Source organism: Halorubrum halophilum, assembly GCF_000739595.1.
GTDB classification, from domain to species: domain Archaea; phylum Halobacteriota; class Halobacteria; order Halobacteriales; family Haloferacaceae; genus Halorubrum; species Halorubrum halophilum.
Genome location: NZ_BBJP01000036.1, coordinates 1 through 55,060, shown reverse-complemented (window position 1 = coordinate 55,060; position 55,060 = coordinate 1). Strand labels below are relative to the sequence as shown.

Sequence of the window (55,060 nt, the reverse complement as noted above, 5' to 3'; positions counted from 1 at the left end):
TCGCGCTCAACGAGCGCTTCCACCCGCTCGGCGTCGGCGGTCGCCGCCGCCTCCGCCTCCTCTGTCTCCTCCCAGCCGGTCTCTGTCTGCCCCTCGATCGCCCGCCGCGTCGTCGCCGCGTCGGCGTGAAAGAGGACGTTGATCGCGAGCGTCCGCCCCTCGGCCGAGGTGCTCCGGCTCGTGTACGGCCAGAGCCGGTAGTCGCCGGCGACCGCGATGAGCGACGCCTCGTCCACTCCCGAGGGCGCCGGCTCCTCGACGGTCGGCGGCGGGGCCTCGTCGCCCGCCCCGGCGAAGAAGCCGGAGGCCGCGAGCCCCACGCCGACCGCGACGAGGAGCGCCACGGCGACCGTCGTCCGTTTCATGGGTCGCCTGAAGCCCCCGGGAGAGAAACGCCTTTGGGTGGGTTCCCGCGACTCCGCGCTTCTCGCCGCTCACCGGTCTGCCTCGACGCTCACCGATCTGCCTCGCCGCTCACCCTCACCAAGTCTCGACGAACCCCTCCCGCACGTCCTCCGCGCACCCCTCGCAGTCGGGGTGGCCGCCCTCGAAACACGACGGTCGGCCCTCGCCGTCGACGGGGACGGCCCGGCGCTCCGCGTGTCGGCGACAGACGATCCGGGCGCGCCCCTCGTCGTCGGTCGGGAGGTCGTACCGCTTCGCCCCGGCGGCGTCGCCCGCGGGGTCGTCCTTCGCCTCGGAGTACGCCCGCTTGGCCTCCTCGAACTGCTTGCCCGCCTTGCGGAGCTGCTGGCGGATGACGCGTTCGAGTCGGTCGTCCATGGAGGGCGTACCGGCGCGTCGGATATAGGTCCGTTGGCGATACGTGGATGCTCGGTCCGCGGATAGCGGAACCGGCGTGGGATATTTATAAATCGTTGCCGTCGCGGTGAAGGTCTCCAAAGCCCAAGCCGCGCCTGAGAGGCGCTCGAAGGCGCGCGCCGCCACATCGGCATTTATAAACGATCGTCGCCACCGTTCGCGGGCATTTTAATACTGAATCGGCACCGACAAACTGCAACATCCACTCCCGCCATCAACCGCCCTCGATCCCGTAGCGACCGCGACCGGGCAGCTATCTAAAACAGGTCGTCGACGTCGCGCCGCTTCCGCTCCGCCAGTTCCACGTGGTCCGCGAGCCGAGCGGCCACCTGCGGGCGGGCGTCTGGCGTGCGGAGGAACGCGAACAGCAGCTCCGCGAACGTCGTTCGGCCGGTGCCGCGCTCCTCGCGCGCGAGCGACGCCGCGGTCTCGAACGTCTCCTCGTCGCCGGGAGCGACCGCGCCGGCCAGCGCCGACGCCGCGAGCAGCGCGGCCGGCAGGTCGAGGTCGCCGAACCGCGGTGCCGTCCCGTCGATCCGGAGCGTCGGCGGAGTCGCGCGTTCGATCGCCTCGGGGTCGGTCGCAAGCCGGCGACACCAGTCGCGGACGGGGGCGAGGTCGATCCCCCGTCGCGCCGACCCGACGCCGTCGAGGTACTCGACCGCGTTGCCGGCGCAGCCGACCGCACCGGACCAGTTGCGATCGGCGGCGTGATGGGTCGCCGCCGCAGTCGCGATCAGTCCGTGGAGCAGGCGCTCGTCGGGGCCCTCGACGAGCGGGAGCCACGCCGCCTCCCACGGGTCGTGCGCCGCGAGGACGTGCCCCTCGTTGAAGAGGGCGGCGCCGGCGCGGAGCGCGGCGGGAACGGAAGGCGCAGCGTCGGCGTCGGCGGTCCCCTCGGCGCCCTCGCCGGCTCCGGATCCGGGCTCGCGATCGGTCATACCGATCCTTCGGGGACTCCGACGGATAAGCGATGAGGACGACCGAGGTGACAGCCGGAACCGAAACGAAGGGCGGAGAGGGAAGGCCGAACAGCAGCGGGAGCAGAGAGGGGAGAGGGCACGCGTCAGCAGGAGGCGAGGTGGGAGACCGAAACGTCAGCGGGGAGTCGATGGTTCGGCGCGATCAGCCGTCGGCCGCGCCGGTCGGGTCGTCATCGGGCGTCGGTCGCGCGCGGTCGACGACGCGATCGAGCGCGTCCGGATACCGGCGCTGGAGGGCGACGCCGGCGACCGCGCCGACGAGGGAGGCCGCGACGAACGCGGCCGCGGTCGGGAACGCGGCGACGGCGAGAGTCAGGACCGGCAGCGCGGCGAGCGCCGCCGTCGCGCGCCACGAGGGCGCGCGGTCGGCGGGTGCCGGACCGGCGTGGAGGTCGGGGCGTCTCGTGCGTCTGGAGGGGGAGTCTCGTGACATCGTCGTGTTGTTGGGGTGGGTGGCGCGAGTCCTCGCGCCGCGGTCGGAGTCGGTGCGTCGGTCGGGGACCGCGTGGACCGGATCGCTCGGCGTCCGCTACCGGGGACGCGCCTCGTGGACCCCGACGATCTCGGTGAGGTCGTCGGCCTCGGCGTCCGGCGCGAGCCGGAGCGAGGCGTGGACCTCGACCGTGAGGTCGTTGAGGCGCGGCCGGAGTGCGACGACGTCGACGCGTTCGACGTCGACGCCGTCGCGGCCGGCGAGCTTGTCGCGGACCCCGGCGTGGAGGTCGCCCGCGGCGTCGCGGGGGACTGACAGCCGGAGCACGACATCGATCGCGCGGTGGCAGGGTTGGACTGCCATACGGACCCGGGAGGGAGTCGATTCCTCACCCGAGGCTCTGCCGCTTGAGCTACCGGGTCCAACTGTCGGAAGAGGTGGGGAGAGAAGGCGGCGCTCGCTCCGACGGGCGAAGCCGACCGCCCCCGCGTCGGGGTTACGCGGCGACGGCGTCGGAGCGAGCGACGACCGTTCCGCGACCCCGCTTCCCGACGCTCCAGAGGGGGGCGAGCGTCGGGATGGTGTCGCGAACGGTCATGGTTGGGGGACCCGGCGGGGGAGTCCGCTCGATCGTATTCTCATTGACAGGAGGAACCGAGTTAATAGTTGCTCGTGTGTGCGGATCAATGGCGTGATTCGTTCTTGCGAAAATATAATTATAAATTATCTCCCAGAGGGTGGTGCGGAGGCCGGAGCCGGCGTCAGCTACCAGTACACTAAGGAGGGCGGCAGCCGTACGACCCGTAGACGTGTCCAGCCTGTTGCCGGTCATCGCGGCGATCCTCGTGTCGGGACTCGTCGTCCAACTGGTCGCGCACCGTCTGAAGGTGCCGAGCGTCATCTTCTATCTCCTGATCGGCGTCGTGTTGGGCCCGGAGGTGTTGGGGCTCGTCACGTTAGATACGTTCGGAGACGGGCTCGAGATCATCGTCGGGCTCAGCGTCGCGATCATCGTCTTCGAGGGGGCGTTCGCCCTGCAGATCGAGCGGATCCGGAGCGCGTCGACGGTGTCGCTCCGGCTGGTAACGGTCAGCGCCCTCGTGATGTTCCTCGGGACGGCGGCCGCGGTCCGGTTCTTCGAGGGGGCCGACTGGGAGATCGCGCTGCTGATCGGCGCGCTGCTCGTCGCGACGGGTCCGACCGTGATCACGCCGATACTCAACGTCGTCCGCGTCAGGGACCACGTCGCGACCGCGTTAGAGACCGAGGGGATCGTGAACGACGTGACGGCCGCGATCGTCGCCGTGGTGATATTCGAGACGCTGCTGCTCGACGACCTCGGGGTCCCCGCGACCCTGCTCTCGTTCCTCCAGCGGCTCGGCGTCGGCGTGGGCGCCGGGGTGCTTGCGACGGTGATCATCTACTACCTCCTGGACAGCGAGTTCGTCCCGGAGCGCGACGTGCAGGCGTCTCAGTTCCTCGTGCTGGCGGCGGCGGTCGGCGCGTTCGCGGCCGCAGAGGCCGTCGCCGCGGAGGCGGGGATCGCGGCGGCGGCAACGAGCGGGATCCTCCTCGGCAACCTCGACATCGACCACAGAGAGGAGATCGAGCGGTTCGCGGAGAACACGACGCTCGTCGTCCTCTCGTTCGTGTTCATCTCGCTGGCGGCGCTGATCGACGTTCAGGCGATCGCGGCGCTCGGCGTCGGCGCCGTCGGGCTCGTGCTGGTGATCATGCTCGTGCTCCGGCCGCTCAGCGCGATCATCGCCACCGCCGGCGTCGAGCGGTTCACGTGGCCGGAGCGGTTGTTCCTCGCGAGCGTGGGCCCGCGCGGGATCATCCCGGCGAGCGTGGCCACGCTGTTCGCGATCGAACTGGAGCTGGCCGGAAACGTGGCGGCGGGCGAGCTGCTGGTCGGAACGGTGTTCGCCGTCATCTTCGCGACGGTCGCGATCGAGGCCGGGCTGGCGCGGCAGATCGGCGACGTCCTCGGAGTGTCACCAATGCGCACGATAATTATCGGCGGCGGTCGGGTCGGCCGGGCGCTCGCCACACGACTGGAGCGGCGGGGTGAGTACGTCGTCATCGTCGAGAGCGACGACGAGGTAGTCGAGCGGGCGCGCTCGGAGGGGTTCACCGTGTACGAGGGCGACGGCAGCGACACGGAGACGCTGCGGGGCGCGGGCATCGGGGACGCGAAGCGGGTGATCACGGTGACCGGCGACGACGACATCAACCTCCTCGCGTGCCAGCTCGCGATCACGAAGTTCGGCGTCGAGTCGGCGTTTTCCCGAGTGAACCAACCCGACAACGTCGACGCCTTCGAGAGCATCGGCGTGGAGGCGATCGACTCGCCGACGGCCACCGCCGTCGCCATCGACGACGAGATCGAGCGCCCGGCGATCACCCACTGGATGAACGAACTGGGCGACAGCCACGACGTGCAGGAGGTCGAGGTGACCGCGGAGAACCTCGCCGGGAAGACGATCCGCGACCTCAACGCGGAGATCCCCGACGGCACCTTCGTGGCCGTCGTCAGCCGGGACGGCGAAAACCACGTGCCGTCGGCGGACAGCGTGCTGGAGTACGGCGACCACATCACCTTCATCGGCGATACGGACGCGGTCAAGCGCGCGATGGAACGGTTCCACCCGCACGACTGAGCGCGGCGTTTGCGATCGTCGGCGCGGACACGGCTCGCGATGCTCGCCGTTTAGGTGTCCGAAAACGTCCTGACGGAGTCCCGCGCGAGCGAGGCGAGGGCGACCGAAGGGAGCCCTCGAAAGTGAGCGGCGAAGCCGCGAACAAGCGAGCGCGGGGCACGTCAGGACGTGAACGCAGCGGCTGTCGAACGAAGTGAGACAGCCGCAAAGTGAACGTCCTGACGGAGATTTGAACTCGGAAAGACGGTCCGGGTCGCTCAGTTCGTTCGCTTCCCGGGCTGCGACTTTCCTGCTCAAATCTCCGCGGAGTTTTCGGACACACGCACGGCTCGCGATGCTCGCCGTTTGGTGTGTCCGAAAACGTCCTGACGGAGATTTGAACTCCGGTCCCTGGCTCCGCAAGCCAAGAGGATAGTCCACTACCCTACCAGGACTCAAATGAACGTACCGCGCTGGTACTTAAGACGGTTACGGTCCACGAGACGCGTGGCGAACGGTTACACACGCCGCGGTCGCGTCATACCGTCGACCGATCGGCCACGTGACGCGTAGCGAGGCGAGACGGGGCGAGTTCGGATTACACACCTTTTGTACCGACGGGACGGATGGACGGGTATGACGACGCCCCGATCCGCGACGGCGACGCCGCGGCGCCCGCGGAACGAGCGCGCAGAATCGACCGCGAGACCCCCGCAAGGACAACGCTTATCCGCGGACTCGACAACCGAGGTGGTACGCGTATGGGAGTGATAGAGGACGTCTACGAGGATCTCGACACCGACGTCGAGTTCGAGGAGTTCGAGGCGGCCGTCGAGGACAAGGTCGAGCAGATGGGCGGGCTCGCCGACGAGGAGACGGCCGCGATGCTCATCGCCCACGAGCTGCGCGACGAGGAGGCCGACACGATCGCCGACATCGAGCCCGGCATGAACGACGTGAAGTTCCTCGGGAAGGTCACCTCCATCGGCGATATCCGCACGTTCGAGCGCGACGACGAGGACGCCGAGGAGGGCCGCGTCTGCAACGTCGACGTGGCGGACGCGTCCGGCTCCGTTCGGGTCGCGCTGTGGGACGAGATGGCCGCCGCGGCCGAAGAGCAGCTGGAGGTCGGACAGGTGCTCCGCGTCATGGGCCGCCCGAAGGAGGGGTACAGCGGGCTCGAAGTGAGCGCGGACAAGGTCGAGCCGGACGAGGACGCCGAGGTCGACGTGCAGGTGCTCGACACCTACCGCGTCGAGGACCTCTCGCTCGGCGCGTCGGACGTGGACCTCGTCGGGCAGGTGCTCGACACGGACTCGATCCGCACGTTCGACCGCGACGACGGCTCAGAGGGGCGGGTGGCCAACCTCACGGTCGGAGACGAGACAGGTCGCGTGCGCGTCACGCTGTGGGACGGCAAGGCCGACCTCGCCGAGGAGTTCGACGCCGGCGAAGTCGTCGAGGTCGGCGACGGCTACGTCCGCGAGCGCGACGGCGACCTGGAGCTCCACGTCGGCGACCGCGGTACCATCGAGCGCGTCGACGAAGACGTGGAGTACGTCCCGGAGACGACGGATATCGCGGAGCTAGAGATCGACGAGACCGTCGACATCGGCGGCGGCGTCATCGAGACCGATCCGAAGCGCACGTTCGACCGCGACGACGGCTCGGAAGGGCAAGTGCGGAACGTCCGGATCAAGGACGACACCGGCGAGATCCGCGTCGCGCTGTGGGGCGACAAGGCCGACCGCGAGATCGAGCTGGCCGACCGCGTCGTCTTCACCGACGTGGAGATCCAGGACGGCTGGCAGGACGACCTCGAGGCCTCCGCGAACTGGCGCTCGACGGTCACCGTCCTCGACGAGGGGAGCGACGCCGCCGGCGGGGCCGGCGCCCGCGGATCCGGTGGATCCGACGCCTCCGAAAGCGACGACCGCGGCGCAGCGGACACCGGGCTCGGTGCATTCGCCGAGGACGGACAGAAGGCGGCCGCCGAGGCCGTCGCGGGCGAGGCCGCTGGAGACGACGGGAGAGGCGGAGACGGCGGCGCCGCGGCCGCGACGACCTCGGCGACCGAGGACGTCGAGTTCACCGGAACGGTCGTTCAGACCGGTGACCCCGTCGTGTTGGACGACGGCCAGCAGACGAAGAGCGTCGAGACCGACGCGAGCCTCCGGCTCGGCGAGGAGGTCACCGTGCGCGGGACGGAGCACGACGGAACGATCGACGCCACCGACGTGTTCTAGCCGCTACGAGCGCATCTTGGACACAGGGGCGAGACATCGCGTAACGCAGTGAGACGCGGCGCGTCACAGCGAAGCTTCGAGTAGCGGCGACGCAGTCGCTCGGCCGCGGAGAGCGGGTAACGGAAACGTTTTACGGTGCACGGACGCGACTGTGTGTATGAGTGTCGAGTTGCCGTTCGCGCCGGTCGACGGGATCATCCGGCGGAACGCCGGTGACCTCCGGGTGAGCGCGGACGCCGCCGAGGAGTTGGCTCGCCGGATCCAAGCGCACGGCGCGGAGCTGGCGATCGACGCGGCCGAACGGGCAACCGAGGACGGACGGAAGACGCTGATGGCGTCCGATTTCGGCGTCGAACAAGTGATCGCCCGCGAGAATCTCACCCTTCCCGTCGCTCCTATCGACCGCATCGCGCGGCTCCGGATCGACGACCGATACCGAGTGGGCGTCGACGCGCGGATCGCGCTGGCCGACATCCTGGAGGACTACGCCGACAACGTCGCGAGCGCGGCCGCGACGCTCGCGCGGCACGCCGACAGACGGACCGTACAGGCCGAGGACATCGAGACGTACTTCGCGTTGTTCGAGTAGATGCGCTTCGGCTACAGCGAGCGGTGTCTGGAACACGACACCGGCGAACGGCATCCGGAAAATCCGGACCGGCTGCGCGCGATCCGGCGCGGGCTGGCGAAGCGGCACGGCGTCGAGTACGCGGAGGCGGACCCCGCGACGCGCGAGGAGGTCGTCGCGGTGCACGACGCAGAGTACGTCGACGAGCTGGAGGCGTTCGTCGACGACGGCGGCGGGAACTGGGATCCCGACACCGTCGCGAGCGAGGGAACGTGGGACGCCGCGCTCACTTCGGCCGGCCTCTCTCAGTGGGCGGCCCGGTCAGCGCTCGACGGCGACGACGGGCGGGACACCCCCTTCGCGCTCGGACGCCCGCCGGGCCACCACGCGGTGCCCGACGACGCCATGGGATTCTGCTTCTTCAACAACGCCGCCGTCGCGGCCCAAACCGTTCTCGACGAGGGCGCCGCCGATCGAGTCGCGATCTTCGACTGGGACGTACATCACGGGAACGGGACGCAAGACGTGTTCTACGAGCGCGGCGACGTGTTCTACGCGTCGATCCACGAGGAAGGGCTCTACCCGGACACCGGCGCGCTCGACGAGACCGGCCGCGACGAGGGCGAGGAGACGACGGTGAACCTCCCGCTCGCGGCCGGCGCGGGCGACGCCGATTACCGGTACGCCATCGACGAGGCGGTCGCCCCGGCGCTCGAACGGTTCGACCCCGACCTCGTGATCGTCTCGGCCGGGTTCGACGCCCACCGGCACGACCCCATCTCGCGGATGCGCGTCTCCTCGGAGGGATACGCGATGATGACCGATCAGATCCGGTCGGTCACCGACGATATCGGGGCCGCGACCGCCTTCGTCCTCGAAGGCGGCTACGGCCTCGACACGCTGGCCGAAGGCGTCTCGATGGTCCACGAGACGTTCGACGGACGCACGCCCGTCACGGACGACGACGATCCTGACGAGAAGACAGAGGCGCTGGTTGCGGAGCTACGGGAGCTGCTCGACTTATAGCGGCGGAAGCCCGCGATCGGTCGTCTTGTGGAGTCGACTGTCGAGGGGTTCTTCGACGCCGGACTCGCTCGTCGCTACCGCTCCTCGCTTGTAGTCGGCGTCGACAGGAACGCCCGGAGCGGGATTTGAACCGGAATCAGACGTGCTCGCTCCCGTCGGTCGCTGCGCGCGACTGATAGGGTTCAAATCCTTAGCGAGAGTTCGTCGACTCCGGTACGGCTCGCTACGCTCGCCGGTTGGAGTCGACAGAACGCCCGGAGCGGGATTTGAACCCGCGTCACGACCGTGACAGGGTCGTATGATGGGCCACTACACCATCCGGGCAAACAGCGACAGACCCCGAAGCGTGGGGACGCCCGGAGCGGGATTTGAACCCGCGTCACGACCGTGACAGGGTCGTATGATGGGCCACTACACCATCCGGGCTTGTCGCAGTCATTCGTACCCCTGTCTGGCAAATAAGGCTTGTCATCCCCGGCGACGGTGGTGACCGGTAACAGGGAGAGCTGGCGTCGTCGGGGAGAAACCCTGATCCCGACGAAGGCGACTCGACACCGGAATTTTGGACGCGCGCGATCGGCCGCGCGGTCGTCCCCGCCGCCGATCGCGGCGGTACCCTTTTGTGTGATACCCACATGAGTGAGAGTATCGCACGCCCCGTCGTCGTGAGCCGTGCGTGGCGAAGCCGCTTAACAAGCCTTATGAGGCTGGCACATATAGCGATCTGTAGTATCTCGTGATAGCTTCTCTCAATAACCACCACCCATGGTAGACGTAAGCCAACACGAACTCGTCCCGGACCACGTCCTCCTCGAACCCGAAGAGGTCGACGAGGTTCTGGCGGAGTACGACGTGAAACGGACGAACCTACCGAAGATCAAACGCACTGATCCCGCGCTCCCCGACGAGGCCGAGGTCGGCGACGTGGTGAAGATCGTTCGAAACTCCCGCACGACCGAGACGGCGGTCGTGTACCGATTAGTCGTCTCATGAACAGGCAAGACCGACGCGTGGTGTCACGTGAGTATTTCTCGGACGAACGGCTCGCCGAACATCACTTCCGATCGTTCAATAACTTCCTGGACCGCGGCATGCAGGAGGTCGTCGACGAGAAGGAGACGATCGAGACCGATATCGGCGACAAGGAGGGCCAGGAGCCCGTCTACGTCGAGCTCGGCGACGTGCGAATGGTCACCCCGCGCGTCCGAGAGGCCGACGGCTCCGAGGAACTGCTGTACCCGCAGGAGGCCCGGCTCCGGAACATCACCTACTCGGCGCCCGTGTTCATGGAGATGTCCATCGTTCGCGGCGGCGAGGACGAGCCCGAACAGGTCGTCGACACGACGGAGACCAAGGTCGGCCGGATGCCGATCATGGTCGGATCGAACAAGTGTAACATGGCGGGCTTCTCCGACGAGGAGCTCATCGACATCGGCGAGGACCCCGTCGACCCCGGCGGCTACTTCATCGTCAACGGCTCCGAGCGCGTGCTGATGACCTCGGAGGACCTGGCGCCGAACAAGATCCTCGCGGAGTACGACTCGAAGTACGGGGACGAGATCCAGGTCGCGAAGACGTTCTCCCAGCGCCGCGGCTACCGCGCGCTGGTCCTCTGTGAGCGCAACCGCGAGGGGCTGCTCGAAGTGTCGTTCCCCTCCGTCTCGGGCTCGATCGACTTCGTGACGCTGGTCCGCGCCCTCGGACTCGAATCCGACGAGGAGATCGTCCACCGCGTCTCGGACGACCCCGAGATCGTGAAGTTCATGCTGGAGAACTTGGAGGAGGCCGACGTTCAGACGACCGAGGGGGCCATCGAGACCCTCGGCGAGCGCGTCGCCTCCGGCCAGGGGAAGAACTACCAGCTCAAGCGGGCGAACTACGTCATCGACCGCTACCTCCTCCCGCACCTCCACGAGGAGGGCGTCGAGGAGGAGGACGTGCGGATCAACAAGGCGTACTACCTCTGTCGGATGGCCGAGGCGTGCTTCGAGCTCGCCCTGGACCGCCGCGAGGCCGACGACAAGGACCACTACGCGAACAAGCGCCTGAAGGTCTCCGGCGACCTGATGCGCGACCTGTTCCGGACCGCGCTGAACAAGCTGGCGCGCGACGTGAAGTACCAGCTTGAGCGCGCGAACATGCGGAACCGCGATCTCACCGTCAACACGGTCGTCCGCTCCGACGTGCTGACCGAGCGGCTCGAACACCCGATCGCGACGGGGAACTGGGTGGGCGGCCGCTCCGGCGTCTCCCAGCTCGTCGACCGGACGGACTACATGGGCGTGCTCTCGCACCTCCGGCGCCTGCGCTCGCCGCTGTCGCGCTCGCAGCCGCACTTCAAGGCGCGAGACCTCCACGCGACCCAGTGGGGTCGCATCTGCCCCTCCGAGACGCCGGAGGGGCCGAACTGCGGACTCGTGAAGAACTTCGCGCAGTCGATGGAGCTCTCACAGACCGTCGAGGACGAACAGGGGCTGAAACGAGAACTGGCGTCGATGGGTGTCGAGGGGATCCCCGGCATCGAGGGCGTCGAACGACAGACGGCGGACGACTAATATGGCTCAGGCAGAACGCGAAGCGAAGGTGTACGTCAACGGGAGCCTCGTCGGGACCCATCCGGACCCCGAGGCCCTCGCCGAACAGATCCGCGAGGCCCGCCGACGCGGCGACGTCTCGGATATGGTGAACGTCTCGGTCAAGGACCGGACCCAAGAAGTGATCGTCAACGCGGACGCGGGGCGCGCCCGCCGCCCGCTGATCGTCGTCGAGAACGGCGAGCCCCTGCTGGGCGACGAGGAGGTCGAGGCCCTCGAACGCGGCGAGGTCGAGTTCGATGACCTCATCGAGCGCGGCTACGTCGAGTTCATCGACGCCGAAGAGGAGGAAGACATCCTCGTCGCCGTCGACGAGGAGGACGTGACCGAGGACCACACGCACCTCGAGATCGACCCGCAGCTCGTGTTCGGTATCGGCGCGGGGATGATCCCGTATCCCGAGCACAACGCGAGCCCCCGGATCACGATGGGCGCGGGGATGATGAAGCAGTCGCTCGGACTCCCCTCCGCCAACTACCGCATCCGACCGGACACGCGTCAGCACCTGCTGCACTACCCGCAGCTGGCGATGGTGAAGACGCAGACGTCCGACCAGATCAGCTTCGACAAGCGGCCGGCGGCGCAGAACTTCGTCGTCGCCGTGATGTCCTACGAGGGCTTCAACATCGAGGACGCGCTGGTGATGAACCAGGGCTCCGTCGACCGCGCGCTCACCCGCTCGCACTTCTTCCGGACCTACGAGGGCGAGGAGCGTCGGTACCCTGGCGGTCAAGAGGACCGCTTCGAGATCCCCGAACAGGACGTGCGCGGCGCCCGCGGTGAGGACGCGTACACGCACCTCGACGAGGACGGCCTCGTCAACCCCGAGACGAAGGTCGACGAGTCCTCGGTGCTGCTCGGCAAGACCAGTCCGCCGCGCTTCCTCGAGGAGCCCGACGACATGGGCGGACTCTCCCCGCAGAAGCGCCGGGAGACGAGCGTGACGATGCGCTCGGGCGAGTCGGGCGTGGTCGACACGGTGACCCTGATGGAGGGCGAGGACGGCTCCAAGCTCTCGAAGGTGAAGGTGCGCGACCAGCGCGTCCCCGAGCTGGGCGACAAGTTCGCGTCCCGACACGGCCAGAAGGGCGTCGTGGGCCACCTCGCGCCACAGGAGGACATGCCGTTCACCGAGGAGGGGGTCGTCCCCGACCTTGTGATGAATCCGCACGCGCTGCCGTCGCGGATGACGGTCGGCCACGTGCTGGAGATGCTCGGCGGGAAGGTCGGCTCGCTGCGCGGCTCGCGGGTCGACGGCACGCCGTTCCAGGGCGAAGACGAGGAGGAGCTCCGCGGCGGACTGGAGGAACACGGGTTCAAGTCCTCCGGCAAGGAGGTCATGTACTCCGGCGTCACCGGCGAGAAGATCGAGGCGGAGATCTTCGTCGGGACGATCTTCTACCACAAGCTGTACCACATGGTGTCGAACAAGCTCCACGCCCGCTCGCGCGGGCCGGTCCAGGTGCTCACGCGCCAGCCGACCGAGGGGCGCGCCCGCGAGGGCGGCCTGCGCGTCGGGGAGATGGAGCGCGACACGATCATCGGCCACGGCGCGTCGATGGTGCTCAACGAACGGCTCTTGGAGTCCTCGGACGCCGAGACGGTGCACGTCTCCGCGGAGACCGGGCTCGTCGCCGTCGAGGACCGCGAGCAGCGCCGCGTGTACGACCCGGTCACGGGCGACGAGGACGACATCCACGAGCTGGAGGTCAGCTACGCGTTCAAGCTGCTGCTCGACGAGATGATCGCGCTCGGCATCCGACCGAAGCTCGAACTGGAGGACGCAATTTAAATGTCAATGCAAACACCGAAAGTGCTCGGCGGCATCGACTTCGGCCTCATGGACCCGGAGACGTACCGGGACATGTCGGCGACGAAGGTGATCACGGCCGACACGTACGACGACGACGGCTACCCGATCGACATGGGGCTGATGGACCCGCGGCTGGGCGTCATCGACCCCGGCCTGGAGTGTCGGACCTGCGGGTCTCACTCCGGCTCCTGTAACGGCCACTTCGGTCACATCGAACTCGCGGCCCCCGTCATCCACGTGGGCTTCACGAAGCTCATCCGACGGCTGCTCCGCTCGACGTGCCGCGAGTGCGGGAAACTCGCCTTAGACGAGGCGCAGCGCGACGAGTTCCGCGACCGCTACGAGCGGGCCCAAGAGCTCGGCGACGACGAACACGACGTCCTGAAGGCGGCCGTTCGGCAGGCCCGGAAGGCGTCGACGTGCCCGTTCTGTGGCGAGCCGCAGGCGGACATCAAACACGAGAAGCCGACCACCTACTACGAGGTCCAAGACGTGCTCTCGGGCGACTACTCCGAGCGCATCGCGGCCGCGATGCAGCCCGACGAGGAGGAGGACGACCCGGGCACTTCGCCGCAGGAACTCGCCGAGAAGACCGACATCGCCCTGGATCGGGTCAACGAGATCATGGCCGGCGAGTTCCGCCCGCGCAAGGAGGACCGCCGCGCCATCGAGAAGGCGCTCTCGGTCGACCTCACCGAGGAAGACATGAACAAGTTGATGCCCTCGGACATCCGCGACTGGTTCGAGGACATTCCGGACGAGGACCTGGAGGTGCTCGGGATCGACTCCGAGCACTCCCGACCGGAGTGGATGATCCTGACGGTCCTGCCGGTTCCGCCGGTGACCACACGCCCCTCGATCACGCTCGACAACGGCCAGCGCTCCGAGGACGACCTCACGCACAAGCTGGTCGACATCATCCGGATCAACCAGCGGTTCATGGAGAACCGCGAGGCGGGCGCCCCGCAGCTGATCATCGAGGACCTCTGGGAGCTGTTACAGTACCACGTCACCACGTTCGTCGACAACGAGATCAGCGGGACGCCACCGGCGCGACACCGCTCCGGCCGTCCCCTCAAGACCCTCAGCCAGCGGCTGAAGGGCAAGGAGGGCCGCTTCCGCGGCTCGCTCTCCGGGAAGCGCGTCAACTTCTCCGCCCGGACCGTCATCTCGCCGGACCCGACGCTGTCGCTGAACGAGGTCGGCGTCCCGGACCGGGTCGCCATGGAGATGACCCAGACGCTCAACGTCACCGAGCGCAACGTCGAGGAAGCGCGCCAGTACGTCCGGAACGGCCCGGAGGCGCACCCCGGCGCCAACTACGTCCGCCGACCTGACGGTCGCCGGCTGAAGGTGACCGAAAAGAACTGCGAGGAGCTCGCCGAGAAGGTCGAGGCCGACTGGGAGGTCAACCGCCACCTCGTCGACGGCGACATTGTGATCTTCAACCGGCAGCCCTCGCTGCACCGGATGTCCATCATGGCCCACGAGGTCGTGGTGATGCCGTACAAGACGTTCCGGCTCAACACCGTCGTCTGTCCGCCGTACAACGCCGACTTCGACGGCGACGAGATGAATATGCACGCGCTGCAGAACGAGGAGGCCCGCGCCGAGGCGCGCGTCCTCATGCGCGTCCAGGAACAGATCCTGAGTCCCCGCTTCGGCGGGAACATCATCGGGGCCATCCAGGACCACATCTCGGGGACGTACCTGCTCACGCACTCGAACCCCGAGTTCACCGAGACGCAGGCGCTGGACCTGCTGCGCGCGACCCGCGTCGACGAGCTGCCGGAGGCGGACGGCGTCGACGACGAGGGACGCGAGTACTGGACCGGTCGGACGCTGTTCTCGGAGCTGCTCCCCGACGACCTCTCGCTGGACTTCACCTCCTCGACGGGCGACAGCGTGCTCATCGAGAACGGCCAGCTGGTCGAGGGGACGATCGACGAGGACGCCGTCGGCGCGTTCGGCGGCGAGGTTGTCGACACCCTCACCAAGGAGTACGGCGAGACGCGCTCGCGCGTGTTCATCAACGAGATCGCGTCGCTGGCGATGCGCGCGATCATGCACTTCGGATTCTCGATCGGGATCGACGACGAGTCGATCCCGCCGGAGGCCGAAGAGCAGGTCGACGACGCGATCCAGAGCGCCTACGACCGCGTCCAAGAGCTGATCTCGACGTACGAGGCCGGCGAGCTGGAGTCGCTGCCGGGCCGCGGCGTCGACGAGACGCTAGAGATGAAGATCATGCAGACGCTCGGGAAGGCCCGCGACTCGGCCGGTGAGATCGCCGACCAGCACTTCGGCGACGACAACCCGGCGGTCGTGATGGCCCGCTCCGGCGCGCGTGGATCGATGCTGAACCTCACGCAGATGGCCGGCTCCGTCGGCCAGCAGGCGGTCCGCGGCGAGCGGATCAACCGCGGTTACGAGGACCGGACACTCTCTCACTACAAGGAGAACGACCTGTCCGCGGAGGCGCACGGCTTCGTGGAGAACTCCTACCGCGGCGGGCTCACGCCCGAGGAGTTCTTCTTCCACGCGATGGGCGGCCGCGAGGGGCTGGTCGACACGGCGGTCCGGACCTCCAAGTCCGGCTACCTCCAGCGCCGGCTCATCAACGCGCTCTCCGAGCTGGAGGCGCAGTACGACGGCTCGGTCCGAGACACCTCGGGCCGAATCGTCCAGTTCGAGTTCGGCGAGGACGGAACCTCGCCGGTGAAGGTCTCGTCCGGCGAGGGCGACGGCATCGACGTCGACGACATCGTCGACCGCGTCGTCGACTCGGAGTTCGACTCCGACGACGAGAAGGAGCGGTTCCTCGGCGAGCGCACGCCGCCGACGAACCTCTCGGAGCACTCCGGACCGGGCCTGAACAAGGCCTCGGGGGTGGAGTCGGATGACTGAGTACGACGGCGTCACCGACGACATCGAGGCGGTCGTGGAGGCCACGGAGCTTCCCGGTCGCCTCAAAGACGAGGTGTACGAGGCGATCGATCGGAAGGCCGAGGAGACCGGCGAGGTCACCGTCGAACAGGCCACCGACATCGCGACCGGCGTCGAGAACCGGTACATCGAGACGCGGGTCGACCCGTTGGATCCGGTCGGCACCGTCTCCGCGCAGTCGATCGGCGAGCCCGGGACGCAGATGACGATGAACACGTTCCACTACGCCGGCGTCGCAGAGATCGACGTCACGCAGGGGCTGCCCCGGCTCATCGAGCTGGTAGACGCCCGGAAGACCCCGGACACGCCGATGATGACCGTCCACCTCGAGGGCGAGTACGCCACGGACCGCGAGAAGGCCCACGAGGTCGTCTGGTCCATCGAGGCGACGCGCATCCTCGCGCTCGGCGACGTGTCGACGAACGTCGCGGACATGCTGGTCCGGATCGACCTGAACGACGACACCCTCCTCGAGCGGTGGCCGACCCACTCGGACCCGTCCGAGGTCGCCGCGATCATCGCTGAGACGATCGAGGACTCGCTCGGCGTCGACACCCGCCAGTCGGGGACCGTCGTGGAGTTCGGACCGAACGAGCCGAGCTACCGCGAGCTGCTCCAGCTTGTCGAGCGGCTCCGCGAGATCGTGTTCAAGGGGATCGAGGAGATCGAACGCGTCGTCATCCGGAAAGAGGAGATCAGCGGCGAGGAGGAGTTCGTCCTCTACACCGAGGGGTCGGCATTCGGCGACACCCTCGACATCGAGGGCGTCGACGCCTCGCGCACGACGTGTAACAACATCCACGAGATCTACCGCAACCTCGGAGTCGAGGCGGCCCGCGAGACGATCATCGACGAGACGAAGAACACGCTCGAAGAGCAGGGGCTCGACGACGTGAACGTCCGGCACCTCATGCTCGTGGCCGACATCATGACGAACAACGGCGAGATCGAGTCGATCGGTCGCCACGGCATCTCGGGCTCGAAGGACTCCGTGCTCGCGCGCGCGGCGTTCGAGGTGACGGTCAACCACCTGCTCGACGCCGCGGTCCACGGCGAGTACGACGAGCTCGACGGCGTCATCGAGAACGTCATCGCCGGCAAGCCGATCTCGCTCGGCACCGGCGACGTCGACCTCCGGATGGGGTCGCGCGTCGTGGGCGACGACTGATGTACGTCGAGCTCTCCGACGAGGCGCGGCGCTACATCGGTCGCTTCGACGAGCTGACCGGGGTCGCGCCGAAGGACTGCCTCGTGGAGGGCGACCGGCTCGTGTTCGTGGTGCCGGCCGGCGAGATGGCCGCCGCGATCGGACAGGCCGGCGAGACCGTCGAGGAGGCGGAGCGCCGGCTCGACAAGTCCGTCGACTTGGTCGAGGACGCGGACACGGCGGAGGCGTTCGTCGCGAGCGCGCTCTCGCCCGCGGCGGTCAACGCTGTGACGATCTCGGAGCAGAACGACCGCGTGGCGTACGTCGAGGTCCCGGAGCCGGACCGCGGCGTCGCCATCGGCGCGGAGGGCGCCAACATCGAGACGGCGCGGACGCTGGCGAAGCGCCATTACGACATCGACGACATCCAACTGACCTGAGAACGGAACCCCACGCCTTTTGTCGATGCGCTCGTTTGTCGCGGCATGAACCGGAGACGCTTCCTCGCTGGGGTCGGAACCGGAGTCGCCGTCGGTCTCGCCGGCTGTTCGGACGGCAGCGGTTCGGACCGCCCGTTTCCCGACGCCGACTGGCGGGACGAGGACGGTCTGGACGTGGCGACCCTCTCGGAGCGTCACGTCGGAGCGATCGTCGACGCCGGGGGTGCCACGCTGTTCTCAACGGCGGAGACGACTCACGACGGCGACTCGGAGCCGAGCCGGTGGCTTCCCTCCCAAGAGTACGAGGCCGCGTACGACCTCGAAACCGGGCGCCAGTACGTGCGACAGGAGCTGACGGAGACCGAGGAGACCGACGTGTCGGAGCTGTACGTCGCTGACGGCGAGGCGCTGATCCGCCAGCAGATCGGCGACGAAACGCAGTACGGCCGCCAGCCGGTCGATCGATCGGCCGAGGACCTCGAACGGACGATGCGCTCCGAGGTCGTGACGGGGATTCGCGTCGAGGGCGAGACCGCGAGCGGCGAGACGGAGTACGAGGGGTTGAACCTGTGGAACCCGACGAGCGACGGCGGGGGAGAGGTGCGCGGCGAGCCGACGGCGCGGTTCGCCGCTGACGCCTTCGAGGGCGACCGGGACGTTCCAGAGACGGTCGAGACGGCGTCGGCGACCGTCCACGTGTACGAGTCCGGTGTGGTGCCGCGGCTCGAACAGTCGTGGGCGGGCGAACACGCCGGGCAGGAGGCGACCGTCGACGTCGACATCGACTACCGGGACCTCGGCGCGACGGTCTCGGAACCGGAGTGGGCAGAGGAGGCGCGCGAGGACACGAGCGCCTGACCGACCCTGACCCCCGGACGCGTCCCCGGTGCATTTCCAGACGAAACGACGGGCGCTCTCGCGGGCTTACCGTCTCAGCGGTGGCGAGCGGGCGTCGTTTTCGGTCCGCTTGCTCCGCAAAACACTCTCAGAACGGACGAGAGGTACCGTTCGAGCGATCTGAGGGCGTTTCTCCACGTCGAAAGACGACGCTTAAGTAGCTCCGTTCGGAAGTAGACGTACGATGGCGAACGGCAAATACGCGGCCCGTAAGCTCAAACAGGACCGGCAGAAGCGCCGCTGGTCCGACTCCGAGTACGCTCGGCGAGAGCGCGGGCTCAAGAAGAAGTCCGACCCCCTCGAGGGCGCCCCGCAGGCTCGCGGGATCGTCCTGGAGAAGGTCGGGATCGAGGCAAAGCAGCCGAACTCGGCGATCCGAAAGTGCGTCCGCGTTCAGCTCATCAAGAACGGGAAGCAGGTCACCGCGTTCTGTCCCGGTGACGGCGCTATCTCGTTCATCGACGAGCACGACGAGGTCACGATCGCCGGGATTGGTGGGGCGAAGGGTCGCGCGATGGGCGACCTCTCCGGTGTCAACTACAAGGTCGAGAAGGTCAACGGCGTCTCCATGATCGAACTGGTTCGCGGAAACGCGGAGAAGCCCGTCAGATGAGCGGTGAGGAGACCGAGGCGGAGTCCGACGCGGACGTCGCCGCCGACGAGCCGGAGCCTGACGCTCCCGCGTCCAGCGAGGCCGCCAACGAGAACGCCAAGCTATTCGGCGTCTGGGACGTCACCGAGATCGCCTACGAGGACCCCTCGACGAAGCGCTACATGACCGTGACGCCCATCGCGCACACCATGGGTCGCCACGCGTCCAAGCAGTTCAAGAAGTCCGAGATCTCGCTGGTCGAGCGGATGATCAACCGCCTGATGCAGACCGACGAGAACACGGGCAAGAAGCAGCAGGCGACGCGGATCGTCCGCGACGCCTTCGACATCATCCACGAGCGGACCGAGGAGAACCCGGTCCAGATCCTCGTGACGGCCGTCGAGAACGCCGCGCCCCGCGAGGAGACCGTCCGCCTGAAGTACGGCGGGATCTCCGTCCCGAAGGCGGTCGACGTCGCGCCCCAGCGCCGCGTCGATCAGGCGCTGCTGTTCATCTCCGACGGTGTCGCCAGCGCGACGTACAAGTCGACGACCTCCGCCGCCGAGGCGCTCGCCAACGAGCTCATCACGGCAGCGGACTACGACCCCGAGCGCTCCTACTCCATCTCGCAGAAGGAGGAGCGCGAGCGCGTCGCCGCCGCGGCCCGCTAACGCCGGTTCCGACTTCGGACCGACGGGACGCGTTTCGCGGTTTTCCGTTTCGACCCGACCCACGGAGCGGTGGCGCTGTCCGGCGTTGAGGTGCGTGGATCGAGCGGGGGCGGCGAGCGATTACGGGAGTGGGTATAGCGAGTTGGTTGAGTGGTTGTTTATAAGTGATCGAGTGGTGTTGCTGTCGGCTGTTTATAAGTGGTTAGCGACACTGCGGTGAAGACTTCCAAAGCCCCAGCCGCCGAGGCGGGCCCACGCTCGCTGCGCTCCTCAATCGCTCGTTCCACTCGCTCCTTGCGGTGCTTGCGTCGCCTGCGCCCGCCTCACCGGCTGCCCCTTTGAGTCCCACCCGACCGCACAGCCTCACGCCTCCCCAGCCTCGTCGGCGCGGCGCTTATAAGCGCCGCGCCGACTCCCTCGCACCGTCGGTGAGCGGCCCATAGGGCCGCTCACCGGGGCGCGCCACCGCCTCGTTGGTTTATAAGCGATCGTCGCAGTCGCTATGCCTTTTTAAGTACGCTCCTGCCACCGACGATCTGCAACACTCACTCCCGCTATCGTTCACATCGACATCGACGGCACTCCACCGATCCACACAGCCACCGCTAAAAGGACGGACACGTCGAAAAATGCGGGAAAACGGACCGCTGCGTCTCGCGTCGATCGCGTGACAGCGCGCTCAGTCGTCGGCCGGCGCCGCGCCGGAGCCGTCGTCGGCGTGCTGCTGTTTGACCCACGAGAGCTTGCCGCCGGCCGAGAGGATGTCACGCTCGCGCTCGGAGGCGTCGAGGTCGGAGGTGAACTCCCACTCGCCGTCGTTGACGCTCACGGTGAACTCCTCCTGACCGGAGGAGACGCCCGCGGGCACGTCGTCGACGATTTCGAGGTCGTCGCCCTGGTCGATCTGCTCGTACGTCTCCGCGTCGATCGCCAGCGGGACGATACCGAAGTTGAACAGGTTTGCCTTGTGGATGCGGGCGAAGCTCTGCGCGAAGACCGCCTCGATACCGAGGTACATCGGACAGAGGGCGGCGTGCTCACGCGAGGAGCCCTGGCCGTAGTTCTCGCCGGCCACGAGGACGCCGCCGTCGGCGTCGAGGGCGCGCTGCGAGAACGTTTCGTCGACGCGCGAGAGCGTGAACTCGGAGAGCTTCTCGATGTTCGAGCGGAACTTCAGGATGTCCGCCGTCGCCGGAATGATGTGGTCGGTGGTGATGTTGTCCTCCATCTTGAGGAGGGCCTCGCCGCCGTCCACGTCGATCCCGTCTTTGAGCGGCACGTCGCCGATGTTCGGGCCCTTGACGAGGCCGTCGTCGATCGCCTCGTCGGGCGAGATGATGTCGGAGTCGGACTCGCCCATGCCGGGACCGTACTTCGTCCCCATCTCGAGGCCGGGGGCCTCGAGGTCGCCGAGGTCGTCGGCGAGGTCACGGGGGTCGACGATCTCGCCGGTGATGGCCGCCGCGGTGGCGACCTCGGGCGAGCAGAGGAAGACGGAGTCGTCCTCGATGCCGGAGCGACCCTCGAAGTTGCGGTTGAAGGTGCGCAGCGAGACGGAGTCGGAGGCGGGCACGTGACCGATACCGATACACGCGCCGCAGGTCGCCTCGGAGAAGTTGACACCGGCCGCCATCATCTCCGCGGTCCAGCCCTCGCGGGCCAGCATCTCGGAAGCCTGCTTCGAGCCGGGCGCGACGATCATCTCGGTGCCCTTGGAGACCTCGCGGCCCTCCAGCATCTTCGCGCTGGGGAGGATGTCCTCGTAGGCGCCGTTGGTACAGGAGCCGACGATGACCTGCTCGACGTCGGTGCCCTCGAACTCGCTGACGGGGGCGACGTTGTCGGGCATCGACGGCGCGGCCACGAGCGGCTCGAGCTCGCCGAGGTCGACTTCGATGGTCTCCGCGTACTCCGCGTCGTCGTCGGGCTGGAGGTCGACGTACTCCTCCTCGCGGTCCTGGCGCGCGAGCCAGTCCTTCGTCTTCTCGTCGGTCGCGAAGATCGAGGAGGTGGCGCCGAGCTCGGTGCCGAGGTTCGTGATCGTGGTCCGCTCGGGGATCGAGAGCTTCTCGGCGCCGGGGCCGGTGTACTCGAAGATCTTGCCCACGCCGCCCTTGACGGTCAGCTCGCCGAGCAGGTGGAGCGCCACGTCCTTAGCGGTCGCCCACTCGGGAAGCTCGCCGTCGAGGTGGACGTTGACGACTTCCGGCATCTCGACGTAGTAGGGGCCGCCGCCCATCGCGACGGCGATGTCGAGGCCGCCGGCGCCGATCGCGAGCTCGCCGAGTCCGCCGGGGGTCGGCGTGTGCGAGTCGGAGCCGAGCAGCGTCTTGCCGGGCGCCGCGAAGTTCTCCTTGTGGACCTGGTGGCAGATCCCGTTGCCGGGCCGGGAGAAGTACGCGCCGTACGTGCCGGCCGCGGAGCGGAGGAAGCGGTGGTCGTCGGTGTTCTTGAAGTCGAACTGGTACGTCTGGTGGTCGCAGTACTGCGCGGCCAGTTCTGTCTGGACCTCGTCCAGATCGAGCGCCTCGAACTGGAGCCACACCATCGTCCCCGTCGTGTCCTGCGTCAGCACCTGATCGATCTCGATACCGATCTCCTCGCCGGGCGTCAGCTCGCCCTCGACGAGATGGTCATCGAGAATTTTCTCCGTAATCGTCTGTCCCATATCACGCGAAGATGGCCCGCCCGTGGATATAAAACCCGCGAGTTTTCTGCAAGATCGACCGTGTTAGATCGGAAGATCCGGCGAGTATTGATGGATAGTTAGCGTGATACCATTCCCCGTGTGAGGAATAGGCGTAACGAGTGTATAAGGCCGATAAAGGCCAATACTCGCCGAAATCGGGCGTCTTAGTGAATACCACGATCGAGAGATCGACGCCGCGATCGCGGGCGACACCGTTTAGTCTCGCCCGCGAATCCGGTGGGGTATGTTCGATTCGGGAGCGTCGGTCGCGGCGGCACTCGAAGCCGGCGACGCCGACCTCGACGACGATCAGCGACAGCCGAACGGAGTCGACCTCACGGTCGATGCCGTCTTCGAGCAGACGGAGCCGGGCGAGATCCGCCGCGACGGCAAGCGGGTGGGCGAGCGCGAGGAGCTGGAGCCGGAGGACGGGGTATACCGGTTGGAGGCGGGCACGTACGTGGTCCGGTACGGCGAGCCGGTGCGGATCCCCGACGAGCGGATCGGGTTCGTGCTCCCGCGGTCGACGCTGCTGCGGAACTCCTGTACCCTCGACACCGCGGTCTGGGACGCGGGCTACGAGGGCGTCGGCGAGGGGCGTCTCGACGTGGGCCACGCGATCGCGATCGAGCCCGGCGCGCGGATCGCCCAGCTCGTGCTCGCGACCGCCGACCACGAGGGGACCTACGAGGGGTCGTATCAGGGCGAACGGCTCTAGGGGAGAGCGGCGGCAGCGATCGCGTCGATCGCTGCCGGGACCTGCGATTCCGACCCGGTCACTTCCCCGCCCAGTCGCCGCCCACGCGGTCGATCCCCATCATGTCCTCGCCCGCGTGTTCGGTGAACACGACCTTCGCGTTCGGCTCCGGAACGCCGAACTCCGCGACCGCGTGCTCCATCACGGCGAGCGCGAACGCGCGCTTGTACTCGAACGGGCGTCCCTCGCGGATCTCGGCGTCGAGGAACAGCAGGGGCCCGTCGACGGCGCGACCCAAGGCCATCGCCGAGGGATCGAGCTCCGAGACCGTCACCGCGACGTGCCCGGCGGTCGTCTCCATCTCCTCGACGTACCGGTTGGTGACGAACGCCGCGAACGCCTCGCGCTCGGCCGGTGAGAGCGACAGCGTCGTCGAGAACTGTAAAAGCGGCATACGGGACGGTCAACGCCGAGGCTCTTGGGCGTGTCGGCGAGACGAGCGCGCGTCGAGAGAGATCGGTCGCTCTCAGGCGGTGAAAGGAACGAACGGCACGCGCGTGCCGGGAAAAGGTGGCACGCGCGTGTCGTTCAATAGGTCCCCGCTGACGCTTCGGCCCTCCAAGCGAAGCGTCACCTGAATCGATCGGTGGAATCCACTTAAACGTGCCGGGGGCGGCAGAGCTGACGTATTAGCGATCGCCGGGCGGTTCACAACATCGGGCGGAAACACACGCAGTCACCGCTTCGTCGGGTGGTCATCGCGGAGCCGAGTGGTCACCGCCTCGCCGGGTGGTCGTCGCGGAGCCGGGACTGGTCCGTCCCGAGGAGCCGCTCGCGGAGAGTGCCGTCGCCGCGCGGCACCCCGCCCGCGTCGTTCGGATCCGGGACGAGCCCGCGCTCGCGCAGTTCGGGGACGACGAGGTCGACGAAGTCGGTCAGCGAGTCGGGTCGGACGACCTCCTTGACGTTGAAGCCGTGGACGCCGACGTCCTCGTGCCAGTACGCTAGCTCGTCGGCGATCTGTTCGGGGGTGCCGACAATCTTCGGTGAGGTAGTGCCGAGCCCGCAGAACTCGGCGACCTCGCGAACCGTCCACTCGCGGTCCGGCTGGGCCTTCGTGAACGCGTTCATGGTTCCCTGAATCGCGTCGGTCTCGATGTGCTCGACCTTCTGGTCGGGGTCGAGCTCCGACAGGTCCATGTCGAGGAACCCGGAGAGCAGCGCGAGCGTCGCCTCGACGTCGACGTGCTCTTTGTACACCTCGTGTTTCGCCTCGGCGGCCGCCTCCGTCTCCCCGACGATCGGCACGACGCCGATGAAGAATCGGAGGCTCTCGGGGTCGCGCCCGTGGTCAGCCGCGCGCGACTTCACGTCCGTCATGTACTCGCGGACGCCCTCCTCGGTGGGCTGGCTGGCGAACACCGCCTCCGCGTTCGCGGCCGCGAACTCCCGCCCGCGGTCCGACGAGCCCGCCTGATAGATCACGGGCGTGCGCTGCGGCGAGGGCTCGCAGCCGTGGGGACCGGGCACCGAGAAGTGCTCGCCCTCGTGGTCGATCGCCGAGACCTTCTCCGGGTCGGTGTACCGGCCCGCCTCGCGGTCGACCTCAACCGCGTCCTTGTCCCACGACTCCTCCCAGAGCTGGTAACAGACGTCGAGGAACTCGTCCGCGCGGTCGTAGCGCGTCTCCTTGTCCATCCGCTCGTCGAGTCCGAGGTTCTCGGCGGCCGACTGGAGGTACGAGGTGACGACGTTGAGCGCGACCCGCCCGTCGGTGAGGTGGTCGAGCGTGGAGAACTCCCGCGCGAGCTGATAGGGGTGAGTGTAGGTCGTCGAGCGCGTCACGGCGAAGCCGAGGTCGTCGGTGACCTCGGCCATCGCGGGAACGATCAGCTGCGGGTCGCTCGCGGGGGTCTGGACCGCCTTCTCGACGGCCGTCTCGCGGTCGTCGCCGTACACGTCGTAGATCCCGCGCACGTCGGCGAAGAAGACCGCGTCGAAGCCGCCGCGCTCGGCGGTGCGCGCGACCTCGGTCCAGTACTCGCGGTCGGTGTACTCCGGCGACCGGTCGCCGGGATACGTCCACGACCCGGGCGAGACGTGTTCGACCGAGGCCATGGTGAAGAGGTTGAGATGCAGGTGCTCCGACATGGACCGCGATACGCGATTCGCGGGTAATACCCCACAGAAAGGGGCGGCACTTGTCGGGGTCGGGGACGCGGGACGACTACGGCTCCGAAACGGCGGACCGGGCTACGGCGACACCGTCTCCGGCGAGGAGACGTAGGCGGCGAAGTCGGAGGTGGTGATGATCCCGATCGGCTCGTCGCCGTCGACGACGGGGACGTGGTGGAACCCGTGTTCGACCATCGTCGCGGCCACCGCCGAGACGGAGTCCTGTGCGCCGGCCGTGATCGGGTCTCGGGTCATATACCGCTCGACGGTGGTCTCGGCCTTCGGCAGGCTCTTCGCGACGATGTCGACGAAGTCGGTCGTCGTGAGAATACCGACCAAGGCACCGTCGTCGTCGACGACCAGCGCCGAGCTGATGTCGTTGTCGAGGAGGACGGCCGCCGCGTCCTCGACCAGGGTGTCGGGCGTTACGGTGTGAAGCTCGCTCGTCATCAGGCGTGCCACGAACACGTCGTCGATGTCGTCCATACCAATACGTTCCGCCGTCGGCGTATAAAGCGTTGCCACGCGGAGCGGCGACGGGGCTCAGAGGACCCGCGCCGGCGCTCACAGAAATCGCGAGAGTCCCGATTGCCGACGCGGGCCGCCGCCCGCGGGGTCGGCCACCCACGCGGTCCGCTCGTCGCGGAGGCGGTCCCGGTCAGTTTCGGGCGGATCCGCGGGGTCGTGCGAGTCGCAGGTGACGCCGCAGTCGCGTCCGGGATCGACCACCCGGTCGAACCGGTCGCAGTACGGGCGACCGTCGGCCGTCGTCGTCGCGTGCGCGCAGGCCGGGAGGTCCGGGCGCCACCCCTTCCCGTAGGCGCGCTCGGCGATCCGGCGGCGCTTCCGCGCCTTCGCCGCGGGGCCGACGAGCGCCACGTCAGTCCGGAGCCCGCGCTCCTCGCGGATCTCGACGCCGGGCGCGTCGGGATCGAGGGGCGTCGGCTCCCGGACGACATCGCGCTCGCCGGTGTCGGGGTCGAACCGCCAGACCCCGACCGACTCAGGGATCCGGTTGAGGTGCGCGCGGGTGACGTAGGAGGCGGTCGCGAGCACGACCTCGTCGAACAGCCCGAGCGCGACGTCGTACCGCAGTTGCGCCGCCAGATCGCCGGGCGTGCCGAGGTCCGGCTTGTTCTCGATCGCGGTCAGCGAGTCGACCCAGTCGTCGGGGTAGCGGGCGGTCGCGCGCACCACCGGGCGCCCGTCGCGGCGCTCGCGCTCGAGGTAGCCGATCGCGGCCGCGCGCTCGGCGACCGCCTCGGCGCGATCCGGCGGGAGGTCGAACGCCTCCCCGAGGGAGACCGCCTCCCCCGGCCCCACCGTCGCCTCGATCGCGGGGTCCGGGATCCGGTCGGGGGCGATCGCCGCGCGGCGGTCGAACCCCGGGCCGGGCGTAAGCACGCAGACGTCGACGATCCGCCCGCCGGGGTTCTCGATCCCGGCCCCGAGCTGGCGGGAGACGACGCGGTCCGGGGCTTCGAGCGCGGCACACAGCGCCAGCTCGAACCGGAACTCCATGGGCGACGGAGGGCGGCGAGCGAGTAAAACGCGTCGGCGGTGTAAGGGAGAACTGCCGAGATGGACCCACCGGTGTCGAAACCGGTATTCCCCGCCAGCGCCAACCCCGACCATGCGCCGGGTCACCCGGAACCTCCTCGTCGCCATCGCCTTGGTCGCCGTCGCCCTGCTCGCGTTGGGGGCGCTCCCGAGCTACCTCGGGAGCGGCGACCCCTACTACCTCACCGCCGAGCCGATCGAGACGAACGAGACCGCGGCCGACGTGAACAACGTCACCGACCGGCGGTACCCGTTCCTCACGGGCGCGCTCGCGAGCGACGACGGGCGGTCCGACCCGTACCTCGCGGACTCGTACGGGGTGAAGGAGTGGTTCACCCACACCCCGTTCGACGAGGTGGACGCGCTCACCCGACAGGTGCCGGAGGCCGCGACCGACGACGGAGTCCGCGTCCGCCGCGACGGGCGGGTCTACCACGTGGAGGTGATCCAGCCGTGAGCGACGACCTCGACGACTGCGGCGACTGCGGCGACCTCGGCGACCTGCCCGCGTTCGACGACGGACGGAACCACTCGCTGCCCGGCGAGCCGGAGTGGCCGGTCCGGGAGGTCGTCGTCGAGTACGACGAGGGGTGGTTCGTCGGCGGGTACGACCGCGTCGAGCAGCCCGACGGGACGGAGAAGAAGTACTACTGGGCGGAGCTGTCGCCCGCGACGGTCGTGATCGCGGTCGCCGACGACCGCGTGCTGTTCGTGGAGCAGTACCGCCCGACCGTGCGGAACACTCAGTTAGAGCTCCCCGCGGGGATCGTCGAGTCCGGCGAGTCGTACACCGCCGCCGCCGCGCGCGAACTCGCCGAGGAGACCGGGTTCGCGCCGTCCTCGACCTCGCTGCTGCAGGAGGTGTGGTGTTCGACGGGCGTGTTGCGCCACACCCGAGGCTACGTGTTCGCGGAGGGGTTAGAGCCGGTCGACGTCGACCACGACAGCAACGAGTTCCTCGTCCCGCGGACGGTCCCGATCGACGAGGCGCTGGCGGTCGCTCGGGAGCCGCCGACGAACGACGCGACGCTGGAGGGGTTGCTGTTGGCGAGAGAAGAGGGACTCCTGTAGGCCGAAGCGAGGGGCTCCCGTAGAACCCGACGCACGTCCAGTTCCGCGCGACGACGGGGAGGTATTAGTCGTCTCGGTCCCAGACTCCGCCCATGAGCCGGACCTCGGACCAGTCGGTGTTGCTGTCGGACGACCCCCCGCTCGACCTCCGCCTCTCGGACGCGGAGCTGGAGAAGGCCCGCGAGCGCATCGTCTCCTTCATCGCGGATCTCGTCGACGACGCGGGCGCTGAGGGCGCCGTGCTCGGGCTCTCCGGCGGGATCGACTCGACGCTGACCGCTCACCTCGCCGTCGAGGCGCTCGGCGAGGACGGACTGCACGGGATCACGATGCCCGCGAAGGTGAACGACCCCGACGTGATGAGCGACGCCGAGCGCGTCGCCCACGACCTCGGGATCGAGTACGACGTGGTCGAGATACAGCCGATCGCGGAGTCCGTCTTCGACGCCTTCCCCGAGGCCGCCGACGACCGCACCGCCGCGGGCAACGTCTACGTCCGGACCCGCGCGGTGCTGAACTACTTCGTCGCCAACGCCGAGAACCGGGTCGTGCTGGGGACCGGGAACCGCGCGGAGGCGATGACGGGCTACTTCACGAAGTACGGCGATCAGGCGGTCGACTGCAACCCGATCGGGAACCTGTACAAACAGCAGGTGCGCCAGCTGGCCGCGCACGTCGGCGTCCCCCGCGATCTGGTGATGCAGGAGCCGACCGCCGGCATGTGGGAGGGCCAGACCGACGCCGACGAGATGGGACTCGACTACGACACCGTCGACGCGATCCTCGCGGTCCACGTCGACGGCGGGCTCTCGCGGGCGGCGACGGTCCGCGAGCTCGACGTGCCCGAGGCGGCCGTCGACCGCGTGGTCGAACTCTCCGAGCGCAGCGCCCACAAGCGTTCGATGCCGCCCGCGCCCGAGCGCTAGGCTGGGGGTGGCCAAAGGTGATTCGCCGGAAAGGGCCGAAAAGGGACCCGTCAGCGGGATTCAGGCGTTCTGCGCGCGTTCCTTCGCGACCTCCGCGATCCCGGCGTTCGCCGAGCAGTTCGGACACGCGTGTATCCGACCGCGAGGGTCCGAGAACACCCGGGCGAATCGTTCGGAGACGTGCGCCTCGCAGTGTTCACACGTGGGCATAGTGGGGAGCGGTATCGTGGATCATGTTCGGTACACCTTCACTTGGTGCTACACACTCAAGACGGCTTTCCGAATTCTCTCCCAAATTCGACCCAGATCGGTCGATCTGGGCGGTGAAAGGGAGGTAGTAGTCACAGAAAACGATCGATCGGGATCGACGGGGACGGAAAAACGGCGAGAGACGAGAGGTCAGAACTCGCGGAGCGCTTCGAGGACCTCGTGCGCGGAGCCGTCGTCGATGACCTCGCGGGCCGCGTCGAGGCCCTCCTCGATCGAGTCGGCGTCCTCGCGGGCGTAGATGCGGAGCGCGGCGTTGACCGCGACCGCGTCGGCGAAGGGGCCGTTGCGCTCGCCGGTCAGCACGTCCTCGGTGATCTCGGCGGACTCGGCCGCGACGTCGTCGACCGCGAGGTCCGCCTCTTCGAGGTCCATCCCGTACTCCGCGGTCTCGATCTCGAAGTCGTCGAAGGAGGCGCCCTCGCTGCCGGCGTCTCCTCCTTCCTCTCCCCCAGCCGCGTCCCACTCGGCGACCGTGGTGTAGCCGGGCCGCACGTCGTCGTACCCCTCCATCCCCTGGAACATCAGGACGCGGTCGAGGTCGTGGAACTCGCTTTCGACGAACGTGTCGACCACCTTCTTCGCGAACGCGAGGTGGTAGAAGGAGCCGAGGTGGACCGACGCCCCGGCGGGGTTCGCGAGCGTCTCGATCGTGTTGACGAACGTCCGGACCCCCATCATGTCGCGCCGGTCGAACAGGTCGTCGATGGCGGGGTTGAAGGCGGGCTGGTAGTAGAAGCCGAAGCCGGTCTCGTCGACCATGTCGGCCGAGTCGGAGGGCGTCAGCTCGGTGTGAACGCCGAGTTCGTCGAGGACGTGCTTGTACGCGTCCTGCTTCTGAGTCGGCACGCGGTCGCCGGAGTGGACCACGACGGGGGTGCCCGCGGCGGCCGCGACGACGCCCGCCGCGACGCCGAGGATCGCGGTCCGCCCCTTCCCGTCGTAGTTGGCGCCGCAGTCGACGGGGTCGGCGTCGGGCTCGGCGTACTCGACGCGGTCGCACATCACGTCGACGTACGCGCCCAACTCCTCGGGCGTGTTCCGCTTCCAGCGGTTCGCGAGCCAGAACGCCCCGAGCGTCGTCGGGTCGGGCTCGTCCGCGAGAACTCGCTCGAACGCCTCGGTCGCCTGCGCGCGCGTGAGGTCGTCGGCCGACTTGTGGCCGGAGCCGCAGACCTCGGTCATCAGCCGCTTGAGGGGCCAGTCGCCGAACTCCTGAGTCGCCTGAGCCATACGCCTCGTTCGTGACCTCGAACGAAAAGTCCCCCGCTCGACTCCCGACCGCTGGGAAGGGACCGGTCCGATGCGCCCGGAGAGACGGGGCCGAGTCGCCGCCCGGCTCGAGGTGCGCGCAAGCGACGAACGCCGCGAGCGGGCCGATTTACACCGATCCCATGGTACTCGATCACATATTATGAAAATACGTCTGTCTAGTTCTAAATCAGTTTTTACTAAATACAGTCAGCTATACCAACAATATACTCTGTACTCTCCCACAAAAGGCGTTAGAGTTATATGTTCGTCCACCTAGTGAACAGTTGTTCCCGATGACATCCAAATCCGTCGCCACCGCACTCACGCTGTATCGCGCCCGCACACTGACGCTCGAACAGGCCGCGACCGTCGGCGGCTGCTCGACGGCGCAGCTCGAGGAGAGCGCCCGGGCGTTCGCGCCGACGCCCGGCGAGACCCCCGCTGACGACTGACGCCGCCGTCGACGACGACCGGTTCGCCATCCCCGCTGACGACCGAACGGTCCGGATCCCCCGATCCCACTGAACTGTCTCCGAAACCCGTAGGTACGCGCGACCCCTTATCCGGGTAATGAGTCTGGACGCCGACTGGCGGGCCGATCTCGACGCGGTCGACGCGGCCCTCATCGACGAGTACCAGAGCGGCTTCCCCGTCGAGCCACGCCCCTTCGAGCGGGTCGCCCGCGAGATCGCGGCCGAGACGGGCGTCGACATCGAGGGTGACGAGATTCTCGACCGCGTCCGCGACCTCCGAGAGCGCGGCGTGTTCCGGCGATTCGGGGCGGTTCTCAATCCACCGGTGATCGGCTCCTCGACGCTCGCGGCGGTGCGTGCGCCCGACGAGCGGTTCGACGAGGTCGCCGAGGTGATCAACGGCTACCGGCAGGTGAACCACAACTACCGGCGCGACCACGAGTGGAACCAGTGGTTCGTCGTCACCGCGGGCTCTCGGGAGACGCGCGACGCGATCCTCGAAGAGATCGAGGAGCGAACCGGCTGTGAGGTGCTGGCGCTTCCGATGCTCACGGACTACTACATCGACCTAGAGTTCCCGGTGGTGAACGGGGATCGGTTCGCGCGAGAATCGCTCGAAGAGACAGCGGTCTCCGCCACCCGTATCTCCGAGAACGCCCGCGGCGATCTCACGCCCCTCGAAGGCGACCTCCTCTTGGCGATCCAAGACGGCTTTCCCCTGACTTCGACCCCCTACGCCGACGTGGCGAGCGAGATCGACGCCCCCCTCGACGACACCCTCGCGGCGGTCGAGCGCCTGCTCGCGGACGGCTGTATCAAGCGGATCGGCTGCGTCGTCAACCACGTCGTCACCGGGTTCACGAACAACTGTATGGTCGTCTGGGACGTGCCCGACGACGAGCTCGACGAGCGCGGCGAGGCGGTCGGGAGCCTCCCGTACGTCACGCTGTGTTACCACCGGCCGCGCCGGAGGGACCAAGACTGGGAGTACAACCTGTTCACCATGATCCACGGCCGCGAGGCCGAGGCCGTCGACGCGAAGATCGACGAGCTGGCGGCGGAGTACCTCCCGTTCACTCACGAGCGGCTCTACTCGACGGAGACGCTGAAACAGACCGGCGCGCGGTACGAGGACCTCGTCGCGGACGGCGAGTAGGCCGAAAAGGGAGCGCGGCTCAGTCGTCGCCGAGGACGGTCGTGTGCTCTTCAGCGCTCGGATCCGCGGCGTTCGGGGAGACGAATTCGTCTCGGTCGCCGAGGCGGTCGAGCGCGTCGGCGCCCGCGACCGCGACGACGACGAAGCCCACCTTCGAGACGACGTCGAGGTAGACGAACACGAGCATCTCCGTCGCCGGCGTCAGCAGGCCGAAGCCGGTGGGCGCGAGCAGCCACACGACCGGGTACAGCGTCCACAGCACCACCGTGATGTTCCGGAGCGTGCCGAAGACGGCCCGGACCCGATCCCCCTCCGCCGAGGCCGACCGCGGGAGCGAGACGAGCAGGCCGTAGACGAGCCCGAGGTACGCGACCCCGGCGACGCCGAAGGCGACCCACGAGACCGTCCCGCTGGTGGCGGCGGCGGTGATGCCGCCGGCGATGATCACCACGTCGACCCCGATCAGCCCGGCGAGCACGCGCCGGGACGGCCGGGCGAGCAGCCCGAGGTAGAGGAGGAGGAGCGGCGTCGTCAGGAGCCAGTCGACGTACCGAGCGATATCGAGCTCTCCGGCCGACAGCGAGACGCTGCCGAACCCGAGCGCCATCAGGAGGTACGCGACCGCCGCGATGCCGGTGACCCCGGCGAGCGTCGCGTAGTAGACGGCGTGCGACTCGCCGGTCTCCGACGACCGAGAGACCCACGCCCACAGCGGGGGGATCGTGCCGGCGCCCATCGCGAGCACGCCGATCCACGCCCAGACGGCGGTGTCGACGAGCATCTCAGTTCACCCCCTCCCCGTCCGGGAAGTCGAAGGAGCCGTCGTCGGTCCCCCCGTCGGAGACCGCGGTGGTAGCGTTGCCGCCGTCCCCGTCGCCCGCGGCGCCGGACGCGGCGCCGAGGCCGTCGTCGGCCGCGAACTCGAAGTCGTCGACCGCGTCGCGCAGCGCGAGCGCGCGGTCCGAGAGCGACCCGGCCGCGGTCTCGACCGCGCCGAGCGTCCGTTCCTGTTCGTCGACCGCGCCGGTCACGTCGCCGGCCGCGCTCGCGGTCTGTGCGCTGATCGCGGAGACGTCCTCGACGTGCCCGACCACCGCGTCGACGGAGTCGGCCTGCGTCTCGGTCGCTCGGGTGATCTCGGTCATGCTCGTGTCGGTCCGCTCGGAGGCCTCCGCGAGGCGTTCGAGGGCGTCGATCGAGGTCTCGACCGTCTCGACGCCGGCGGAGATCCGCTGTTCGGTGCGCGCCATCGCGTCGGCGCCCGTCTCCGCGCGCTCCTGCACGGAGTGGATCCGGGCTTCGATCTCGCTCGCCGATTTCTGCGTCTCCTCGGCCAGCGCCTTCACCTCCTCGGCGACGACCGCGAAACCGGCACCGTCGGCGCCGGAGCGGGCCGCCTCGATGGAGGCGTTCAGCGCGAGCAGGTTCGTCTGCTCGGCGATCTCCGAGATTGTGTCGACGACCTCGCCGATCTCCTCGACCTCCTCGGCGAGCGCCTCGACCTCCGCGGTCGTCTCCGCGGTCGTCTCCTCGACCGCGTCCATCTCCGCGAGCGCCTCCTCGGCGGCCTCGCGGCCCTCCTCGCCGACCGCGGCGGCGTGTTCGGCGGTCTCCGCCACGTCCGTGACGGTGGACGCGACCTCCTCGGCCGAGGACGCGAGGTTCTCGGCCTCGTCAGTCGCCCCCTGTAGGTCGTCGCGCTGGGTGCGAGCGCCCTCGGCGATCTCCTCGACCGCGTCGCTCACGGTCCCGGTCGTCGCCCGCAGGTCCTCCGTGCGGTCGTCGACGGTACCGGCCACGTCGGCGGTGTCCTCGGCGACGGTCGCGACAGAGGCGACCGTCCCCTCCAGCTCGTCGGCCATCTCGTTGAACGCGGCGCCGACCCGTGCCATCGCGTCGTTGTCGCCCTCGGGATCGACGCGCTGGGTCAGGTCTCCGTCCGCGAGCGCGCGCATCGCCGACTCGTACTCGGTTGCCTTGCGCTCGACCGTCTCGGCGCGTTCCGTCGCCTCGCGTCGCGCCCGCTCCGCCTCCTCGCGGGCCTCCTCGGCGTCGTCGATCTCGGACCGGAGCGACGACCGCATGGCGTCGAACGCCTGAAACAGCCGCCCGATCTCGTCGGTTCGTCCCGTCTCCAGCCGCACGTCGAGATCCCCCTCGGCCATCCGCTCGGCCTTATCAGTGAGCTGTCGCAGGGAGATGATCGTGTTCGATCCGACGGTGACGCCGATGAGCGCGAGCCCGATCACCGTCAACAGCGTCATCCCGACGAGCCCGGAGCGCACCGCTGCGCCCGCGGCCCCGGCCTCCTCCGCGCGGAGGTAGACGATGACCCCGTATGAAACTGAGACCCCCATGACCCCGATCAGTGACAACGCGAGCTTCGCGCCGTAACTGGACCGGATGCCGGAGGACGATCCCTCTTGCATAGTGTATTGGTTGGCAGGGACCGTACCGGCATAATAACTGCCACCCGAATATTAGTGATGATAACGGAGTTCGTCCGCTGAGACCGTCGTTAGCGTGGAAGCGGAGGGCATCTCACCCAAGGAGGTATCGCGTCCACGGGTACCGCTCGACGAGGGGCTGCCCGCCGACCTCGTACCCTTCGACGATCGAGTCGAGTCCGAGGATCCGGCCGGCGCCGAAGGCGGCGACCGAGAGGAAGACGAGCATGTACGCGAAGTCGCCGTTGATGTAGCCGTGCGAGATGTCCCAGTTTCCGAGGTAGAAGAGGAGCATCATGAACGCGCCCCAGAAGGCGGCGAGCCGCGTGAGGAGTCCGACGATAACGCCGAGCCCGATGAGGACCTCGCCCCACGGCACCGCGACGTTCACGAAGTCGACGAACATCGCGTTCTCGCCCATCGCGGCGAACAGACCAGCGGCCGGGCTACCGTTTGCCGCGGGCGCGTTCTGGAGGTATCCCGCGGCGCTAAACTCGCCGCTGAGAACCTTGTCGAGGCCGCTCTGGAAGAACGCGAGCCCGATCATCAGCCGCAGCGCGAGGATGAACCAGACGCTGAGCGTGTGAAGCTTCCCTTCCACCGAAACGCCACCGATCGTGCTTCGCAGCGCGACTTCTTTCGTTGACATACGTCTCTGAGTCCACGGGAGGGTTTAAAAATGACACAGGATTCTCGGGGGGTGCGAGCCGCTCGGGACCGGTACGTTGAGGGCGCCGCCGCCCGCGTGGGAAGACATGGCGAACGCCTTCGACAGGCTCGGGTACGGGACGTACAAGCTGGCGGACGGCGAGGAGTGCGTCACCGGCGTCGCCCACGCGATCGAGACGGGGTACCGGCATATCGACACCGCGCAGGGGTACGACAACGAGGCGTCGGTATCGGCGGGGATCGACCGGACCGACGCCGACCGCGACGACCTGTTCGTCGCGACGAAGCTCTCGACGGACAACCTCTCGTACGACGACGCGACCGCGACCGCACGGGTGAGCCGCGACCGGCTCGGCGTCGACTCGATCGACCTGCTGTACGTCCACTGGCCGATTAACACCTACGACCCCGAGCAGACGCTACCCGCGCTCGACGACCTCGTCGACGAAGGAGTAGTCGACCGAATCGGACTCTCGAACTTCCGACCCGACCAGCTCGACGAGGCCGTCGAGCGGCTGGATCACGACGTGTTCGCGCATCAGGTGGAGTGTCACCCGCTGCTCCAACAGGAGGCGCTGCGCGAGCGCGCCGCCGAACACGACCACTGGCTCGTCGCCTACTCGCCGATCGCGCGCAACCGCGTCGCCGACGTGGACGTCTTAAAGGAGATCGCTACGAACCACGACGCGACCCCGGCGCAGGTGAGCCTCGCGTGGCTGCTCTCGAAGGAGCGCGTCGCCCCGATCCCGAAGGCCGCCGACTTCGATCACGTCGAGGACAACTGGGCGGCCCGCGAGATCGACCTGACCGCCGACGAGATCGCGCGGATCGACGCGCTCGACCGCGGCGAGCGGATCGTCGACTTCGAGGAGGCGCCGTGGAATCACGCGTGAACCCGCCGCGGAACGGCGTGTGAGCCGGCAGCGATCTCACAGTGTGAGCCGGCAGCGATCTCACAGTGTGAGCCGGCAGCGATCTCACAGTACTATATAGCCGTACAGCGCCGTACGAGCGCCTATACGGACCTCATAGTCGGTTTTACGTGACGCGCCGCCGATCCCGTACCCGTGACCGACGCCAAAACGAACACCTCCGGGCGACCCGCGCTGCTGACCGCGACGCCGAGCGCCGAGCGCGTGGGGCGGTGGCTCCGGACGCTGGCGCTGCTGGCCGGCGTGCTCGGCCTGCTGGTCGGGTTGTTCACGTTGGAACTCGTCGGTCGGCTGTGATCGACTGCGGTCCGGTCTCTTCCAGAGCGGAACTGAACGTCCGGGGTCACCGAACCGGACCGCAGACGCCGCGTCGGCTCGGGTTTCACTTCCGCTTTCGGGCGCGTTTTTAAAAGGCGCCGGCACGACGACTCGGGTATGGCCCAGTCCACGTTCGACGACGACGACCTGTTCGGCGAGGCCGCCGAGGAGACCCGTGCCGAGGTCCGCGAGCACCTGCAGGCCGCGCGCGCGGAGCTTCCCGACGCCGACGCGGTGTGGGAGACGGACGCGGACAACGTGCTCGGCGCGCTCAACGGACTGAAGTCCGCCCTCGACGTGGGGGACGCGGTCGAGAGCGTCCGCTCGGCGAAGAAGGCGTACGTGCTCGGCGAGCGCGCCGACGCCTTCGAGGACGCCGACGATTTAAAAGCGGAGATCGAGGAGCTGGAGTCGCTCGTCGGCGACATCGAGGCCGCCGCCGAGGAGGTCGGCTCGCTCACCGGCACCGTCCCCGCGATCCGCGGCGCCCTGCAGGACGCGGCGGAGGCGGACAAAAGCGAGGCGGACGAAGCGGACGAGAGCGAAGAAGACGAGGAGTAGCCGCGCTCGACGTCGCCCCTGTCCCTTTTAAACAGACTCCCGCTCGACGACCGCCGCCGCCAGCTCCGCGAGCGCGTCGCTCGCGAGGTCTAAGAGCTCCTCGCCGCGCTCGGCGTCGCCCGCGCTCGGGTCGCCCACGACGCCGTTGTCGGTGAACTCGTCGGAGTCGTGCGCGAGGTTCACCCCGGAGACCCACTCGCCCCACCGGTCCGCGGCGCCCTCGCGGGCAGCCCCGATCCGGTCCTCGCGGACGAGCGCCGGGTTCGTCGCGCGTAGCAGCGCCGTCTCCAGCGGGCCGGCGTGGCCCATGTCGCCGGCGTGCTCGCCGACCGCCTCGAACCACGTGAACGCGACCGCGTAGCCGTCGTGGGCGTCGTCGCGCGAGAACTGGCGGGCGACCTCCGCGAGCGCCGCCACGTTGCCGCCGTGGCCGTTGGCGAAGATGATCCGATCGATCCCGTGGGCCGGCAGCGACTCGGCCGCCTCGCGGACGTACGCGCGGAAGGTGTCCGGCGAGACCCACATCGTCCCGTCGAACGCGCGGTGCTCCTCGGCGACGCCGACGGGGATCGGCGGGGCGACGGCGGCTTCGCCCGCGGCGTCGGCGTCGGCGGACGGTTCGCCCGCCGCCTCGTACGCCGCCGCGCCCGCCTCCGCGACCGCGACCGCGTCAAGCGTGTCGGTCCCGAGCGGCGCGTGGGGGCCGTGCTGTTCGGTGCTACCGACGGGGACGAACGCGACGTCGACGTCGGCGTCTCGCACGTCGGTCCAGGTTGCGTCCGCGAGTCGCATACCGGGTCGTCGGCGGGACGCGTCGTATAAGCGACGGTCCGCGGTCGGGCCGGGAGGCGGGTCGAACGCGCTCGGTCCGAGCGCGCCGGCGCGACGGAACGCGTTCCGACCGAGCGGGGGAATTAATCCGACGGGCGACGAGAGCCCATCCATGGGCACTGACAACGAGAACCAAGCCCGGGCGTATGGGGTCACGTTCGGGCCGTTGAAGCGGGCGCTCCGCGAGCATCAGTATCCGGTGTCGACCGGCGAACTGATCGAGCAGTACGGGGGGTTCGAGCTGGAGACCGCGGCGGGCGGGCGGCGGCTGGAGTCGGCGCTGCAGGAGTGTGAGACGACCACGTTCGCCGAGCCGTGGGAGGTCCGGGACGCGATCCTCGGCGGACTCGACGACGACGCGGTGATCGGGTATCACGGCGAGCCGGTGGAGGGGAAGAGCGACGACCGCGACGCGCCGGAGATCGACCGAGCGGGCGACTGGAGCCGGCTGTCGGAGTAGCCCACCGCGCTTGATACCTCCTCAGTTGTCGTCGCCATCGGCGCCTCAGTCGTCGTCGCTTTCGGCGTCCTCGATCATGCGCGCGGTGCGCTCCTGCGCGCGGTCGATGAACTCCTGCGGGAGCTCGTCGATCTCGCCGGCCTGCACGCCCCAGAGGTGCGCGTACAGCCCGCCGTTGTCGAGCAGCGCGGCGTGACTGCCGCGCTCGACGACCTCGCCGCCCTCCAACACGAGGATCGTGTCGGCGTCCTTGATCGTCGAGAGCCGGTGCGCGATCGCAAAGGTGGTGCGGTCGGCCGTGAGCCGGTCGAGCGAGCGCTGGATCAGCATCTCCGTCTCGGTGTCCACGTCCGAGGTCGCCTCGTCGAGAATGAGGAGGTCCGGGTCTTTCAGCACCGCCCGCGCGATGGTGACGCGCTGGCGCTGGCCCCCCGAGAGCTTCACGCCGCGCTCGCCGACCATCGTGTCGTAGCCGTCCGGAAGGTTCTCGATGAACTCGTGGGCCTCGGCGGCCCGTGCGGCCTCGCGGACCTCCTCGTCCGTCGCCTCGAAGGTACCGTAGGTGATGTTCTCGCGGACGGTCCCGTAGAACAGGTACGACGACTGCCCGACGTAGCCGATCGACCGGCGGAGCGACTTCAGCGTCACGTCGCGCACGTCCTGCCCGTCGATCCGGATCGAACCCTCGTCGACGTCGTACATCCGGAGCAGGAGTTTGAGGACGGTGGACTTCCCAGCACCGGTCGGACCGACGAGGGCGAGCGTCTCGCCGCCCTCGACCGCGAAGTCGACGTCGGAGACAATGGTCTCCTCGTCGTAGCCGAAGCTCACGTCGTCGTAGACCACGTCGCCGTCACCGATGGTCAGGTCCTCGGCGTCCGGGTCCTCGGCGAGCCGCGACGGTTCGTCCATCAGCCCGAAGATCCGCGCGGAGGAGGCGCGGGCGCGTTGGTACATGTTGATGATTTGCCCGAACTGCGCCATCGGCCAGATGAACCGCTGGGTGTAGAGGATGAAGACGACGAACATCCCGACCGAGAGGTCGCCGGTGAACGGCCCCGGCGGGGTGTCCTGAAACACCCAGAGCCCGCCGATGACGAACGTGATCACGAAGCCGATGCCGGCGAGCACGCGGAGCGCGGGGAAGAACTTGATGCGGGTCGTGATCGCGTCCCAGTTGGCGTCGAAGTAGTCCATCGACACGTCGTCGACGCGGTCGGACTCGTACGGCTCGGTGTTCGACGACTTGATCACCTGAATGCCGCCGAGGTTGTTCTCGAGCCGGGAGTTCATCTTCCCGACCGACGAGCGCACCTCGGCGTACTTCGGCTGGATCGTCTTGATGAAGAGGTAGGTGAACCCGCCGATGATCGGGACCGGGAGGAGCGCGACGAGGGCGAGCTGCCAGTTGATCCAAAAGAGGAGCGCGCCGATGCCGACGACCATCACGGACAGCCGGAACAGGGAGTTCATCCCATCGTTTAAGAACCGTTCGAGCCGGTTCACGTCGTTCGAGAGGATAGACATCATCTCGCCGGTCTGCTTGTCGGAGAAGAACTCCATGTTGAGCCGCTGCATCTTGTCGTAGGTGTCGGTCCGAACGTCGTGCTGGATGTGCTGCGCGAAGGCATTGAACCCCCAGTTGCGGATCCAGTGGAACCCGGCGCCGATGCCGAACGCGCCACCGATGACGGCGATGGTGAACCAGAACTGCGCCTCCTGTCCCGTCGGGAGCCACGCGTCCGGGAGGACGACGAGCGGGATCTGCTCGCTGAACAGGGCGTCCTCGTAGAACACGGCGTCGATAGCGATCCCGAGCATCAGCGGCGGGAGGAGGTCGAGCAGCCGCGCGAAGACGCTGGCGAGGATGCCGACAGAGACCTGGGGGAGGTAGTCGCGACCGTACGCGAGGAACAGCCGTTTCATCGGGTTCTCGATCTTGTCCCGCTGTTCCTCGAAGGGGTCGTCGTCCTCCCACTCGGCGCTACTCATTACTGCATCCTATCGTATCGGGCGGCAAATGGGTTTCCTTCGAACCGGGATACACCGGCGGAAATCACCGGTAACGGGCGCTAGAACGGGGGATCGGGGGACACGCGATCAGACGTCGCGGCGCTCCAGATCCGGGTCGGCGCCAGCGGCGTCGAGGTCCTCGCGGATGCGTCGCCGGAGCGGGTCCGGGATCCGCTCGCGGGGAACGGGGGCGGCCGTGGCGGCGCTCGCGTCCGGTTCGGCGGCCGCGTCGGAACCGGCGGCCGGAACCGTCCAGTAGAGGACGCGCTCGGCGTCCGCGTAGAACTCCACCGCGAACCGGTCGCCCCCGCCGTCGTAGTGGACGCGCGCCGCGTCGCCCTCGGCGCGCCACCCCTCCTGTTCGACCAGCGCGGCGATCGAGTCGTGCACGGTCCAGTTCGGGCCGGCGGACACATGTCGGTGTCGCTGGCGAGCCGTGGCGACCGGCGGCGTCATCGATACCGGTTTACAAACGCCGCTCCGACACTCGTGTATGTCCCTTCGCGTCACCTTCCTCGGGACGGGCGGCGCCGTCCCGACCACCGAGCGCGCGCCGAGCGCACTGTTCGTCAACCGCGAGGGCGACCGCCTGCTGTTCGACTGCGGCGAGGGCACGCAGCGCGGCATGATGCGGTTCGGCACCGGGTTCGGGATCGACCACCTATTCGTCTCGCACCTCCACGGCGACCACGTCCTCGGGATCCCCGGACTGGTCCAGACGCTCGGCTTCAACGACCGAGCGGACCCGCTGACGATCCACTGCCCGCCGGGGACCGCTGACGACCTCCACGATCTCGTACACGCGGTCGGCCACGACCCCGCGTTCGAGATCCGGATCGACGAGGTCGCACCCGGCGCGGTCGCGCTCGACGCCGACGGCTACGAGGTCCGTGCGTTCGAGACGGTCCACCGGACCGTCTCGCAGGGGTACGTGCTGGAAGAGGACGACCGCCCCGGGCGGTTCGACCGCCCGAAGGCGGAGGAGCTCGGCGTCCCGGTCGGCCCGAAGTTCGGGCGGCTCCACGAGGGCGAACCGGTCGAGGCCGAGGACGGGTCGACCGTCGAGCCCGATCAGGTGGTCGGGCCGCCGCGACCCGGTCGGAAGTTCGTCTACACCGCCGACACCCGCCCGCGGGAGAAAACGGTCGAGACCGCGGAAGACGCCGACCTGCTCGTCCACGACGCCACCTTCGCCGACGACATGGAAGACCGCGCCCGCGACACCGCCCACTCGACCGGCCGGGAGGCCGGCTCGGTCGCCGACCGCGCCGATGCGAAACGGCTCGCGCTGGTGCACGTCTCCTCGCGGTACGCCGCGGACGCCTCGCCGATCCTGCGGGACGCCCGGGAGGCGTTCGACGGCGAGTGTCTCCTCCCCGACGACGGCGACCTGATCGAGGTGCCGTTCCCCGACGCCGAGGCGTGACACCTGCACTGCGGCCCGGCGCTCCGACGAGGTGACGGCCGCGAACGGTCCGGGTCGAGAATCAGTCACGAACGAATCTCATAATTTCGCGGTATCAGCGCCCCCATCGAGGGTTTTTGCGTCTCTGGCCCGAAGGAGCCACGAGCGATCATGTCGACACCACAGACCGCCGACGGCGACTCGACGGACTCGGACGGGCTCAGTGCGGCCCGAGAGCGGTTCGACCGCGTCGACCGCGAGATCACGCGGCGGATGGACCGGTTCGGAATCCCGGCGCTCCGGGTCGCGCTCGGGGTTGTCTTCGTCTGGTTCGGCGGGCTGAAGGTGATCGGCGGGAGCCCGGCGGCGGAGCTCGTCGCCGCGACGGTGTACGTGGTGCCGGCGGAGGTGTTCGTCCCGATTCTGGGCGTCTGGGAGGTCCTCATCGGACTGTGCCTGCTGTACCGGCCGCTGATCCGGGTCGGGATTCTGCTCCTGTTCCTTCAGATGCCGGGGACATTCCTCCCGGTCGTGTTGCTCCCGGAGGTCGTGTTCGCCACGTTCCCCCACGAGCTGACCGTCGAGGGGCAGTACATCGTGAAGAACCTCGTGATCATCGGAGCCGCGCTCGTCGTCGGCGGGACCGTCCGCGGGGACGAGGACGGAGACGGGAACGAGGGTGAGGAGTAACGCCCCGGGAAACCTTGATGAGTCGCCGCGACGACACCTCGCGTATGTCCGCAGACTGCATCTTCTGTTCGATCGTCGACGGCGACATCCCGGCCCGGACCGTCCACGAGACCGATAGCGTGCTGGCGTTCCTCGACGCTAACCCGCTCGCGCGCGGCCATACCCTCGTGATCCCGAAGGCGCACGCCCAACACGTTGGGGACCTCAACGACGAACTCGCGAGCGACCTCTTCGCGGCCGTGACGGAGCTCACGCCGCGCGTCCAGTCGGTCGTCGGCGCCGACGGCGCCAACGTCGGGATCAACGACGGCGAGGCGGCCGGCCAAGAGGTCCCGCACGTCCACGTCCACATCATCCCACGGTTCGAGGGCGACGGCGGCGCGCCCCTCCACGCGGTCGGCGGCGACCGGCCCGACCTCTCCGACGACGAGGTGGACGCCGTCGCCGAAGCGATCGCCGAGTAGCGGTCGGGGGGCGAGCCGGCCGCGACGGACTGACCGGTCGCCGCTCGGCGACCGGCGTGCGACAGGGTTAACAGCGAAACCCCGAGTAGCCGAGCGCATGCAGGCGACGACGCTCGCGCTCGTCGGGGCGACCGGCGGCGCGGGGACGACGCGAACCGCGGTCGAACTGGCGGCGCTCGGCGCGCGCGACGGTCGCGACGTGGCCGTCGTCGACGCCGCGTTCACGACGCAGGGGCTCTCCGAGTACGTGTCGGGCCGGATCGGAACCGACCTCACGACACTCGTGACCGACGAGACCGGCGCGTCGCTGTCGGCGGCGACGTACCCGATCGCTGTGGGAGACGGACACACGGGGAGCGCCGGCTCCGGCGACGGCGGCGACGCTCCGGACCTCCCCGGCCGCGCCGACGCGCTCCCCGCTCGCGCGCCCTTCGAGCGCGTCGCGCGGGCGAAGACCGCGGAGGCGGCCCGGAAGCTCGAACGCCGGATCGACGAGGCCGCGACGAGCTACGACGCCGTGATCGTCGACGCCGCGCCGGTCGGCTCGAACGAGGCGGTCGCGGGAGTCACGACCGCCGACCGGACGGCGGCGGTGTTCCCGGCGACGACGCACGGACGCGACGCCCTCCAGCGGCTCCGCGGCCGCGTCGCCGACGTGGGTGCCGGACTGGACCGGTCGATCGCGGTGGCGCGGAGCGGCAGCGGGAAAGGTGCCGCCGGAGGCGACACCGAGGACGGCGCGAGCGTTCGTCTCCCCTCGACCGATCCCGCAGTCGCCGGCGCGCCGACGGCGGTGACGGGGGACGGGCCATATGCGAGCGCCGTCGCGGCGGCGTTCGAGGACGCCTTCGACACGACGGTCGAGGTCGAGTTCGAGGAGCCGGGTCTGGTCGATCGGTTGACGCCCTGAGCGAAAGCGAGGAAGAGCGAAGAAAAGCGAGCCGAAGAGGGCGAGCCGCTCAGCGAAGCCCGTCGGGCGACCCGAGCGCACCGCCGAGTGCATCGTCGTCGCCGCCGGTGGAACCGGCCGAGCCGGCGGATCCGGCGGAATCGCCGCCGCCGAGCGGGGCTGAACCGGCGACGTGGGCGTCGACCGCCTCGGCGATCGCGGAGGGCGAATCGTGCGTCTCGACGTACGTCGCCAGCGCGAAGTCCGCCTCGTCGCCGCCGGCGAGCGCGACCGCCTCGCTGCGCGCGATCCGGCCGTCTAACCAGTCGCGGACCACGTCGCGGCGGGTCGTCGCGAGCGGACAGACGCCCTCGACGCCGCAGCGGTGGAGGGCCTTCGCGCCCGTCATCGGCGTCACGCCGGCCTCGCGGGCGGCGTCGCCGACGCTCCGCCCGGCGGTGTAGGCGTCGACGAGCGTCGCCGTCGCCTCCGGCGTGCACGGGAGGTCGTCCGCGTGCTCCGCGAGTCGATCGACGAGCGGGGTCTCCGTGTCGTCCGCGACGGCGACACCCCGGTCGCGCTGGCTCGCGGTCACTTCGAGGCCGTCCGCGATCTCCGACAGCGTCATGCGAACCGATGGTGGGCTCGGTAGGTTAAAACCACCGTACTGCGGCGTGGTAAAGCCGGAGAGCACCGATCGGTTATCGGTCGGTTCGAGCGCGCCGATCCCGCCGATCGGCCCCGATTTCTCCCGGGTTTAAGTAAGGTATCGGGCCCGAGTTCGACGTGTGATGAGTGAGGCACGCTCGACCCGGACCCGTTCGCCCCGCGCCGAAACCGACGACGCCGCGACCGCGGACCGCGCCGCCGGTACTGACTGCGCTACGACCGCGGACCGCGCCGCGACCGTCGACGCCGGTGAGACCGCGGCTACCACCGAGACCGCGGCCACCGACGAGGCCGCCGCCCACGAGACCTGTCCGGAGTGCGGCGGTCGGACGCGCGTCGACGCCGCGGAGCGCGTCTGTACCGACTGCGGGCTCGTCGTCGAGGCCGACCGGATCGACCACGGTCCCGAGTGGCGGTCGTTCGACGACGACGACACGAACCCCAAGCGCACCGGCGCCCCGTTGACGCGCTCGCGGCACGACCGCGGGCTCTCGACGGAGATCGGCCGCTCGACGAAGGTCAAGGGCCGCAAGCGCCGGCGGCTCGCCAGGATGCGGACCCAGCACAACCGCGCGCGGATCTCGACGAAGCGCGACCGCAACAAGGTGTACGCGTACACCGAAATCCGACGGCTCACCGGCGTCTTCGGGCTGCCCGACAGCGTCCGTGACGCCGCCTGCGCGCTGTTCGACTCCGCGCAGGACGAGAGCCTGCTCCGGGGGCGCTCGCTGGAGGGATTCGCGGCCGCGTGCGTGTACGTCGCCTGCCGCACCGCCGACGTGGCCCGCACCGTCGGCGAGATCTGCGCCGAGGCGAAGGCGACCGAGGCCGAACACCGAGCCGCCTTCGACGCGATGAACCGCGAGCTCGGCCTGCCGATCGCGCCGACCGGCCCCGCCGAGTACCTGCCGCGGTTCGCGAGCGACCTCGACTGCGACGCCGGCGTGGAGCACCGCGCCGGCGAGCTAGCCGAGCGCGCCGTCGAGGAGGGGATCGCGAACGGCCGCAACCCGGTCGGCGTCGCCGCCGCCTGCCTGTACGCCGCGGCCCGCGAGCTGGACGCGGAGTGCACCCAGCAGGAGGCCGCCGACGCCGCCGACGTGACGCCCGTGACCGTCCGCCGCACGTACGTCGATCTGACCGAGGAGTGAGTCGAGAGACCGAGAGGGACGCCGCCCGGGAGTGAACCGGCAGACGGACGTGACCGTGGACGCGATCGGAGCGATCGTCGCCTTCTGTGCCGCGAGCGATATGCGTCGAGCGCGTGACCGCGATCGTGAACGCCAGCGGGAGCTATCGATCGTTCAGAAACGGGAACGACGGCGAAGCCGCCGTTTCGTGACGGTCCGCGGGGCGGTCGCGGCGGCGTCAGCGGGGACCGCCGCCGGGGGGAGACCGGCGACGGCCGGTGGGCGAGAGGGAGGGCAGAGGGTGGAGGGCAGGGAGGGCACCGCGACCGCCCGGCGGGCGTCACGCACTCGAATCGAGGGGTGTTTGCCGTTTCTACGTTAGCCGTGTATAGTCCGGATAGGCCGAACAATCCGATCAGCCCCGACGAACCGCGTCGCGCGTACCGCGCTCACTCCTCGCCGAGCTTGTGCTGGAACGCGAAGAAGACCCGGCGGCCGGTTTCCGTGAGTCGGACGGTGTCGGAACGCCCCACGTCCTCCAACTCGACGTAGCCGCGGTCGCGGAGCGGCGAGAGCACGTGCGTCTCCAGCGCGCGGTACTTCGCCGTCCGACTCGCGCCCGCCTCGCGGAGGAACGAGAGGTCGCGCTCGCGGGCCCACTCGATCAGGTTCCACTTGTCGGTTGTCACGTTGTCGTCGTCGCGCTCGCGGAGCCGGCCGAGCACCGCGACCTGATCGGCCGTCGGCGCGTCCATCGGGTATAAGGGGAGGTCGACGGTGCGCTCGACGCCCTCGGTGAGCGGCTCCTCGCGCACGTCGTGACGGTGGCGCTCGGGTTCGACGCTGTAGGGGCGGGCGCCAACGATCATACACGCCATCGCGACGCCGACCGCCGCGATCCGCGGGCCGGTCGAGACGTTGGCGAACAGGCGGTCGCCGTTGTCCTCGCCGGCGCCGTGGCGGGCCGCGACCGTCGTCGTCACGCCGAGCACGTCGTACACGTCGGCGAGTTCGACGGGGAGCGCGCGGACCGACGCGAACTCGGCGGCCGCGGCCCACGCGTCGCGCTGGTAGTCGGTGAGTCGGTCGAGGTCGACCCGGGTGTCCGCCGGGTCTTCGGCCCCGGCCGTCTCGAAGTCGACGGCGCCGCGAGGGGCCTCGCGGCCGGGGACGTCCGCGAGCAGGTACACCACGTCCGCGCCGTGGCGGCGGAGGGGCTCGACGATCCGGTCGCGCTCGTGGCCGAGCGGCGCGACGTGAACGCGCCGTTCGGCGACGCTGGGGACCGATGTGTCCATACACCCGTTCCTTCCGGTGATCGCTTAAAAGGTGCGTCGCGGGTCCGCGGGCGGGACGAGCGGGAGCGGTCCGGATCGCTCCCGCCCGCTCCCCATCGCTCGGTACCGATCACGTGACGTGGGGACTTATCGCACGAAAACCGTTAAGCCCGGCTGTCGCCTACGAGCGGGTATGAGCGCTGACCGGTCCGCCCTCCGGCGGGCCATCGAGCGCGGCGAACGGGACAGCGGCGAAATCGAGTTCAAGGAGCGGCTGACACGCGAGGTCCACTTAGCGGAGGGGCGGATGGAGTCGCTCGTGGCCCAGCTCCGCCACCGCGTGCTCTCCGGCGACGGCGAGGCCACCTACGTCCTCGGTGTCACCGACGACGGCGGCCTGGCCGGAATCTCGCCCGACGCCTTCTCCGAGACGATGGACGTGCTCTCGCTTCTGGCCGACGAGGCGGACGCCCACATCGCCGACGTGGAGACGTGGAGCGCCGGGACCGCCGGAAACGGCAGTTCGGAGGGGCTCGTCGGCCTCGCCACTCTCCGCGACGGCGGGATGTTCGAGACGGACGACGACCACCTCGTGATCGGCACGGCCGGCCACGTCGACCACGGGAAGTCGACGCTCGTCGGTACCCTCGTCACCGGTCGAGCCGACGACGGACAGGGCGGCACGCGCGGCTTCCTCGACGTCCAGCCTCACGAGGTCGAGCGGGGGCTCTCCGCGGATCTCTCGTACGCCGTCTACGGCTTCGAGGACGACGGCGACGAACCGGTTCGGATGGACAACCCGCACCGCAAGTCCGACCGCGCGCGGATCGTCGAGGAGGCCGATCGCTTGGTCTCGTTCGTCGACACCGTCGGCCACGAGCCGTGGCTCCGGACGACGATCCGCGGGCTGGTCGGCCAGAAGCTCGACTACGGGCTCCTCGTCGTCGCCGCCGACGACGGGCCGACGAAGACGACACGCGAGCACCTCGGGATCCTGCTCGCGACCGAGCTGCCGACGGTCGTCGCGATCACGAAGGCGGACGCCGTGAGCGGCGAGCGGCTCGCCGAGGTCGAGCGCGAGGTGGAGTCGATGCTCCGAGACGTCGGTCAGACCCCGCTCCTCGTCGACCGCCACGGCATCGACACGGCGGTCGCGGAGGTGGGCGACGGGGTCGTCCCCCTGCTCCGAACCAGCGCGGTGACGAAGGAGGGAATCGAAACCCTCGACCGGCTGTTCGAGACGCTCCCGAAGCGGGCGACGCCGGAGCGCGCGGAGTTTCGGCTGTACGTCGACCGGAGCTACAAGGTGACCGGCGTCGGCGCGGTGGCGTCCGGCACGGTCAACTCCGGCACCGTGGAGGCCGGCGACGAGCTCCTCTTGGGGCCGATGGCCGACGGCTCCTTCCGCGAGGTCGAAGTCAGGTCGATCGAGATGCACTACCACCGGGTCGACAAGGCGACCGCGGGCCGGATCGTCGGCATCGCGTTGAAGGGCGTCGACGAGTCGGAGATCGAGCGCGGAATGGCCTTGGTGCCCCGCGGGAGCGACCCCCAACCAGTCCGCGAGTTCGAGGCCGAGGTGATGGTGTTGAACCACCCGACGCGGATACAGGACGGGTACGAGCCGGTCGTCCACGTCGAGACGGTCTCCGAGGCGGCCGTCTTCTCGCCCGAGGGCGGGCGGCTCCTCCCCGGCGACACCGGGCGGACGACGGTCCGGTTCAAGTTCCGTCCATACCTGATCGAGGAGGGTCAGCGGTTCGTCTTCAGGGAGGGGTCGAGCAAGGGGGTCGGGACCGTGCGAGACATCGAGGAGACCGACGACCGAGAGGAGTGAGACGGGCGCGAAGAGCGAGATAGGCGAGCGCCGTCGCGCCGGTCTTCGGTCGCGTCAGGCGTCGCCGTCGTCGGTCACGTCGTCGATGCCGGTGGTGCTCGTGACGTTGTCCTTGTTCGGGGGGGCGACGAGGGGTTGGAACTCCTCGTACCGGAAGCGGCCGAGAATCTCCCCGGAGATCGTCTTGAAGTGACTGTACAGCGCGCCCTCGTCGAGGGCGGACTGCGTCATCCCCTCGGACATCGTCATGTCGTACTTACACGGGACGAAGATCGACCGCTTCCCGTCCGGGTCGATGAGCTCGATGGCGACGTACATTACCCCGTCGATGGCGTCCCCGTACACGAGGTACTCGGTGTACGCCTCCTCGTCGTAGGCGTCGACGAACGCGTCGGCGTAGTTGTTCGGGACCACGTGTATCAGCCCGAACCGATCGTGGTCCTTCATATCCTTGCTGACCGTGTCGGTGTGGGGGACCATGACGACGGTCGCCTCCCAGCCGTCCTCGCGGCGGTCCTCGGCGAGCAGATCGGTCTCTTCGAGCGTCTGCTCCCACGCGGTGATGTGCTCCTCCCCGAACCGCTGGCGCTGACGGACGAGGGCGTCCTCCTCGGGGTCCATTACTGTGTGTGACTGGTCACGGGAGGAAGATAACTCTTTTCGAGCCGTTCAGGCGACGCCGAACGCCGTCTCCATCAAAAGCGATCCCGCAAGGGTCACGACGCCCGCGAGGAACACCTTCCCGGCGACGCGAACCCGCTCCGGCGGCGCCGGGAGCCGGAGCCACCGGAGCGGCGGGATCCCGCGAACGAGCCCTTCGAGGCGCGTCCCCCGCGCGCTCACCGAGGGGCCCTCGAGGTCGTCGACGGAGGTGGGCCACAGCCGCACCGTGGCGTAGCCGACGAGGAGCCAGCCGGCGACGAACGTCAGGATCTTCCCCCGGACGAACCCTCCGCCGGTGGCGAGCGCGAGCGCCAGCGCGCCGAGCGTCACGGCGCCGGCCACCGCGAGCGCGTACGCGAGCGCGTCGGCCCACGCACGGGCGCGTCTCGAGAGCCGCCGAGAAACATCCATGGCTAGCTGCGGTCGTCGATCACGGCGGCCGTCTCCCGGTGCTCGTCGGCGTGGCGGTGACAGTAGCTCAGGCGGCCGCTGTCGCTCACCTCGTAGTACGCGGGCTCGACGGGATCGTCGCCGCCGTCCGGGTCGACGCCGTCACAGGCGCTCCCGAACTCGGCGTTGAGCCGGTCGAGCGCCTCCCGTTCCTCGTGGTCGCCCGCGGCGTCGGTGACCTCGGCGAGGACGCGCTCGACCCGGGCCGGCACCGAGAGGTCGCCGAACAGCTCGTCGTACGTCTCGTCGATCGTGGCGAAGCGGGTCTCCAGGCCGAACCGCTCGCGGACCCGCTCCCGGATCGAGCGGTCGGCGCGCATGCGCTCGCGGATGATCTCGCGGAGTCCGTTGATCCCGTCCCAGACCTCGTCGTCGAGGTTCTCGTGCTCGTCGGGGCGGATGCGTGCCGGGCACCGCGTGCTGAACGGACAGCCCGTCGGCGGGTACCGCGGGTTCGGCGGCGTCCCGTGGAGCGTGATCCGGTCGCGGCTCGCGGTGGGGTCCGGCTTGGGAATCGCCGAGAGGAGCGCGTGGGTGTACGGGTTCGCCGGATCGGTGAACAGCTCCTCGGTCGGCCCGATCTCCATGATGTTGCCGAGGTACATCACCGCGACCCGGTCGCAGATGTGCCGGACGACCGAGAGGTCGTGGGCGATGAACAGGTACGTGAGGTCGAACTCCTCCTGAAGCTCTTCGAGGAGGTTGATGATCTCCGCCTGCACCGAGACGTCGAGCGCGCTCACCGGCTCGTCGAGCACGATGAACTCGGGGTTCAACGCGAGCGTCCGGGCGATGCCGATCCGCTGGCGCTGTCCGCCCGAGAACTGGTGCGGGTACCGGTAGTAGTGCTCGGGCGAGAGCCCCACCTCGTCGAGCAGGGACTTGACGCGCTTCCGGCGATCGGCGGGCGTCTTCCAGTCGTGAACGTCGAGCGGCTCGCGGATGATCTCGCCGATCGTCATCCGGTCGTTCAGGCTGGAGTCGGGGTCCTGAAACACCATCTGGGCGTTCTGACGCCACTCGTAGAGCTGGTCGCCGCGCAGCGCCGTGATGTCGGTGCCGTCGAAGAGGACCTCGCCGTCCGTCGCCTCCTCGAGCCGGATGAGCGTCCGGCCGAGGGTGGTCTTCCCGCACCCGGACTCGCCGACGAGCCCGAGCGTCTCGCCCCGCCGGATGTCGAAGCTGACGCCGTCGACCGCCTTGACCGGGCGGTCGTCGAACAGGCCGCCGCCCTCGTAGTACGTCTTCAGATCCCGCACCTGTACCATCGTGTCGGGCGCGGTGTTCCCCTCGTCGTCCGGCGTCGTCGGAGCTGTGTGCTGGCTCATTCTCGATCACCTCGTCGGTCTCGCCCCCGGTGACGCGCGACGGCCTCCTCGGTCGGAACGTCGTCGGGGTACAGCAGGCACGCGGCCGTGTGGTCCTCGCTCTCCTCGTCGACCGGGGTCGGAACGGGGTGGACCGCCTCGCACTCGTCGAACGCCTTCGGGCACCGGGGCGCGAACCGGCAGTACGTCGCCGGCTCGTTCGGCGTCGGGACGCTGCCGTCGATCGTCGACAGCTTGTCGCCGACCTGTCCGCCGGGGATCGAGTCGAGGAGCCCGTTGGTGTACGGGTGTTTCGGGTCCGCGAACAGCGGCTCCACGTCGGCGGACTCGACGATTTCGCCGGCGTACATCACGTTGACCCGGTCGGAGACGTCGGCGATCACGCCCATGTCGTGGGTGATGAACATCACCGCCACGTCCCGCGACTCCTGAATCTCCGCGATCAGGTCCAAGATCTGTGCCTGGATCGTCACGTCGAGCGCGGTGGTCGGCTCGTCGCAGATCAGCATGTCGGGCTCGCACGCCAGCGCCATCGCGATGACGGCGCGCTGGCGCATCCCGCCGGAGAACTGGTGCGGGTACTCGTTGACCCGGCGGCGGGCGTCCGGGATCCCGACCGCTTCGAGCAGCTCCGCGGCCTCCTGCGTCGCCGCTCTCCCGGAGAGCCCCTGATGAAGCTCCAGCGCCTCCTCGATCTGGTTGCCGACCGTGTAGACGGGGTTGAGGCTGGTCAGCGGGTCCTGAAACACCATCGCGATCCGGCCGCCGCGCATCTTGCGCTGGGCCTCGCCGGAGAGGCGAGTGATCTCGACGAACCCGTCGCGGATCGACTCCGGCGAGCCGGCGTCGCCGTCGAGGACGAAGACGCACTCGTCGCCGTCCGTGATCCCGACCTCGTCGGTGTAGCCGGCCGCGGCCACGTCGACCACCGGCACGTCGGCGGGGTCGGCGTAGCCGAACTCACCCGGCGTGGCGTCGGTCTCTCCGAACACCTCGGCGGGGTCGTACCGGGCGTCGAGCTCCTCGACCGCGACCGTCCGCTTCGGGAACGTCCCGGCGAACTCGCGGACCGCGTCGAGGTCGCGGTAGCGGACGCTGCTCCCGCGGAGCACGCGCCCGGGCGACTCGATCAGCCCCATCAGCGAGCGGGCCGTGACGCTCTTTCCGCTCCCGCTCTCGCCGACGATGCCGACCGTCTGGCCGGAGTCGATCTGGAAGTCGATCCCGTCGACGGCGCGGATCGTCTCCTTGTCGGTGAAGAAGGCGGTCTGGAGGTTCCGAACGTCGATGAGCGGATCGTCGTTCCGGCTCTCCTCGGTCGCCGCGGCCGCGGCCGCGGACCGCTCGTCGGCGGCCATCACGCACCACCCCCGGTGGCGGCGGCCTCGCTCTCGTCCACGTCGGCCTCCGGATCGATCGCGTCGCGGATCGCGTCACCGAGCGCGTTGAACGCGATGACGACCAAGACGATCGCGATCCCGGGAATGGTCGCGACGTGCCACGAGGACGTGGAGACGTACGACTGCCCGCCGTCGATGAGCCGTCCCCACTCGGGGGTCGGCGGATTGATTCCGAGCCCGAGGAACGTCAGCGCGGCGGTCGAGATGATCACGCCGCCGATCAGCAGCGATCCGTAGATCAGGATGTAGCCGGCGATATAGGGTGCCATGTGTTTTCGCATCGTCTGGAAGGGCGTCTGGCCGTAGCTCTTCGCGGCGTCGACCCACTCCTGTTCAGACACCTGCAGCGAGGGGCCACGTATCGAGCGCCACATCCCCGGCCAGTAGGCCAACGCGAAGATCAGCGCCAACAGGAGTCCGCCGTCGAGCGGTTGCGCGATCGGATGGTTCGCCTCTTGGAAGACGACTGAGACGAGCATGATGAGGAGCAGCGCCGGGACGGCCTGGATGGTGTCGCTGGCCATCACCGTCGCGATGTCGGTGATCCCCTTGTAGTACGACGACAGGAGCGAGAGGACGACCGCGATGAGCGCTCCGAGCCCGATCGCCGTTGTCGCGATGGCGAGCGACGTTCGGGCGCCGTGCGAGAGGTGTGTCATCATGTCTTGCCCTCTGTTCGTCGTTCCCAAGGGCGCCCACCTGTCGTAGTCGTCGTAGCTCATCGGTCCGATCGTGGTCTGGCCGTCGGAGCGGCTCTGAAGGTTCGCGAAGACGTGTGTGGTCGAGGTGACCTCCCCGTCCTCGGAGAGGTACTCGAACTCGTGGGCGTTCGGCTCGTAGATGTTGTGCTGCGCCTCGACCGGGCTCACCGCCGGCGCCCAGAGGGCCATCACGACGAACACGAAGACGATGGCGAAGCCGAACAGCCCCCAATGACATCCTCCTCGCCGTGAACGGCGAGGTTTCCTCACGCTGGGGGTATCGCTTACCGACCCACGGAGGCAACTTGCGGGTTCGTATGCTCCTCGTTGAGAGCTGAGCGTGGTGACTCTGACCAGTCGTGGTCGTCCCACTTGAGGCATACAGGCCGTGCCATCGACCGTGTTACCGTCGTCTGCCGTCGAAGGAACGTCTCTGACGCTGTGAGGTCGGCGTGGCCTTCGAATCCACACGGACACGTCAGCGTGTCACGGTGGCGCGTCGTGTCCTCCGTCGAACCGCAGTTCGGACACTCCTGACTCGTCCACGCTTCAGACCGTACCTCCACCGATATGCCGTATTCTTCGGCGGTACACGCCAGTCGCTTCACGAACGCTCTAAACGCCCAGAAGTTGTGCGTCTTGGCGTTCGTCTCAACTGACCAGTGTGTGTCGAGTACGTCAGTTAATGCCCCGACGTACACTGTTGAAACGCCTTCGTCGTACAGGCGTTCGATGAGGTCACGGGCAAGCGCGTCTTGGGCGTGGTCACGTCGCTTGGTTCGTTGGTCGTACAGGCGTCGGATGCGGTGACTACTGTATCGACCTTCCTCCAAGAGCGATTGGAGCCGAGCGATCTCTCGCGTTGTTTCACGGAATCTATCGAACAGATCACGTCCTTCGTACAGAAGTTGCTGGCCGGTCGTGGTTGTGCAGGCGACGAGGTTGTTCGCACCGATGTCCAGAGCGGCTTCTTCCGAAGCCAGTGGTTGTGCCAGTCGAGAATGATTTTCGCTAATTGTGACTGGCTGAAAGGCCCTGAACGATTGTGCTTGCTCGTCGTAGAACAACTCCAACCGACCCTGCTTCTCGTACTCCTGCCAGCTGGGGTCGCCTCGAACTTCGAGTCGGAGGCGTTCACGGTGTCCAAGCCCGTACTCGTCTTTCAGGTCTTTGCCGACGAGGATTTCGAGGCGGGAATATTCGCCCCACTCGACCGAGTACGACGTGTTGCGGATGTACGTGCGGAGTTCCCGGCCTTCGTCTGCGTTTCCCCAAAATCCGGGTTTGCCGTTGGCTTCGCCCTTTTCCTTGAGCGCGAAGAACGACTTCCACGCTTCGCGGTTCTTCCGTTCGATTTGCTGAACCGTGGATGCGCCGAGTGTTCCGCTATAGCGACCGCGATACTCGCTGATGTCCCACACGTCGGCGTCGGGATCGGCATAGTTCTCGCGGCGTTCGTAGTTAATTTCGTTCCAGAGAGCGGCAGAAGCGTCCAACAGGCGTCGAAGCAACTCCTCGTCCTCGTCGGACTGCGGAATCACCTCGAACGTGTTGGCTCGCTTCATCAACTACTGATTTCATCGGAATACACATAAAGATGTAGTTTGTGTGTTACTACATGGTCGAAGTTCGCATCGAGTTCGATGACGACGAACAGTACGAGCGGTTGAAGGAACTGAAGAAGCACCGTGGGTTGACGTGGAAGGGGTTGCTCCTCGAAGGCGAGAAGAAAGTCAGGGAAGATACCCCGGAGTAAGCATCGAATGTGGTTTGTGAAATGTAGTGTCGGATTCACGCCCGCCGTAAACGGCGGGACTCTCTCCTTGAATTAGGTAGTT

The 55,060-nt window shown here is 68.5% G+C and carries 55 protein-coding genes, 3 tRNA genes and 1 pseudogene (1 of these 59 cut by a window edge); 30 read left to right on the top strand and 29 right to left on the bottom strand.

The features are described 5' to 3' along the window. From ACP96_RS12105 to ACP96_RS12085, 5 genes are all read right to left on the bottom strand, one after another. Nucleotides 1–365: the 5' portion of a hypothetical protein gene (locus ACP96_RS12105; protein WP_050033484.1), read on the bottom strand. It extends 850 nt beyond the left edge of the window; 365 of the gene's 1,215 nt are visible here — the first part of the coding sequence; the start codon lies at nt 363–365; the stop codon falls past the left edge of the window. A gap of 115 nt (nt 366–480) precedes the next feature. After that, nucleotides 481–783 (bottom strand): DUF7091 family protein, encoded by a 303-nt coding sequence (locus ACP96_RS12100; protein WP_050027169.1) that lies wholly within the window; start codon nt 781–783, stop codon nt 481–483. Nucleotides 784–1,079: 296 nt separating this feature from the next. After that, nucleotides 1,080–1,763, bottom strand: coding sequence for a DUF309 domain-containing protein (locus tag ACP96_RS12095; RefSeq protein ID WP_050033483.1), 684 nt, complete (start codon nt 1,761–1,763; stop codon nt 1,080–1,082). A 184-nt stretch (nt 1,764–1,947) separates the two neighbouring features. Further along, nucleotides 1,948–2,238 carry a hypothetical protein gene (locus ACP96_RS12090; protein WP_050033482.1) on the bottom strand — a complete coding sequence of 97 codons (291 nt, stop codon included), beginning with the start codon at nt 2,236–2,238 and terminating at the stop codon, nt 1,948–1,950. Nucleotides 2,239–2,334: 96 nt separating this feature from the next. Beyond that, a complete protein-coding gene (locus tag ACP96_RS12085) occupies nt 2,335–2,601 on the bottom strand; it encodes a hypothetical protein (RefSeq protein WP_050025415.1) in 267 nt (88 codons plus the stop codon). Between the two features lie 458 nt (nt 2,602–3,059). Here ACP96_RS12085 and ACP96_RS12080 point away from each other — a divergent pair, with 458 nt between their 5' ends. After that, nucleotides 3,060–4,901, top strand: a complete 1,842-nt coding sequence (locus ACP96_RS12080) for a cation:proton antiporter (RefSeq protein WP_050033481.1) — start codon at nt 3,060–3,062, stop codon at nt 4,899–4,901. A 361-nt stretch (nt 4,902–5,262) separates the two neighbouring features. Here the strand turns inward: ACP96_RS12080 and ACP96_RS12075 are convergent. After that, nucleotides 5,263–5,335: transfer RNA gene (locus ACP96_RS12075), tRNA-Arg, on the bottom strand. Nucleotides 5,336–5,641: 306 nt separating this feature from the next. On the opposite strand from ACP96_RS12075, the gene ACP96_RS12070 reads away from it, so the two are divergent. The 3 genes from ACP96_RS12070 to ACP96_RS12060 all read left to right on the top strand — a co-directional run bounded on the left by ACP96_RS12070 (nt 5,642) and on the right by ACP96_RS12060 (nt 8,720). Then, nucleotides 5,642–7,126, top strand: coding sequence for a single-stranded DNA binding protein (locus ACP96_RS12070; RefSeq protein ID WP_050033540.1), 1,485 nt, complete (start codon nt 5,642–5,644; stop codon nt 7,124–7,126). Nucleotides 7,127–7,283: 157 nt separating this feature from the next. Beyond that, nucleotides 7,284–7,715 (top strand): histone, encoded by a 432-nt coding sequence (locus ACP96_RS12065; protein WP_050025411.1) that lies wholly within the window; start codon nt 7,284–7,286, stop codon nt 7,713–7,715. Continuing rightward, nucleotides 7,716–8,720, top strand: a complete 1,005-nt coding sequence (locus tag ACP96_RS12060) for a histone deacetylase family protein (protein ID WP_050033480.1) — start codon at nt 7,716–7,718, stop codon at nt 8,718–8,720. A 251-nt stretch (nt 8,721–8,971) separates the two neighbouring features. Here the strand turns inward: ACP96_RS12060 and ACP96_RS12055 are convergent. Further along, a tRNA-Asp gene (locus ACP96_RS12055) sits at nt 8,972–9,044 on the bottom strand. Between the two features lie 29 nt (nt 9,045–9,073). Beyond that, nucleotides 9,074–9,146 (bottom strand) — tRNA-Asp (locus ACP96_RS12050). Nucleotides 9,147–9,485: 339 nt separating this feature from the next. Here ACP96_RS12050 and ACP96_RS12045 point away from each other — a divergent pair. The 9 genes from ACP96_RS12045 to ACP96_RS12005 all read left to right on the top strand — a co-directional run bounded on the left by ACP96_RS12045 (nt 9,486) and on the right by ACP96_RS12005 (nt 19,820). Then, nucleotides 9,486–9,713, top strand: a complete 228-nt coding sequence (locus tag ACP96_RS12045) for a DNA-directed RNA polymerase subunit H (RefSeq protein WP_050025408.1) — start codon at nt 9,486–9,488, stop codon at nt 9,711–9,713. After that, entirely contained in the window at nt 9,710–11,275 is a 1,566-nt protein-coding gene (locus ACP96_RS12040) for a DNA-directed RNA polymerase subunit B'' (protein WP_050033479.1), read from the top strand. The genes ACP96_RS12045 and ACP96_RS12040 overlap by 4 nt, the downstream gene beginning before the upstream one ends. Nucleotide 11,276: 1 nt before the next feature. Then, nucleotides 11,277–13,106, top strand: a complete 1,830-nt coding sequence (rpoB, locus tag ACP96_RS12035) for a DNA-directed RNA polymerase subunit B (RefSeq protein ID WP_050025404.1) — start codon at nt 11,277–11,279, stop codon at nt 13,104–13,106. A 6-nt stretch (nt 13,107–13,112) separates the two neighbouring features. Further along, nucleotides 13,113–16,034 carry a DNA-directed RNA polymerase subunit A' gene (locus tag ACP96_RS12030; RefSeq protein WP_050033478.1) on the top strand — a complete coding sequence of 974 codons (2,922 nt, stop codon included), beginning with the start codon at nt 13,113–13,115 and terminating at the stop codon, nt 16,032–16,034. Next, on the top strand, nt 16,027–17,241 hold the full coding sequence (rpoA2, locus tag ACP96_RS12025; RefSeq protein WP_050033477.1) for a DNA-directed RNA polymerase subunit A'': 1,215 nt from the start codon (nt 16,027–16,029) through the stop codon (nt 17,239–17,241). The genes ACP96_RS12030 and rpoA2 overlap by 8 nt, the downstream gene beginning before the upstream one ends. Next, nucleotides 17,241–17,660 (top strand): NusA-like transcription termination signal-binding factor, encoded by a 420-nt coding sequence (locus ACP96_RS12020; RefSeq protein WP_050025402.1) that lies wholly within the window; start codon nt 17,241–17,243, stop codon nt 17,658–17,660. Before rpoA2 ends, ACP96_RS12020 begins: the two co-directional genes overlap by 1 nt. Nucleotides 17,661–17,705: 45 nt before the next feature. Continuing rightward, on the top strand, nt 17,706–18,518 hold the full coding sequence (locus ACP96_RS12015) for a DUF7537 family lipoprotein (protein WP_050025400.1): 813 nt from the start codon (nt 17,706–17,708) through the stop codon (nt 18,516–18,518). Between the two features lie 223 nt (nt 18,519–18,741). Next, the gene (locus ACP96_RS12010) at nt 18,742–19,170 is read left to right on the top strand and encodes a 30S ribosomal protein S12 (RefSeq protein WP_004048726.1); all 429 of its coding nucleotides are present in this window, start codon (nt 18,742–18,744) and stop codon (nt 19,168–19,170) included. Beyond that, the gene (locus ACP96_RS12005; RefSeq protein WP_050033476.1) at nt 19,167–19,820 is read left to right on the top strand and encodes a 30S ribosomal protein S7; all 654 of its coding nucleotides are present in this window, start codon (nt 19,167–19,169) and stop codon (nt 19,818–19,820) included. The genes ACP96_RS12010 and ACP96_RS12005 overlap by 4 nt, the downstream gene beginning before the upstream one ends. Nucleotides 19,821–20,499: 679 nt before the next feature. On the opposite strand, the gene ACP96_RS12000 is transcribed toward ACP96_RS12005, so the two are convergent. Next, complete coding sequence (locus ACP96_RS12000) at nt 20,500–22,488, bottom strand: aconitate hydratase (protein WP_050033475.1); 1,989 nt, start codon at nt 22,486–22,488, stop codon at nt 20,500–20,502. A 265-nt stretch (nt 22,489–22,753) separates the two neighbouring features. Between ACP96_RS12000 and ACP96_RS11995 the strand changes: the two genes are divergently transcribed. Beyond that, entirely contained in the window at nt 22,754–23,227 is a 474-nt protein-coding gene (locus ACP96_RS11995; protein ID WP_050033474.1) for a deoxyuridine 5'-triphosphate nucleotidohydrolase, read from the top strand. 58 nt (nt 23,228–23,285) lie between these two features. Here the strand turns inward: ACP96_RS11995 and ACP96_RS11990 are convergent, their stop codons facing one another. From ACP96_RS11990 to ACP96_RS11975, 4 genes are all read right to left on the bottom strand, one after another. After that, the gene (locus tag ACP96_RS11990; RefSeq protein ID WP_050025395.1) at nt 23,286–23,660 is read right to left on the bottom strand and encodes a tautomerase; all 375 of its coding nucleotides are present in this window, start codon (nt 23,658–23,660) and stop codon (nt 23,286–23,288) included. Nucleotides 23,661–23,980: 320 nt separating this feature from the next. Further along, nucleotides 23,981–25,357, bottom strand: coding sequence for an LLM class flavin-dependent oxidoreductase (locus ACP96_RS11985; protein ID WP_050033473.1), 1,377 nt, complete (start codon nt 25,355–25,357; stop codon nt 23,981–23,983). 102 nt (nt 25,358–25,459) lie between these two features. Next, a complete protein-coding gene (locus ACP96_RS11980; RefSeq protein WP_050033472.1) occupies nt 25,460–25,867 on the bottom strand; it encodes a CBS domain-containing protein in 408 nt (135 codons plus the stop codon). Between the two features lie 78 nt (nt 25,868–25,945). Continuing rightward, nucleotides 25,946–26,902, bottom strand: a complete 957-nt coding sequence (locus ACP96_RS11975; protein ID WP_050033471.1) for a DUF5787 family protein — start codon at nt 26,900–26,902, stop codon at nt 25,946–25,948. A gap of 112 nt (nt 26,903–27,014) precedes the next feature. Here ACP96_RS11975 and ACP96_RS11970 point away from each other — a divergent pair, with 112 nt between their 5' ends. The 3 genes from ACP96_RS11970 (at nt 27,015) to ACP96_RS11960 (ending at nt 28,938) form a co-directional block, all read left to right on the top strand. Beyond that, nucleotides 27,015–27,398: a hypothetical protein gene (locus ACP96_RS11970; protein ID WP_050033470.1), complete on the top strand. Its 384-nt coding sequence runs from the start codon at nt 27,015–27,017 to the stop codon at nt 27,396–27,398. Further along, nucleotides 27,395–28,012 carry an NUDIX hydrolase gene (locus tag ACP96_RS11965; protein WP_050033469.1) on the top strand — a complete coding sequence of 206 codons (618 nt, stop codon included), beginning with the start codon at nt 27,395–27,397 and terminating at the stop codon, nt 28,010–28,012. Before ACP96_RS11970 ends, ACP96_RS11965 begins: the two co-directional genes overlap by 4 nt. Before the next feature lie 92 nt (nt 28,013–28,104). Next, complete coding sequence (locus ACP96_RS11960; RefSeq protein ID WP_050026179.1) at nt 28,105–28,938, top strand: NAD+ synthase; 834 nt, start codon at nt 28,105–28,107, stop codon at nt 28,936–28,938. A gap of 60 nt (nt 28,939–28,998) precedes the next feature. Here ACP96_RS11960 and ACP96_RS19260 read toward each other — a convergent pair whose 3' ends face one another. Then, nucleotides 28,999–29,148 carry a DUF7563 family protein gene (locus ACP96_RS19260; RefSeq protein WP_200895717.1) on the bottom strand — a complete coding sequence of 50 codons (150 nt, stop codon included), beginning with the start codon at nt 29,146–29,148 and terminating at the stop codon, nt 28,999–29,001. A gap of 189 nt (nt 29,149–29,337) precedes the next feature. Further along, complete coding sequence (locus tag ACP96_RS11955) at nt 29,338–30,438, bottom strand: anthranilate phosphoribosyltransferase (RefSeq protein ID WP_050033468.1); 1,101 nt, start codon at nt 30,436–30,438, stop codon at nt 29,338–29,340. Nucleotides 30,439–30,752: 314 nt separating this feature from the next. Between ACP96_RS11955 and ACP96_RS19255 the strand changes: the two genes are divergently transcribed. After that, entirely contained in the window at nt 30,753–30,911 is a 159-nt protein-coding gene (locus ACP96_RS19255; protein ID WP_012659337.1) for a DUF7317 family protein, read from the top strand. Between the two features lie 118 nt (nt 30,912–31,029). Further along, nucleotides 31,030–32,088, top strand: coding sequence for a siroheme decarboxylase subunit beta (gene ahbB, locus ACP96_RS11950; protein WP_050033467.1), 1,059 nt, complete (start codon nt 31,030–31,032; stop codon nt 32,086–32,088). A 19-nt stretch (nt 32,089–32,107) separates the two neighbouring features. Here ahbB and ACP96_RS11945 read toward each other — a convergent pair whose 3' ends face one another. The 3 genes from ACP96_RS11945 to ACP96_RS11935 form a co-directional block, all read right to left on the bottom strand. Continuing rightward, nucleotides 32,108–32,869 carry a bacteriorhodopsin gene (locus ACP96_RS11945; protein ID WP_050026185.1) on the bottom strand — a complete coding sequence of 254 codons (762 nt, stop codon included), beginning with the start codon at nt 32,867–32,869 and terminating at the stop codon, nt 32,108–32,110. 1 nt (nt 32,870) lies between these two features. Next, entirely contained in the window at nt 32,871–34,517 is a 1,647-nt protein-coding gene (locus ACP96_RS11940) for a methyl-accepting chemotaxis protein (RefSeq protein ID WP_050033466.1), read from the bottom strand. 112 nt (nt 34,518–34,629) lie between these two features. Further along, nucleotides 34,630–35,184 carry a DoxX family protein gene (locus tag ACP96_RS11935; protein ID WP_050026187.1) on the bottom strand — a complete coding sequence of 185 codons (555 nt, stop codon included), beginning with the start codon at nt 35,182–35,184 and terminating at the stop codon, nt 34,630–34,632. A gap of 106 nt (nt 35,185–35,290) precedes the next feature. On the opposite strand from ACP96_RS11935, the gene ACP96_RS11930 reads away from it, so the two are divergent. From ACP96_RS11930 to ACP96_RS11925, 3 genes are all read left to right on the top strand, one after another. After that, a complete protein-coding gene (locus tag ACP96_RS11930; protein WP_050033465.1) occupies nt 35,291–36,097 on the top strand; it encodes an aldo/keto reductase in 807 nt (268 codons plus the stop codon). A gap of 174 nt (nt 36,098–36,271) precedes the next feature. Further along, entirely contained in the window at nt 36,272–36,433 is a 162-nt protein-coding gene (locus ACP96_RS18715; protein WP_154020463.1) for a hypothetical protein, read from the top strand. A 138-nt stretch (nt 36,434–36,571) separates the two neighbouring features. After that, a complete protein-coding gene (locus tag ACP96_RS11925; protein WP_050033464.1) occupies nt 36,572–37,015 on the top strand; it encodes a DUF5790 family protein in 444 nt (147 codons plus the stop codon). A 27-nt stretch (nt 37,016–37,042) separates the two neighbouring features. On the opposite strand, the gene ACP96_RS11920 is transcribed toward ACP96_RS11925, so the two are convergent. After that, nucleotides 37,043–37,807: a creatininase family protein gene (locus ACP96_RS11920; RefSeq protein ID WP_050033539.1), complete on the bottom strand. Its 765-nt coding sequence runs from the start codon at nt 37,805–37,807 to the stop codon at nt 37,043–37,045. A gap of 151 nt (nt 37,808–37,958) precedes the next feature. Between ACP96_RS11920 and ACP96_RS11915 the strand changes: the two genes are divergently transcribed. Further along, on the top strand, nt 37,959–38,306 hold the full coding sequence (locus ACP96_RS11915) for a DUF5789 family protein (protein WP_050026189.1): 348 nt from the start codon (nt 37,959–37,961) through the stop codon (nt 38,304–38,306). 45 nt (nt 38,307–38,351) lie between these two features. Here the strand turns inward: ACP96_RS11915 and ACP96_RS11910 are convergent, their stop codons facing one another. Both ACP96_RS11910 and ACP96_RS11905 read right to left on the bottom strand, forming a co-directional pair. Further along, a complete protein-coding gene (locus tag ACP96_RS11910; protein ID WP_050033463.1) occupies nt 38,352–40,298 on the bottom strand; it encodes an ABC transporter ATP-binding protein in 1,947 nt (648 codons plus the stop codon). Between the two features lie 108 nt (nt 40,299–40,406). Further along, nucleotides 40,407–40,709, bottom strand: a complete 303-nt coding sequence (locus tag ACP96_RS11905) for a DUF7538 family protein (protein WP_050026196.1) — start codon at nt 40,707–40,709, stop codon at nt 40,407–40,409. A gap of 103 nt (nt 40,710–40,812) precedes the next feature. Here ACP96_RS11905 and rnz point away from each other — a divergent pair, with 103 nt between their 5' ends. The 4 genes from rnz (at nt 40,813) to ACP96_RS11885 (ending at nt 43,788) form a co-directional block, all read left to right on the top strand. Beyond that, on the top strand, nt 40,813–41,745 hold the full coding sequence (gene rnz / locus ACP96_RS11900) for a ribonuclease Z (RefSeq protein ID WP_050026191.1): 933 nt from the start codon (nt 40,813–40,815) through the stop codon (nt 41,743–41,745). A gap of 150 nt (nt 41,746–41,895) precedes the next feature. Further along, entirely contained in the window at nt 41,896–42,414 is a 519-nt protein-coding gene (locus ACP96_RS11895) for a DoxX family protein (protein ID WP_050026193.1), read from the top strand. 44 nt (nt 42,415–42,458) lie between these two features. Next, complete coding sequence (locus ACP96_RS11890) at nt 42,459–42,878, top strand: HIT family protein (protein ID WP_050026197.1); 420 nt, start codon at nt 42,459–42,461, stop codon at nt 42,876–42,878. Between the two features lie 97 nt (nt 42,879–42,975). Beyond that, nucleotides 42,976–43,788 carry a cell division inhibitor gene (locus ACP96_RS11885; protein ID WP_050033462.1) on the top strand — a complete coding sequence of 271 codons (813 nt, stop codon included), beginning with the start codon at nt 42,976–42,978 and terminating at the stop codon, nt 43,786–43,788. A gap of 49 nt (nt 43,789–43,837) precedes the next feature. Here ACP96_RS11885 and ACP96_RS11880 read toward each other — a convergent pair whose 3' ends face one another. Next, nucleotides 43,838–44,395, bottom strand: a complete 558-nt coding sequence (locus ACP96_RS11880) for a DUF7858 family protein (protein WP_050033461.1) — start codon at nt 44,393–44,395, stop codon at nt 43,838–43,840. A 163-nt stretch (nt 44,396–44,558) separates the two neighbouring features. On the opposite strand from ACP96_RS11880, the gene ACP96_RS11875 reads away from it, so the two are divergent. Further along, a complete protein-coding gene (locus ACP96_RS11875) occupies nt 44,559–45,587 on the top strand; it encodes a transcription initiation factor IIB (protein ID WP_050033460.1) in 1,029 nt (342 codons plus the stop codon). A gap of 428 nt (nt 45,588–46,015) precedes the next feature. Here the strand turns inward: ACP96_RS11875 and ACP96_RS11870 are convergent, their stop codons facing one another. Continuing rightward, a complete protein-coding gene (locus tag ACP96_RS11870; protein ID WP_050033459.1) occupies nt 46,016–46,864 on the bottom strand; it encodes an HFX_2341 family transcriptional regulator domain-containing protein in 849 nt (282 codons plus the stop codon). A gap of 172 nt (nt 46,865–47,036) precedes the next feature. On the opposite strand from ACP96_RS11870, the gene ACP96_RS11865 reads away from it, so the two are divergent. Next, entirely contained in the window at nt 47,037–48,680 is a 1,644-nt protein-coding gene (locus ACP96_RS11865; RefSeq protein ID WP_050033458.1) for a GTPBP1 family GTP-binding protein, read from the top strand. 54 nt (nt 48,681–48,734) lie between these two features. Here the strand turns inward: ACP96_RS11865 and ACP96_RS11860 are convergent, their stop codons facing one another. From ACP96_RS11860 to ACP96_RS11835, 6 genes and pseudogenes are all read right to left on the bottom strand, one after another. Then, the gene (locus ACP96_RS11860; RefSeq protein ID WP_050027162.1) at nt 48,735–49,301 is read right to left on the bottom strand and encodes a DUF7529 family protein; all 567 of its coding nucleotides are present in this window, start codon (nt 49,299–49,301) and stop codon (nt 48,735–48,737) included. A 48-nt stretch (nt 49,302–49,349) separates the two neighbouring features. Continuing rightward, entirely contained in the window at nt 49,350–49,754 is a 405-nt protein-coding gene (locus tag ACP96_RS11855; protein WP_050033457.1) for a DUF7555 family protein, read from the bottom strand. 2 nt (nt 49,755–49,756) lie between these two features. Continuing rightward, complete coding sequence (locus tag ACP96_RS11850) at nt 49,757–51,121, bottom strand: ABC transporter ATP-binding protein (protein WP_050033456.1); 1,365 nt, start codon at nt 51,119–51,121, stop codon at nt 49,757–49,759. Further along, nucleotides 51,118–52,479 carry an ABC transporter ATP-binding protein gene (locus ACP96_RS11845; RefSeq protein ID WP_050033455.1) on the bottom strand — a complete coding sequence of 454 codons (1,362 nt, stop codon included), beginning with the start codon at nt 52,477–52,479 and terminating at the stop codon, nt 51,118–51,120. Before ACP96_RS11845 ends, ACP96_RS11850 begins: the two co-directional genes overlap by 4 nt. After that, nucleotides 52,479–53,456: pseudogene (locus tag ACP96_RS11840) on the bottom strand (ABC transporter permease); the annotation flags it as partial. The pseudogene ACP96_RS11840 and the gene ACP96_RS11845, both read right to left, overlap by 1 nt. A 50-nt stretch (nt 53,457–53,506) precedes the next feature. Then, nucleotides 53,507–54,787: an IS200/IS605 family transposase gene (locus tag ACP96_RS11835; protein ID WP_050023096.1), complete on the bottom strand. Its 1,281-nt coding sequence runs from the start codon at nt 54,785–54,787 to the stop codon at nt 53,507–53,509. 53 nt (nt 54,788–54,840) lie between these two features. On the opposite strand from ACP96_RS11835, the gene ACP96_RS19250 reads away from it, so the two are divergent. After that, a complete protein-coding gene (locus tag ACP96_RS19250; protein ID WP_013440500.1) occupies nt 54,841–54,978 on the top strand; it encodes a hypothetical protein in 138 nt (45 codons plus the stop codon). The last annotated feature ends 82 nt before the right edge of the window (nt 54,979–55,060 follow it).

Excerpts from the sequence above, each read along its gene's own strand:
- ACP96_RS11935 (WP_050026187.1), bottom strand. The coding sequence starts at position 35,184 with ATGTCAACGAAAGAAGTCGCGCTGCGAAGCACGATCGGTGGCGTTTCG.
- ACP96_RS12045 (WP_050025408.1), top strand. The coding sequence starts at position 9,486 with ATGGTAGACGTAAGCCAACACGAACTCGTCCCGGACCACGTCCTCCTC.
- ACP96_RS11880 (WP_050033461.1), bottom strand. The coding sequence starts at position 44,395 with ATGACGCTGTCGGAGATCGCGGACGGCCTCGAAGTGACCGCGAGCCAG.
- ACP96_RS12100 (WP_050027169.1), bottom strand. The coding sequence starts at position 783 with ATGGACGACCGACTCGAACGCGTCATCCGCCAGCAGCTCCGCAAGGCG.
- ACP96_RS11885 (WP_050033462.1), top strand. The coding sequence starts at position 42,976 with ATGCAGGCGACGACGCTCGCGCTCGTCGGGGCGACCGGCGGCGCGGGG.
- ACP96_RS12020 (WP_050025402.1), top strand. The coding sequence starts at position 17,241 with ATGTACGTCGAGCTCTCCGACGAGGCGCGGCGCTACATCGGTCGCTTC.
- ACP96_RS11860 (WP_050027162.1), bottom strand. The coding sequence starts at position 49,301 with ATGGACCCCGAGGAGGACGCCCTCGTCCGTCAGCGCCAGCGGTTCGGG.
- ACP96_RS11895 (WP_050026193.1), top strand. The coding sequence starts at position 41,896 with ATGTCGACACCACAGACCGCCGACGGCGACTCGACGGACTCGGACGGG.
- ACP96_RS11870 (WP_050033459.1), bottom strand. The coding sequence starts at position 46,864 with ATGGACACATCGGTCCCCAGCGTCGCCGAACGGCGCGTTCACGTCGCG.
- ACP96_RS11890 (WP_050026197.1), top strand. The coding sequence starts at position 42,459 with ATGTCCGCAGACTGCATCTTCTGTTCGATCGTCGACGGCGACATCCCG.
- ACP96_RS12065 (WP_050025411.1), top strand. The coding sequence starts at position 7,284 with ATGAGTGTCGAGTTGCCGTTCGCGCCGGTCGACGGGATCATCCGGCGG.
- ACP96_RS12060 (WP_050033480.1), top strand. The coding sequence starts at position 7,716 with ATGCGCTTCGGCTACAGCGAGCGGTGTCTGGAACACGACACCGGCGAA.
- ACP96_RS12030 (WP_050033478.1), top strand. The coding sequence starts at position 13,113 with ATGCAAACACCGAAAGTGCTCGGCGGCATCGACTTCGGCCTCATGGAC.
- ACP96_RS11975 (WP_050033471.1), bottom strand. The coding sequence starts at position 26,902 with ATGGAGTTCCGGTTCGAGCTGGCGCTGTGTGCCGCGCTCGAAGCCCCG.
- ACP96_RS12015 (WP_050025400.1), top strand. The coding sequence starts at position 17,706 with ATGAACCGGAGACGCTTCCTCGCTGGGGTCGGAACCGGAGTCGCCGTC.
- ACP96_RS11835 (WP_050023096.1), bottom strand. The coding sequence starts at position 54,787 with ATGAAGCGAGCCAACACGTTCGAGGTGATTCCGCAGTCCGACGAGGAC.
- rpoB (WP_050025404.1), top strand. The coding sequence starts at position 11,277 with ATGGCTCAGGCAGAACGCGAAGCGAAGGTGTACGTCAACGGGAGCCTC.
- ACP96_RS11980 (WP_050033472.1), bottom strand. The coding sequence starts at position 25,867 with ATGGACGACATCGACGACGTGTTCGTGGCACGCCTGATGACGAGCGAG.
- ACP96_RS12005 (WP_050033476.1), top strand. The coding sequence starts at position 19,167 with ATGAGCGGTGAGGAGACCGAGGCGGAGTCCGACGCGGACGTCGCCGCC.
- rpoA2 (WP_050033477.1), top strand. The coding sequence starts at position 16,027 with ATGACTGAGTACGACGGCGTCACCGACGACATCGAGGCGGTCGTGGAG.
- ACP96_RS11910 (WP_050033463.1), bottom strand. The coding sequence starts at position 40,298 with ATGAGTAGCGCCGAGTGGGAGGACGACGACCCCTTCGAGGAACAGCGG.
- ACP96_RS12090 (WP_050033482.1), bottom strand. The coding sequence starts at position 2,238 with ATGTCACGAGACTCCCCCTCCAGACGCACGAGACGCCCCGACCTCCAC.
- ACP96_RS11925 (WP_050033464.1), top strand. The coding sequence starts at position 36,572 with ATGGCCCAGTCCACGTTCGACGACGACGACCTGTTCGGCGAGGCCGCC.
- ahbB (WP_050033467.1), top strand. The coding sequence starts at position 31,030 with ATGAGTCTGGACGCCGACTGGCGGGCCGATCTCGACGCGGTCGACGCG.
- ACP96_RS11940 (WP_050033466.1), bottom strand. The coding sequence starts at position 34,517 with ATGCAAGAGGGATCGTCCTCCGGCATCCGGTCCAGTTACGGCGCGAAG.
- ACP96_RS11955 (WP_050033468.1), bottom strand. The coding sequence starts at position 30,438 with ATGGCTCAGGCGACTCAGGAGTTCGGCGACTGGCCCCTCAAGCGGCTG.
- ACP96_RS11865 (WP_050033458.1), top strand. The coding sequence starts at position 47,037 with ATGAGCGCTGACCGGTCCGCCCTCCGGCGGGCCATCGAGCGCGGCGAA.
- ACP96_RS12000 (WP_050033475.1), bottom strand. The coding sequence starts at position 22,488 with ATGGGACAGACGATTACGGAGAAAATTCTCGATGACCATCTCGTCGAG.
- ACP96_RS19250 (WP_013440500.1), top strand. The coding sequence starts at position 54,841 with ATGGTCGAAGTTCGCATCGAGTTCGATGACGACGAACAGTACGAGCGG.
- ACP96_RS11930 (WP_050033465.1), top strand. The coding sequence starts at position 35,291 with ATGGCGAACGCCTTCGACAGGCTCGGGTACGGGACGTACAAGCTGGCG.
- ACP96_RS19255 (WP_012659337.1), top strand. The coding sequence starts at position 30,753 with ATGACATCCAAATCCGTCGCCACCGCACTCACGCTGTATCGCGCCCGC.
- ACP96_RS11990 (WP_050025395.1), bottom strand. The coding sequence starts at position 23,660 with ATGCCGCTTTTACAGTTCTCGACGACGCTGTCGCTCTCACCGGCCGAG.
- ACP96_RS12070 (WP_050033540.1), top strand. The coding sequence starts at position 5,642 with ATGGGAGTGATAGAGGACGTCTACGAGGATCTCGACACCGACGTCGAG.
- ACP96_RS11985 (WP_050033473.1), bottom strand. The coding sequence starts at position 25,357 with ATGTCGGAGCACCTGCATCTCAACCTCTTCACCATGGCCTCGGTCGAA.
- ACP96_RS12040 (WP_050033479.1), top strand. The coding sequence starts at position 9,710 with ATGAACAGGCAAGACCGACGCGTGGTGTCACGTGAGTATTTCTCGGAC.
- ACP96_RS12095 (WP_050033483.1), bottom strand. The coding sequence starts at position 1,763 with ATGACCGATCGCGAGCCCGGATCCGGAGCCGGCGAGGGCGCCGAGGGG.
- ACP96_RS11920 (WP_050033539.1), bottom strand. The coding sequence starts at position 37,807 with ATGCGACTCGCGGACGCAACCTGGACCGACGTGCGAGACGCCGACGTC.
- ACP96_RS11855 (WP_050033457.1), bottom strand. The coding sequence starts at position 49,754 with ATGGATGTTTCTCGGCGGCTCTCGAGACGCGCCCGTGCGTGGGCCGAC.
- ACP96_RS11875 (WP_050033460.1), top strand. The coding sequence starts at position 44,559 with ATGAGTGAGGCACGCTCGACCCGGACCCGTTCGCCCCGCGCCGAAACC.
- ACP96_RS12010 (WP_004048726.1), top strand. The coding sequence starts at position 18,742 with ATGGCGAACGGCAAATACGCGGCCCGTAAGCTCAAACAGGACCGGCAG.
- ACP96_RS11850 (WP_050033456.1), bottom strand. The coding sequence starts at position 51,121 with ATGAGCCAGCACACAGCTCCGACGACGCCGGACGACGAGGGGAACACC.
- ACP96_RS11845 (WP_050033455.1), bottom strand. The coding sequence starts at position 52,479 with ATGGCCGCCGACGAGCGGTCCGCGGCCGCGGCCGCGGCGACCGAGGAG.
- ACP96_RS12085 (WP_050025415.1), bottom strand. The coding sequence starts at position 2,601 with ATGGCAGTCCAACCCTGCCACCGCGCGATCGATGTCGTGCTCCGGCTG.
- ACP96_RS19260 (WP_200895717.1), bottom strand. The coding sequence starts at position 29,148 with ATGCCCACGTGTGAACACTGCGAGGCGCACGTCTCCGAACGATTCGCC.
- ACP96_RS11970 (WP_050033470.1), top strand. The coding sequence starts at position 27,015 with ATGCGCCGGGTCACCCGGAACCTCCTCGTCGCCATCGCCTTGGTCGCC.
- rnz (WP_050026191.1), top strand. The coding sequence starts at position 40,813 with ATGTCCCTTCGCGTCACCTTCCTCGGGACGGGCGGCGCCGTCCCGACC.
- ACP96_RS11945 (WP_050026185.1), bottom strand. The coding sequence starts at position 32,869 with ATGCTCGTCGACACCGCCGTCTGGGCGTGGATCGGCGTGCTCGCGATG.
- ACP96_RS11960 (WP_050026179.1), top strand. The coding sequence starts at position 28,105 with ATGAGCCGGACCTCGGACCAGTCGGTGTTGCTGTCGGACGACCCCCCG.
- ACP96_RS11995 (WP_050033474.1), top strand. The coding sequence starts at position 22,754 with ATGTTCGATTCGGGAGCGTCGGTCGCGGCGGCACTCGAAGCCGGCGAC.
- ACP96_RS11915 (WP_050026189.1), top strand. The coding sequence starts at position 37,959 with ATGGGCACTGACAACGAGAACCAAGCCCGGGCGTATGGGGTCACGTTC.